The sequence below is a fragment of the Streptomyces sp. ICC4 genome (assembly GCF_003287915.1).
Lineage (GTDB): Bacteria > Actinomycetota > Actinomycetes > Streptomycetales > Streptomycetaceae > Streptomyces > Streptomyces tritrimontium.
Genome location: NZ_CP030286.1, coordinates 5,054,542 through 5,112,212, shown reverse-complemented (window position 1 = coordinate 5,112,212; position 57,671 = coordinate 5,054,542). Strand labels below are relative to the sequence as shown.

General features: G+C 69.8%; 48 protein-coding genes, 2 tRNA genes and 2 pseudogenes (1 of these 52 running past the window's edge). 26 read left to right on the top strand and 26 right to left on the bottom strand.

What is annotated here, in order from left to right; translation table 11 throughout:
* Window positions 1-537, top strand: the 3' portion of a protein-coding gene (locus DRB89_RS23810) for a PadR family transcriptional regulator (protein WP_112449450.1). The gene continues 12 nt to the left of window position 1, outside the view; the window shows 537 of its 549 coding nt (coding positions 13-549); its start codon lies beyond the left edge, outside the window; it ends in the stop codon at window positions 535-537.
* A gap of 45 nt (window positions 538-582) precedes the next feature.
* Here the strand turns inward: DRB89_RS23810 and DRB89_RS23805 are convergent, their stop codons facing one another.
* A complete protein-coding gene (locus tag DRB89_RS23805) occupies window positions 583-795 on the bottom strand; it encodes an EF-hand domain-containing protein (RefSeq protein ID WP_112449451.1) in 213 nt (70 codons plus the stop codon).
* A 254-nt stretch (window positions 796-1,049) separates the two neighbouring features.
* Here DRB89_RS23805 and DRB89_RS23800 point away from each other — a divergent pair, with 254 nt between their 5' ends.
* Window positions 1,050-1,805 carry a tRNA-dependent cyclodipeptide synthase gene (locus DRB89_RS23800; RefSeq protein WP_112449452.1) on the top strand — a complete coding sequence of 252 codons (756 nt, stop codon included), beginning with the start codon at window positions 1,050-1,052 and terminating at the stop codon, window positions 1,803-1,805.
* The gene (locus DRB89_RS23795) at window positions 1,786-3,024 is read left to right on the top strand and encodes a cytochrome P450 (RefSeq protein ID WP_112449453.1); all 1,239 of its coding nucleotides are present in this window, start codon (window positions 1,786-1,788) and stop codon (window positions 3,022-3,024) included. Before DRB89_RS23800 ends, DRB89_RS23795 begins: the two co-directional genes overlap by 20 nt.
* A 73-nt stretch (window positions 3,025-3,097) precedes the next feature.
* Here DRB89_RS23795 and DRB89_RS23790 read toward each other — a convergent pair whose 3' ends face one another.
* The 8 genes from DRB89_RS23790 to DRB89_RS23755 all read right to left on the bottom strand — a co-directional run bounded on the left by DRB89_RS23790 (window position 3,098) and on the right by DRB89_RS23755 (window position 13,038).
* Window positions 3,098-4,285 carry a YncE family protein gene (locus DRB89_RS23790; RefSeq protein ID WP_112449454.1) on the bottom strand — a complete coding sequence of 396 codons (1,188 nt, stop codon included), beginning with the start codon at window positions 4,283-4,285 and terminating at the stop codon, window positions 3,098-3,100.
* Complete coding sequence (locus DRB89_RS23785; RefSeq protein WP_112449455.1) at window positions 4,282-5,082, bottom strand: polysaccharide deacetylase family protein; 801 nt, start codon at window positions 5,080-5,082, stop codon at window positions 4,282-4,284. The genes DRB89_RS23790 and DRB89_RS23785 overlap by 4 nt, the downstream gene beginning before the upstream one ends.
* A gap of 391 nt (window positions 5,083-5,473) precedes the next feature.
* Complete coding sequence (locus tag DRB89_RS23780; RefSeq protein ID WP_112449456.1) at window positions 5,474-5,977, bottom strand: ATP-binding protein; 504 nt, start codon at window positions 5,975-5,977, stop codon at window positions 5,474-5,476.
* Window positions 5,978-6,378: 401 nt separating this feature from the next.
* The gene (locus tag DRB89_RS23775) at window positions 6,379-7,146 is read right to left on the bottom strand and encodes an enoyl-CoA hydratase-related protein (RefSeq protein WP_112449457.1); all 768 of its coding nucleotides are present in this window, start codon (window positions 7,144-7,146) and stop codon (window positions 6,379-6,381) included.
* Between the two features lie 86 nt (window positions 7,147-7,232).
* Entirely contained in the window at window positions 7,233-8,453 is a 1,221-nt protein-coding gene (locus DRB89_RS23770; protein ID WP_239516844.1) for an Ig-like domain-containing protein, read from the bottom strand.
* Between the two features lie 133 nt (window positions 8,454-8,586).
* Window positions 8,587-9,315 (bottom strand): L,D-transpeptidase family protein, encoded by a 729-nt coding sequence (locus DRB89_RS23765; RefSeq protein ID WP_112449459.1) that lies wholly within the window; start codon window positions 9,313-9,315, stop codon window positions 8,587-8,589.
* Window positions 9,316-9,508: 193 nt separating this feature from the next.
* On the bottom strand, window positions 9,509-11,686 hold the full coding sequence (locus DRB89_RS23760; protein WP_112449460.1) for a choice-of-anchor A family protein: 2,178 nt from the start codon (window positions 11,684-11,686) through the stop codon (window positions 9,509-9,511).
* 155 nt (window positions 11,687-11,841) lie between these two features.
* On the bottom strand, window positions 11,842-13,038 hold the full coding sequence (locus DRB89_RS23755; protein WP_239516302.1) for an Ig-like domain-containing protein: 1,197 nt from the start codon (window positions 13,036-13,038) through the stop codon (window positions 11,842-11,844).
* A gap of 386 nt (window positions 13,039-13,424) precedes the next feature.
* On the opposite strand from DRB89_RS23755, the gene glgX reads away from it, so the two are divergent.
* From glgX to DRB89_RS23740, 3 genes and pseudogenes are all read left to right on the top strand, one after another.
* A complete protein-coding gene (gene glgX, locus DRB89_RS23750; RefSeq protein ID WP_239516843.1) occupies window positions 13,425-15,620 on the top strand; it encodes a glycogen debranching protein GlgX in 2,196 nt (731 codons plus the stop codon).
* An 88-nt stretch (window positions 15,621-15,708) separates the two neighbouring features.
* Window positions 15,709-16,431, top strand: coding sequence for a CDP-alcohol phosphatidyltransferase family protein (locus tag DRB89_RS23745; protein ID WP_112453531.1), 723 nt, complete (start codon window positions 15,709-15,711; stop codon window positions 16,429-16,431).
* Window positions 16,432-16,497: 66 nt separating this feature from the next.
* Window positions 16,498-16,668, top strand: a pseudogene (locus tag DRB89_RS23740) (transcription termination/antitermination protein NusA); the annotation flags it as partial.
* A 252-nt stretch (window positions 16,669-16,920) separates the two neighbouring features.
* Here DRB89_RS23740 and pyrF read toward each other — a convergent pair.
* The 5 genes from pyrF to DRB89_RS23715 all read right to left on the bottom strand — a co-directional run bounded on the left by pyrF (window position 16,921) and on the right by DRB89_RS23715 (window position 22,439).
* Window positions 16,921-17,709 (bottom strand): orotidine-5'-phosphate decarboxylase, encoded by a 789-nt coding sequence (pyrF, locus tag DRB89_RS23735; protein WP_112463883.1) that lies wholly within the window; start codon window positions 17,707-17,709, stop codon window positions 16,921-16,923.
* 177 nt (window positions 17,710-17,886) lie between these two features.
* Complete coding sequence (locus DRB89_RS23730) at window positions 17,887-18,720, bottom strand: S-methyl-5'-thioadenosine phosphorylase (protein ID WP_112450347.1); 834 nt, start codon at window positions 18,718-18,720, stop codon at window positions 17,887-17,889.
* An 80-nt stretch (window positions 18,721-18,800) separates the two neighbouring features.
* Window positions 18,801-19,130: an FmdB family zinc ribbon protein gene (locus DRB89_RS23725; protein ID WP_112450348.1), complete on the bottom strand. Its 330-nt coding sequence runs from the start codon at window positions 19,128-19,130 to the stop codon at window positions 18,801-18,803.
* Between the two features lie 67 nt (window positions 19,131-19,197).
* On the bottom strand, window positions 19,198-20,529 hold the full coding sequence (locus tag DRB89_RS23720; protein ID WP_112450349.1) for an MFS transporter: 1,332 nt from the start codon (window positions 20,527-20,529) through the stop codon (window positions 19,198-19,200).
* Between the two features lie 401 nt (window positions 20,530-20,930).
* The gene (locus DRB89_RS23715) at window positions 20,931-22,439 is read right to left on the bottom strand and encodes a potassium/proton antiporter (RefSeq protein ID WP_112450350.1); all 1,509 of its coding nucleotides are present in this window, start codon (window positions 22,437-22,439) and stop codon (window positions 20,931-20,933) included.
* 263 nt (window positions 22,440-22,702) lie between these two features.
* Here DRB89_RS23715 and DRB89_RS23710 point away from each other — a divergent pair, with 263 nt between their 5' ends.
* Window positions 22,703-25,564 carry a penicillin acylase family protein gene (locus DRB89_RS23710; protein ID WP_112450351.1) on the top strand — a complete coding sequence of 954 codons (2,862 nt, stop codon included), beginning with the start codon at window positions 22,703-22,705 and terminating at the stop codon, window positions 25,562-25,564.
* Window positions 25,565-25,582: 18 nt separating this feature from the next.
* Here the strand turns inward: DRB89_RS23710 and DRB89_RS23705 are convergent, their stop codons facing one another.
* Window positions 25,583-26,188 (bottom strand): 5-formyltetrahydrofolate cyclo-ligase, encoded by a 606-nt coding sequence (locus DRB89_RS23705; protein WP_112450352.1) that lies wholly within the window; start codon window positions 26,186-26,188, stop codon window positions 25,583-25,585.
* A gap of 93 nt (window positions 26,189-26,281) precedes the next feature.
* Between DRB89_RS23705 and galU the strand changes: the two genes are divergently transcribed.
* The 7 genes from galU (at window position 26,282) to DRB89_RS23670 (ending at window position 31,705) form a co-directional block, all read left to right on the top strand.
* On the top strand, window positions 26,282-27,184 hold the full coding sequence (gene galU, locus DRB89_RS23700; protein ID WP_112450353.1) for a UTP--glucose-1-phosphate uridylyltransferase GalU: 903 nt from the start codon (window positions 26,282-26,284) through the stop codon (window positions 27,182-27,184).
* A 4-nt stretch (window positions 27,185-27,188) separates the two neighbouring features.
* Window positions 27,189-28,544, top strand: coding sequence for a gephyrin-like molybdotransferase Glp (glp, locus tag DRB89_RS23695; RefSeq protein WP_112450354.1), 1,356 nt, complete (start codon window positions 27,189-27,191; stop codon window positions 28,542-28,544).
* 73 nt (window positions 28,545-28,617) lie between these two features.
* On the top strand, window positions 28,618-29,121 hold the full coding sequence (gene moaC, locus DRB89_RS23690) for a cyclic pyranopterin monophosphate synthase MoaC (protein ID WP_112450355.1): 504 nt from the start codon (window positions 28,618-28,620) through the stop codon (window positions 29,119-29,121).
* Window positions 29,122-29,189: 68 nt separating this feature from the next.
* On the top strand, window positions 29,190-29,717 hold the full coding sequence (locus DRB89_RS23685) for a MogA/MoaB family molybdenum cofactor biosynthesis protein (RefSeq protein WP_239516301.1): 528 nt from the start codon (window positions 29,190-29,192) through the stop codon (window positions 29,715-29,717).
* A 17-nt stretch (window positions 29,718-29,734) separates the two neighbouring features.
* On the top strand, window positions 29,735-30,376 hold the full coding sequence (locus tag DRB89_RS23680) for a GNAT family protein (protein WP_239516300.1): 642 nt from the start codon (window positions 29,735-29,737) through the stop codon (window positions 30,374-30,376).
* Window positions 30,377-30,533: 157 nt separating this feature from the next.
* On the top strand, window positions 30,534-31,544 hold the full coding sequence (locus DRB89_RS23675; protein WP_112450357.1) for a hypothetical protein: 1,011 nt from the start codon (window positions 30,534-30,536) through the stop codon (window positions 31,542-31,544).
* Between the two features lie 87 nt (window positions 31,545-31,631).
* Window positions 31,632-31,705, top strand: a tRNA-Ala gene (locus tag DRB89_RS23670).
* 256 nt (window positions 31,706-31,961) lie between these two features.
* On the opposite strand, the gene DRB89_RS23665 is transcribed toward DRB89_RS23670, so the two are convergent.
* Together DRB89_RS23665 and DRB89_RS23660 are read right to left on the bottom strand one after the other, a co-directional pair.
* Window positions 31,962-33,722, bottom strand: a complete 1,761-nt coding sequence (locus tag DRB89_RS23665) for a hypothetical protein (RefSeq protein ID WP_112450358.1) — start codon at window positions 33,720-33,722, stop codon at window positions 31,962-31,964.
* Window positions 33,719-34,630, bottom strand: coding sequence for a hypothetical protein (locus tag DRB89_RS23660; protein ID WP_112450359.1), 912 nt, complete (start codon window positions 34,628-34,630; stop codon window positions 33,719-33,721). Before DRB89_RS23660 ends, DRB89_RS23665 begins: the two co-directional genes overlap by 4 nt.
* Before the next feature lie 93 nt (window positions 34,631-34,723).
* On the opposite strand from DRB89_RS23660, the gene DRB89_RS23655 reads away from it, so the two are divergent.
* Window positions 34,724-35,041, top strand: coding sequence for a helix-turn-helix transcriptional regulator (locus tag DRB89_RS23655; RefSeq protein WP_112453674.1), 318 nt, complete (start codon window positions 34,724-34,726; stop codon window positions 35,039-35,041).
* Window positions 35,042-35,267: 226 nt separating this feature from the next.
* Here the strand turns inward: DRB89_RS23655 and DRB89_RS23650 are convergent, their stop codons facing one another.
* A complete protein-coding gene (locus DRB89_RS23650; RefSeq protein ID WP_112450360.1) occupies window positions 35,268-35,744 on the bottom strand; it encodes a hypothetical protein in 477 nt (158 codons plus the stop codon).
* Window positions 35,745-36,268: 524 nt separating this feature from the next.
* Here DRB89_RS23650 and DRB89_RS23645 point away from each other — a divergent pair.
* From DRB89_RS23645 to DRB89_RS23635, 3 genes are all read left to right on the top strand, one after another.
* Window positions 36,269-36,802, top strand: a complete 534-nt coding sequence (locus tag DRB89_RS23645) for a hypothetical protein (protein ID WP_162688699.1) — start codon at window positions 36,269-36,271, stop codon at window positions 36,800-36,802.
* A gap of 310 nt (window positions 36,803-37,112) precedes the next feature.
* The gene (locus DRB89_RS23640; protein WP_162688698.1) at window positions 37,113-37,664 is read left to right on the top strand and encodes a DnaB-like helicase N-terminal domain-containing protein; all 552 of its coding nucleotides are present in this window, start codon (window positions 37,113-37,115) and stop codon (window positions 37,662-37,664) included.
* A 58-nt stretch (window positions 37,665-37,722) separates the two neighbouring features.
* Window positions 37,723-39,105: a DUF317 domain-containing protein gene (locus DRB89_RS23635; RefSeq protein WP_112452691.1), complete on the top strand. Its 1,383-nt coding sequence runs from the start codon at window positions 37,723-37,725 to the stop codon at window positions 39,103-39,105.
* A gap of 755 nt (window positions 39,106-39,860) precedes the next feature.
* On the opposite strand, the gene DRB89_RS23630 is transcribed toward DRB89_RS23635, so the two are convergent.
* Window positions 39,861-40,754 carry a DUF5655 domain-containing protein gene (locus tag DRB89_RS23630; RefSeq protein WP_112454324.1) on the bottom strand — a complete coding sequence of 298 codons (894 nt, stop codon included), beginning with the start codon at window positions 40,752-40,754 and terminating at the stop codon, window positions 39,861-39,863.
* 176 nt (window positions 40,755-40,930) lie between these two features.
* Between DRB89_RS23630 and DRB89_RS43115 the strand changes: the two genes are divergently transcribed.
* A tRNA-OTHER gene (locus DRB89_RS43115) sits at window positions 40,931-41,008 on the top strand.
* 264 nt (window positions 41,009-41,272) lie between these two features.
* Here DRB89_RS43115 and DRB89_RS44815 read toward each other — a convergent pair.
* Both DRB89_RS44815 and DRB89_RS23620 read right to left on the bottom strand, forming a co-directional pair.
* Window positions 41,273-41,957: pseudogene (locus DRB89_RS44815) on the bottom strand (site-specific integrase); the annotation flags it as partial.
* 306 nt (window positions 41,958-42,263) lie between these two features.
* On the bottom strand, window positions 42,264-43,931 hold the full coding sequence (locus DRB89_RS23620; protein ID WP_112463406.1) for an SWIM zinc finger family protein: 1,668 nt from the start codon (window positions 43,929-43,931) through the stop codon (window positions 42,264-42,266).
* A 282-nt stretch (window positions 43,932-44,213) separates the two neighbouring features.
* Between DRB89_RS23620 and DRB89_RS23615 the strand changes: the two genes are divergently transcribed.
* Entirely contained in the window at window positions 44,214-44,885 is a 672-nt protein-coding gene (locus DRB89_RS23615) for a hypothetical protein (protein ID WP_112450384.1), read from the top strand.
* 355 nt (window positions 44,886-45,240) lie between these two features.
* On the opposite strand, the gene DRB89_RS46375 is transcribed toward DRB89_RS23615, so the two are convergent.
* From DRB89_RS46375 to DRB89_RS23595, 5 genes are all read right to left on the bottom strand, one after another.
* Window positions 45,241-45,504 carry a protein kinase gene (locus tag DRB89_RS46375; protein ID WP_343234576.1) on the bottom strand — a complete coding sequence of 88 codons (264 nt, stop codon included), beginning with the start codon at window positions 45,502-45,504 and terminating at the stop codon, window positions 45,241-45,243.
* On the bottom strand, window positions 45,471-45,752 hold the full coding sequence (locus DRB89_RS46370) for a hypothetical protein (protein WP_343234575.1): 282 nt from the start codon (window positions 45,750-45,752) through the stop codon (window positions 45,471-45,473). Before DRB89_RS46370 ends, DRB89_RS46375 begins: the two co-directional genes overlap by 34 nt.
* Window positions 45,753-45,937: 185 nt before the next feature.
* Window positions 45,938-46,393 carry a hypothetical protein gene (locus DRB89_RS23605; protein WP_112450383.1) on the bottom strand — a complete coding sequence of 152 codons (456 nt, stop codon included), beginning with the start codon at window positions 46,391-46,393 and terminating at the stop codon, window positions 45,938-45,940.
* A 93-nt stretch (window positions 46,394-46,486) separates the two neighbouring features.
* Window positions 46,487-47,650 (bottom strand): hypothetical protein, encoded by a 1,164-nt coding sequence (locus DRB89_RS23600; protein WP_162688697.1) that lies wholly within the window; start codon window positions 47,648-47,650, stop codon window positions 46,487-46,489.
* A 50-nt stretch (window positions 47,651-47,700) separates the two neighbouring features.
* Window positions 47,701-47,892: a hypothetical protein gene (locus DRB89_RS23595; protein ID WP_112450381.1), complete on the bottom strand. Its 192-nt coding sequence runs from the start codon at window positions 47,890-47,892 to the stop codon at window positions 47,701-47,703.
* A gap of 314 nt (window positions 47,893-48,206) precedes the next feature.
* Here DRB89_RS23595 and DRB89_RS23590 point away from each other — a divergent pair, with 314 nt between their 5' ends.
* From DRB89_RS23590 to DRB89_RS23565, 6 genes are all read left to right on the top strand, one after another.
* A complete protein-coding gene (locus DRB89_RS23590; RefSeq protein WP_112450380.1) occupies window positions 48,207-48,884 on the top strand; it encodes a hypothetical protein in 678 nt (225 codons plus the stop codon).
* Window positions 48,881-49,561: a restriction endonuclease subunit S gene (locus DRB89_RS23585; RefSeq protein ID WP_112450379.1), complete on the top strand. Its 681-nt coding sequence runs from the start codon at window positions 48,881-48,883 to the stop codon at window positions 49,559-49,561. Before DRB89_RS23590 ends, DRB89_RS23585 begins: the two co-directional genes overlap by 4 nt.
* Before the next feature lie 72 nt (window positions 49,562-49,633).
* A complete protein-coding gene (locus DRB89_RS23580; RefSeq protein ID WP_112450378.1) occupies window positions 49,634-52,117 on the top strand; it encodes a class I SAM-dependent DNA methyltransferase in 2,484 nt (827 codons plus the stop codon).
* Entirely contained in the window at window positions 52,110-53,360 is a 1,251-nt protein-coding gene (locus DRB89_RS23575) for a restriction endonuclease subunit S (RefSeq protein ID WP_112450377.1), read from the top strand. The genes DRB89_RS23580 and DRB89_RS23575 overlap by 8 nt, the downstream gene beginning before the upstream one ends.
* Window positions 53,361-53,428: 68 nt before the next feature.
* Window positions 53,429-56,782: an HsdR family type I site-specific deoxyribonuclease gene (locus tag DRB89_RS23570; RefSeq protein ID WP_112450376.1), complete on the top strand. Its 3,354-nt coding sequence runs from the start codon at window positions 53,429-53,431 to the stop codon at window positions 56,780-56,782.
* Between the two features lie 6 nt (window positions 56,783-56,788).
* A complete protein-coding gene (locus DRB89_RS23565; RefSeq protein WP_112450375.1) occupies window positions 56,789-57,508 on the top strand; it encodes a SprT family zinc-dependent metalloprotease in 720 nt (239 codons plus the stop codon).
* Window positions 57,509-57,671 lie beyond the last annotated feature (163 nt).

Sequence of the window (57,671 nt, the reverse complement as noted above, 5' to 3'; positions counted from 1 at the left end):
CACGCCATCCTCACCGCCCTGCTCGAGAAGCCCTCGTCGGGGCTGGAGCTGACCCGGCGGTTCGACAAGTCGATCGGGTACTTCTGGTCCGCGACGCACCAGCAGATCTACCGGGAGCTCGGCCGGCTGGAGGACGCCGGGCTGATCCGGGCGCTGCCCAGCGAGGTGCCCGTGCGGGGGCAGAAGAAGCAGTACGAGGTGCTGCCCGCCGGGAGCGGGGAGCTGGCCCGGTGGGTCGCGCAGAGCCAGGACCCGAAGCCGGTGCGCGATCCCCTGCTGCTGCGGATCCGGGCGGCCGCGGTGGTCGGGCCGCAGGGCCTGGCCGCGGAGCTGCGGCGCCATCTGGAGCTGCACCGGGCCCAGTTGGCCGTGTACGAGTCCATCGAGGAGAAGGACTTCCCGGCCGGCCGGGACGCCGAGGAGGACCGGTTGCGGCGGGTCGTGCTCCACGCGGGAACCGGTCTGGAGACCTTCTGGCTGCGCTGGCTGGAGGAGGCCCTCGCCGAGGTGGAGGGCACGGCCGGGCCGCAGGCCTGACGTGCTCCCCCGGCCCGGCGCGCCGACCCGGGGGCTGTGCGGGGCTTACTTGTTCAGCGAGGCCCAGAACTCGTCGAAGCTCAGCAGGCCGTCGGAGTTCGCGTCCTTGGAGGCGATCACGGCCTCCGCGACCGGTCCGGTGACGAACGGGTCGCCCATCGCCGCCATCGCCGAACGGAACTCGTCGGCCGTCACGAAGCCGTCACCGTTCACGTCGAACTTGCCGAACGTCGTCCGTGCGCTCTCGATGTCCGCCACTGGGTCCACCCCTTCTTGGTGCTTGTTGACCGGCTCAGGGTAGCGGCATGCCGACGCCCCCCACGCCCCGGGTCCCGTTCGAGCGGCAGATAGAAATTCAATTACCCTTCCGTAGCGCGGAAGCGATAATTCCAGCCACCAATTCAGGCCTCCACTTGTCACGCTTCGGGACCACGGCATAACGTAGCGACATTGCCGCCACACCGGGAGCGCAGGGCCCCCAGGGACAAGCGGCAACAAGGGCGATCACACAGGTGACGATCACAGCTGACGCATCATTCGAAGTTCTGCCCTTCACTCGTACCTGCCGCCATATCTGGGAAGACGGCGACCATGTGCTCATCGGAGTGAGCCCCGGGAACAGCTACTTCAGCTCCGAGCGCATCACGAGCCTCGCCCGATGGGCGACGACCCGCTTCGCGCAGGTCGACTTCGTCTACGCGGACCTCCACGTCGACCGGATGTTCGCCGCGTTCGGCTACACGCGGGAACACGCGGAGAAGCGTGCGACGAAGGAAATAAAGGCCGTCCGGCGACGGATCCTCAAGGGCGTGGAGGAATCAGGCCGTCCCCATGCCGAGATCCGTGTGAGGGCACTTTCCGAGTTCCAGTCGAACCCCGTCTACCAACTTCTGCACAGGCGCGTGCTCCATTTCCTGGCGACCGACGACGAATTCCGCAAGGGCTGCGAGGAAATGGCCCTGCATTTTGTCGGCTCCAAGTTGCCGGAAGGTGAATCCATCACCGACGCGCAGTTGCAGGCATGTTTCGATTACATCGCGGCCGAGCTGCCGTTCTTCGTGGACACCCCGAGCATTCTCGACGTGCCGTCCTCGGTGGCGGCCTACCACGTCAAGATGCCGATGACCGATGTCCTCTTCGCGCGCGGTGGGGGACTGCGCGCGACCAGGAACCAGGCGTATGCCGTCGTAAGGCCCGAGTCGGCCGACCTCGCGCGGAGCGACCCGAACCACACCGAAGGGACCGTCGATGGGCGTCGAGCAGCTTGAGGGCACCGGGCGGACCGGTGGCGCCCTCCTCGACTTCCCGCTCTCGCGGCGCGGTGACGTGCTCCCCGAGGAGTGCACCTGGCTGCGCGAGAAGGCGCCGGTCGCCCGGGTCCGGACCCTCACCGGGGACCCGGCCTGGCTGGTGAGCAGTTACGCGCTGGCCACGCAGGTGCTGGAGGACGAGCGCTTCAGCCTCAAGGACACGGCGAACGCCGGCGTCCCCCGCCAGTACGCCCTGACGATCCCGCCCGAGGTCGTCAACAACATGGGCAACATCAACAGCGCCGGACTGCGCGACGCGGTCATGAAGGCGCTCAACCCGCGCCAGAAGGGCCTGCGGGACCGGCTGCGCGCGATGGCCGGCGAGCTCGTCGACGGGCTCGTGGCCGAGGGCGGGCCGGCGGACCTGCGGGCGGGGTTCTCCGACCCCTTCTCGGCGGCCGTGCACTGCCAGGTGCTGGGGGTGCCGTTCGAGGACCGGCGGCGGCTGATGTCGGGGCTGGACGTCGCGTTCATGACCGCGCGCGAACCGTTCGCCGACTCGGCGCTCAACTGGTACAAGGACGTCGGCTACTTCGAGGAGCAGCTGAAGGCGCAGCTGGCGCTGCCGGCCGAGGAGCGTACGGGGCTCCTCGGCCGGTTCGCCGAGCTGAAGGAGGCGGACCCGGAGTCGGCGCACCTGACCGACGACATGTTCGCCACCGTCGCCGTCTCCCTCTTCGGGGCCGGCGCGGTGTCCACCTCCGCCTTCCTGACCCTCGCGGTCCTGGCGCTGCTGCAGAAGCCCGAGCTCATCGGGTACCTGCGCGAGCACCCGGAGCGCATGGGCAAGGCCGTGGACGAACTGCTGCGCTGGAACCTGTCCGTCGGCGACGGCCTGCCGCGCATCGCGATGGCGGACGTCCAGGTCGGCGACGTGCTGGTCAAGGAGGGCGAACTCGTCCTGGTCCTGCTGGAGGGCGCCAACTTCGACCCGGCGGCCTTCGAGCGCCCGGACGAGCTGGACCTGGAGCGCGAGAGCCCCCGACCCCATCTGGCGTTCGGCGCCGGCCGGCACTTCTGCCCGGCTTCCGCGCTGGGCCGGGCCCACGCCGAGATCGCGCTGGAGGTGCTGGTCGAGCGGCTGCCCGGACTGCGCCTCGCGGTGCCGGCGGAGAACCTGGTCTGGCGGACCGGCTTCATCAAGCGCCTCCCCGAACGGCTCCCCGTCGCCTGGTGACGGCGAGCGCACGAGCGTGCCCCGGGAGCTGTGCGAGTTCCCGGGGCACTTTCGCGCCTTCGCGCCTTCGCGCCTACCGGAAGATGCCGGTGTGGCCGAGCGAGTAGCGGCCGGGCTGCGGGTACACGGCGAGGCCGTGCGGGCCGCCGCCCACCGGGATCCGGGCGAGCTGCTTGCCGCTGGTGGTGTCGATCGCGTAGACCTCGGAGTTGTAGCGTCCCGACAGCCACAGCACCTTGCCGTCGGCGGACACGCCGCCCATGTCGGGGCTGCCGCCGTCGGGCAGCTCCCACTTCTTGGTCAGCTTGTTCTGGGTGAAGTCGAAGACGGACACGGACCCTTCGCCCCGGTTGGAGACGTACATCTCCTTGGAGTCGCGGCTGACGTACAGGCCGTGGCAGCCCTTTCCGGTGGGCAGCAGCTTGGGGGTCTCGAACTTGTCGCCGCCGAGCACCCACATGCCGTGCGCCATCATGTCCGCGACGTAGAAGGTCTTCCCGTCCGGCGAAACCTTGACGTCCTGCGGCATCGCGCCCTCGAACGGCAGTTTCTGCTGGCCGACGACCTCCATCTTCTCGGTGTCGACCTTGAGCAGTTCACCGGAGAACTCGCAGCTCACGATGAAGTAGCGGCCGTCGGCGGAGAAGTCCGCGTGATTGACGCCGAAACAGGTCACCGGGACGGTTTTCACGCGGTCCATCGTGTGCGGGTCGCGGAAGACCAGTTCCTTGTCCATCGAGGCCATGACGATCGCGTACTTGCCGTTGGGCGTGAAGTACAGGTTGTACGGGTCGTGCACCTCGACGGGCTTGCCCGCCTCGCCGGTGGCCGGGTTGATCGGGGTGAGCGTGTGGCCGCGGTTGTTGTTGACCCAGAGGGTCTTCATGTCCCAGGAGGGGACCACGTGCTGGGGCTGGACGCCGACCGGGATGGTGTCGATGACCTTGTACGTGACCGGGTCGATGACGGACACCGTGTTGGAGTTGGTGTTCGGCACGTAGACGCGGGACGGGAAGTCCTTGACCACCGGGGAGAGCTTGTTCGGCCGGTCGGCCGCGTACACGTCGTGGGGATCGAGGAGCGGCGGCATGCCGGCCAGGCCCGGCGGCGCGGCCGGTACGACCTTGGCGGGCAGGGCGGGCCCCTTCGAGCCGAGCGCCTCGGCGGGTCCCTTGTCGGCGTTCCCGCAGCCGGTCAGGGCGGCGAGGACCAGACCGGCCAGCAGCACGGTGGCCTTCCGGGGAAGGCGGGTGGTCGTCATGGGGTCAGCAGCTCCGTGGTGGTCACCGCGCGCAGTTCGCGGCGCGCGAGTTCTTCGAGGAGGGGCGGCATCGCGTCGACCGTGTCCGCGTAGCCGAAGTGCAGGCTCACCACCGATCCGCCTTGGATCGTCCCGGTGACGGTGCGGATGACGGCCGCGGCACCGGGCGAGGTGAAGTCGAGGGAGTCCACGTCGTAGGACAGGACGTGGGGATATCCGGCCCGCTGGGCCAGCTTTCGGACGAGCGGGGTGGCGTACTGGGTCTGGGACGGCCGGAACCAGGTGCCGATCGACCCGGTCAGCCGCTTGAGCCGGTCGGCGCAGCCGGTGATCTCGGCGTACGCCTGCGCTTCGGGCATGGTGTTGATCGCGAGGTGGCGCTGGGTGTGGTTGCCGAGCTCGTGGCCGCCGTCCAGGATCCGGCGGGCCATGTCCGGGTGGGCGTCGAGCCAGGCGCCGATGGCCAGTACGGTGACCCGCGCGCCCGCGCGCTCCGCCTCCGCGAGGACCGCCTTGGCGACGGCGGGGTCGCCGTTGCCGTGGAAGGTGAGCGCGACCTGCGGCCGGCCGCGCGGACCGTGCCCGATCTCGACGGGCTGCCCGGCGAACCGGCGCGGGGCGGGGGCCGCCTTGGCCGCGGCAGCCGCCCGGTCCGGCGCGGCCTTCGCGGGGGGCGCGGACGCGGCGGCGGACGCGGGGGCGGTACGGGCGTCCTTGCCGCAGGCGGCGGTGAGGGCGCCGACGGCGACCGCCGCGCCGGCGCGGAGGGCGGATCGGCGGTCCGGGTAGCAGAGCACCTGCCCATTTAAGGGGTGGATGCCCCTGTAGGTAATGATTGACCCAATTCAGGACCTTCGACGGGACCTGCCCGACAGGGGCCCTGTCCGCTATGTGATCAACGATTCACTCAGAGCGGTGGATACTTATTCAATGATTACGAGGCCAGTGGGCCAACTCACCTAGGATTTAGGTGGAAACTCTTAGGATATGCACACTTATGTCCAACTTGGGACTTTTGGCATTTGGTCCCTCGTCTGCCATAGTCGGAATCACGGCTTCCCGTTGACCCGAGCGAAGTCCCACTGCCGAGGATCACACCCCCTTCGATCCTCGGCACACCCATGAAACCCCCGCAGCGCCCCACCAACGGCGACAGGGGGTTTCTGCGTTTCGGCGGTCGGCCACGCCTCAGCGGTCGGCCACGCGCATCTCGAACCAGGTGATCTTGCCGCGCGGCAGCAGGTCCGCCCCCCAGCGGTCCGAGAGCTTGTCGACGAGGAACAGCCCCCGGCCCGTGGTGTCCAGCTCGTGCACCGGCATCAGACAGGGCAGCCCGCGCGAGGGGTCGCGCACCTCGATGCGGATCCAGCCCCGGCGCCGGAGCATCCGTAACCCGAAGGACCGGGCCCCGGTGTGCCGGACGGCGTTGCCCACGAGCTCCGAGACCAGCAGTACGGCGTGCTCGGCGATCTGCGGGGAGAGGCCCCACAGGCGCACCACCACGCACTGGGTGAGCCGGCGGGCGGTGCTCGCCGACTCGGGCATGGACGGCAGTGTCACTTCCGCCTCGGCCGGGTTCCCGTACAACTCCAGCGCCTTGAGGCCCTGTTCGTCCTCCAGGGCCGCCGTGAGCCGTACGGCGGAAGCGCTGCTGCGCTGCCGCGGCTGTTCCACACCCTCCAGACCCGCCATGCACCCATCATGGACGGCCGGTGCGGCCGTCCGGGCCGTTCCGCAGGAAAACACCCCCCGGAATCATGGATTCCAGGGAGGCGTTCCGGCATATGCGCATGGCAACCGGAAGCCCGCTACGCCCCCTTGACCTGCGGTGACGTACCGCAAGGCAGTGATCACCCTGAGTGGATCAGCTTTTCACCTTAAGGCTCCCTTAAGGCCTGGCTAATCCACCCGCAAGAAGGACGGGCCCCCGCGCTAGTGCTGTGGCCGGGAAGGTTTGCCGGGTCGCGGTGTCCGGTGCGGTGCCTCGCAAGGCGGAGGGCCACGGCTCGTACTGGACGTACCGCCGTGGTCCGACAACGCGGCGAGGTGCCGTGCCGGGCGCCGCGACCCGGTGAGCCTTTCCGGTCACAGCACTAGAGGAACTTGGCCTTGCCGGGCCCCTCTTCGACGAAGCTGCGCATCCCGCGCTCACGGTCCTCGGTGGCGAACAGGCCCGCGAACCAGCCCCGTTCGATGGTCAGTCCCGTGTCGATGTCGGCCTCCAGGCCCGCGTCCACGCACTCCTTCGCGGCGCGCAGCGCGAGGGCCGGACCCTGCGCGAGCTTGGCGGCCCAGGCGTGCGCCTGCTCGTACACCTCGGCGGCCGGCACGACGCGGTCCACGAGGCCCAGGGCGAGCGCCTCGTCGGCCTTGACCATGCGGCCGGTGAAGATGAGGTCCTTGGCCTTCGAGGGGCCGATCAGCCGGGAGAGCCGCTGGGTGCCGCCCGCGCCCGGGATCAGGCCGAGCAGGATCTCGGGCTGGCCGAGCTTCGCGTTGTCGCCGGCGATCCGGTAGTCCGCGCACAGCGCCAGCTCGCAGCCGCCGCCCAGGGCGTAGCCGGTGACGGCCGCGACCACGGGCTTGGGGATCCGGGCCACGGCGGTGAAGGCGTCCTGCAGTCCGCGGGACCGGGCGACCATGGCCGCGTGGTCCATCGTCTGCATCTCCTTGATGTCCGCGCCCGCCGCGAACACCTTCTCGCCGCCGTAGATGACGACCGCGCGGACGTCGGCCCGGTCGGTCGCCTCCACGGCGAGCTCGCGCAGCCGGTCCTGGGTGGCGATGTCCAGGGCGTTCATGGGCGGCCGGTCCAGCCGGATGACGCCGACGCCTTCGGAGACTTCGAGAGAGATGGTCATACGGGGAAGGTTAGCCCCCGTTAACCGTGAGTGGCCCGGTGCTGTGGGTCACAGCACCGGGCCACTCGACCGCGTACGGGACGGGGCTACTTGATCCAGTCCGCCCAGTCCATGTTCCAGCCGTTGAGGCCGTTGTCGGGGGCCACCGTCTTGTCCTTGGAGTTCTTCACGATGACCACGTCGCCGATGATCGACTCGTCGAAGAACCAGGCGGCGGGCTGACTGCCGTCACCGGCGCCGCGGACGTCCTTCAGGCCCACGCAGCCGTGGCTGACGTTCTCCGAGCCGAAAGTGCCGGACGAGGCCCAGTAGTTGCCGTGGACGAAGGTGCCCGAGGTCGTCAGTCGCATCGCGTGCGGGACGTCGGAGATGTCGTACTCGCCGCCGAAGCCGACGGTGGCGCCGTTCATCCGGGTCACCTTGTACTTCTCGCTGATGACCATCTGGCCGTTGTACGTGGTGTTCGCGGGGGCGCCCGCGGTGATCGGGATGTTCTTGACCACCGCGCCGTCGCGGACGACCTGCATCTCGTGCTCGGCCGCGTCGACCGTGGTGACCTGGGAGCGTCCGACCTTGAAGGTGACCGTACGGGTCTGCTTGCCGTAGACCCCCGGGCGGCCCTCGACCCCGTCGAGCGCGAGCTTCAGGGTGACCGTGGTGCCCGCGGCCCAGTACTTCTCGGGGCGGAAGTCGAGGCGGTCGTTGCCGAACCAGTGGCCCTCGATCGGCACGGCCGGCTCGGCCGTGACCGTGATGGCCTTCTCGACGGCCTCGGGGTTGGTGATGCCGCGGGTGAAGTTGATCGACACCGGCATGCCCACGCCGACGGTCGAGCCGTCCTCGGGCGTGTAGTGGCCGATGAAGGTGTTCACCGGGGTGAGGGTGGTGAAGGTGGTGTCCTTGGCGGACTCGCGGCCGGCCTCGTCCTTGGCCACCGCGTGCACCTTGTACTCGGTCGCGGAGGCGAGGTTGCGGGCGGGCTCCCAGCTCGCGCCGTCCTCGGCCATCTTGCCCTCGACCGCGTTGCCCTTGGTGTCGGCGACGGTCACGGTGCTGAGCTTGCCGCCGGTGCTCGATATCTTCAGGACGCCGCTGGTGGCGACCTCCTTGGCACCGTCGTCCGGCTTGACGCTCACGACGGCCTTGGACGCCTCGGTACCGGTCGTACCGCCACCACCGTCCGCGCCGCCGCTCCCGCCGGCGCCGCCGCCGCTGCCTCCGCCGCTGCACGCGCTCGTCAGCAGCAGGGCCGCGCCCAGCAGGAGGGCCGGCAGGCCGGTGCGGACGCGGCCGCGTATCGGCTGCAGGTTCACTCTTGTTCTCCCCATGTCCCCCGCGCGCGGGCAGTCGCGCGCTTACTGCCAGGAAATCACACGGGGGGATCACGGAAAGGTACGGGCGTGTCACCGTTCCGTCCCAAGAGCCGGGACACGCCGGGCATCAGTCCTCGGTGCCGGGCTTGGTGCCCCAGACGTAGACCGCGTCCCCCTCGGTGAGCAGGTTCCAGAGGCGTTCGGCGTCGGGGACGGAAAGGTTGACGCAGCCGGCGGAGCCGCCGTGGGCGTACAGGTCGCCGGGGCGGCCGTGCAGGGCTTGGCCCTCGTCGAAGAACTGGGCGTAGGGCATGGGGGCGTCGTCGTAGAGCGTGGACTTGTGGTCCTTGCTGCGCCAGTAGACCTCGTGCCAGCCGGGGCGGGTCTCCTCGTCGTCGCGGCCGGTGCGGACGGGCACCGGCGGGAAGACGATCCGCTCGTCGCGCTGCACCCAGAGCAGTTGCCGCTCCATGTCCACGCAGGTCACCCGGTGCGGGCGGACGGGGCAGGCGCCGGCCGCGTTGGGGTCGGTGCGGGCGGCGACGGCGACCATCGTCCGGTAGGTGACCAGTCCGGCGTACCCGTCGGCCGGCCGGATCCCGTTCGCCCGCTGGAACCCCCGGACCGCCTCGCAGTCCGCGGCGTCCTGGACGCCGTCGGCCGGGCGCCGCAGGTGGCCCTCCAACTCCCGCTGGTAGGGGCCGGTCCCGGCGGTGCACGCCGCCGCCGCGCCGCCGCCGTTGTCGTCGGCTGCGGCGGCGGCGGCGGGTGGGGTCAGGGCCAGGGCCGACGCCGCGAGGATCGCGGCCGTGGCGGCCGCCCTGCCTATCGCGCCTGCCGCGTCGCCTGTGGTCATGCGGGCCTCCTCGCGCCCGCCGAGCGGGCCGTCGGAGCCGAGCCAACCGGACCGGGCCGCACCCGGCGCGCCGGGTGCGCCGGCCGGGTCGCACGCCCACCCGGCCGGCCTACGGAAACGGCCGGCCCGCCCGCCCCGGGAGGGGGCGGGCGGGCCGGCCGCGGTGACCGGTCGGGCGGTGGTCAGCCGGTCGTCAGCCGGCGGTCGGACGCGGCTTCGGGCCCTTGCCCTTGCCCTTGCCGTGGTCGTCGCGCTTGTTCTGCAGGGTGACCACCAGGCGGTGGTCCGGGGTCGTCGCGTCCAGGTGGAGCGGACCGGTGACCCGGTTCGGCGGGAGGACGTAGCCCTCGGGGACGGCCGTCTCGACCACGTAGTACCAGCCCTCCGGCAGCCTCGGGAACTCGCAGACCCCGGTCCGGTCGGTCGCGCAGCCCGCCGACACCTTGCGGTCGGGGTTGATGCCGCGCGTCTGGAGGCCCCTGGTGTCGTTGGTCTCCCGCCACACCTCGAAGACGGCTCCGCGCAGCGGGCGCTTGGTCTTCGCGTCCTTCTTCAGGACCTTGATCGTCCCGGAGTGGTCGGGCTCCACGCGCTTGGCGTTGGTGACGTCGACGACGACGCCCGTCTGCACGTCACCGGCCCCGAGGTCGAACGGGGTGACCGGGTTCGCGGGCAGGTCGTAGCCGGCCGGCGCCTGCGTCTCCCGCCAGTAGTACCGCTCCCCCGCCGGGAGCCCGACCGTGCAGCTGCCCTGCGCGTTCGTCGTGCAGGTCTCGGGGCGCCTCTCGTCGGGCCGCTCTCCGCCGGGCTGCAGGCCCGTGGTGCCGTTGGCCTCGCGCCACAGCTCGAAGACCGCGCCGGGCAGCGGCGCCCCGCCGTCCTCGTCGGACTTGCGCAGCAGCACCCGGGCGATCTCGGGGATCCTCTCGTTGCTCATGCGGACGCGTACGCCGGCGGTGGCGTTCTGCGCGGTCAGCGTCAGCTCGGCGACGGGGCTGGGGGCGAGCTCGTATCCGTCCGGCGCCTTCGTCTCGCGCCAGTAGTACGTGCCGAACGGGACGGTGCGGGTGCAGATGCCGCTCGCCGGGGTCACGCAGTCGGCGATCTTGGTGTCGCCGTCGGTGTCGGTGACCTGGGCTCCGTCGGTGCCGTTCGTCTCCTGCCACAGCTCGTACGTGGCTCCGGCCAGCGGCGCGTCCGCGCCGTCCTGCTTGAGGACGGAGACCGCACCCGTGGCCGGGACGTCGCCACCGCAGTCCGGCAGGCTGCCGTTGAAGGGGTAGGCGTGCAGTTCCTGGCCGCCGCCCGTGCCGCTGGTGTGGACGAGCTCGCCGGTGGTGAAGAAGCGGCCGTTGGTGCCGGGCAGGGTGAGGACGGTGCGCGAGGTCTGCTCGCCGACGAGCACACTGCCCTGGAACTGGCCGCTGCCCGTCAGGTTGACCGCCGTGGCGTCCGGGAAGTTCCACAGGAGCCGGGTGCGGTAGCCGTTCCACGGGTCGGCGGAGGGCCCGATGTCGTTGATGGTGCCGCTGTAGGTGTTGAGCGTACGGCTGGCGCCCAGGACGTTGACCAGGACGGTGGCCTCGGCGGGGATCCGGTCGAAGCGGATGCCGATGGCGCCGCGGGTCGGGCCGACCATGTCGAATTCCACGTTGAAGACCTGGAGCTCGGACGTGCCGTCCCCGGTGAAGACGGTGGTGCCGTCCCGGTTGACGACGGTGCCCGTCGCCGTGCGCGGCGCCCCGTCGACCCGGGCGTAGCAGCGGCTGGCGGAGGTGAGCTCGTCGCGCAGGGCGGCGTACGGGGCGGCCGCGTTCAGGTCGGCCACCAGGGGGCCGGTGACGGTGCCGGGACCGGGGGCGGAGCCCGCGTGGCGGACCACGCCGCCGTCGGAGATCAGCCGCTGGCCGACCGCGATGTTCACGTCGCGGCCCGTGGTGAGGAAGTCCGAGCCGGCCGGGGGCCGCACGAGGGAGCCCGCGCCGACGATGCCGATGTTGTACCCGGCCCCGACCCCCGTCGCCAGGTTCTTGTTCTGGTCGAAGCTGCCGAGGACGACGACCTTGCCCTCGGCCTCGGCGGCGCGCTCGCGGACCAGGAAGTCGGCGCCGACGAAGATGTTGACGGCCTCGTCGTAGCCGTTGGCCTCGGTGTCGACCTCGATCGCCGGGAACGGGTCGGGGCACAGGGACCCGATGCAGGGGCCGAGTCCGCCCGGCAGCGGGGCCCGCAGGGCCGCGGCCTGCCGGGCCTGCGGCTGCCCGCCGCCGCCCGGGGCGGGCGGCGCCGCCAGGGCCGCGGGGGCACCTGCGGCCAGTACGGCCCCCAGGGCGAGACCCAAGGGCCCGAGGGTCCACTTCCTTGCTGACATGCCGCTCCGTCCGTTGCCTTCCGACCTGCCCGCACTGCTGCCCGTACAGGCTGGGGCCGGGTTTCGGCGCGGCGGACGAAGCGACACTCCCGCACTACGTCAAACCGGTATGACAATCACTCGACTGCTCGACCGGCCGACCGGCCGACGGCTCGTCAGCCGACGGCGGAGCCGGCGACCCACGCGGGCCAGGACATGTTCCAGCCGCCCAGCCCGTTGTCCGGAGCCACCGTCTTGTCCTGCGAGTTCACGACCTCGACCACGTCCCCGACCAGGGTCCGGTCGAAGAACCAGCCGGCCGGGGTGTCCGAGCCGCCGCCCTTGTTGTCGCGCAGCCCGATGCAGCCGTGGCTGGCGTTGGTGGAGCCGAAGGTGTCGGGGCTGGCCCAGTAGTTGCCGTGCAGGAAGGTCCCGGAGCGGGTCAGGCGCATGGCGTGCGGGACGTCGGGGATGTCGTACTCGCCGCCGAACCCGACGGTCTGCCCGTTCATCCGGGTGACGTCGAAGAGCTCCATCACCACCATCTTGCCGTTGTACGTGGTGTTCTTCGGTGCCCCGGCGGTGATCGGGACGGTGGACAGCAGCTCGCCGTCGCGCCGGACCTCCATGGTGTGCGCGGCCGCGTCGACGGTGGAGATCTGGGAGCGGCCGACGGTGAAGCGAAGGGTCTTGTCCTGGATGCCGTACGAGCCGGGCGCGCCCTCCACGTCCCGCAGGCTCATCTTGACGGTGACCTCGGTGCCGGGCTTCCAGTACGCCTTGGGCCGGAAATCGAGGCGCTCGTCGCCGAACCAGTGGCCCGCCACCTCCACGGCCGGGTCGGAGGTGATGGTGATGGCCCGCTCCACATCGGCGCGGCGTTCGATCGACCGGTTGAAGCCGAAGGAGATGATCATTCCGGTGCCGACGGTGGAGCGGTTCTCCGGCTTGAAGTAGCCGATGAAGCGCTCCTCGGGAACATAGGTGGTGAAGGTGGTGTGCCGGGCCTGGCGGCGGTTGTGCCCGTCGAGCGCGACCGCGTCGACGGTGTACTTGGCCGCGAGCGCGAGCCGCCCGGCGGCCGGGTCGGGGCTCCAGCTGAGCCCGTCGACGGCGATGGCCCCGGGGACCTCCGCCTCCTGGGCGTCCTCCACCTTGGTGACCACGACGCGTTCGAGGCGGCCCTCGGGCACGGTGATCGTCAAAGGACCCTCGGCCGGCACGCCCTTGGCGTTGTCGTCCGGGGTGATCCGGATCGCCTCGTCCGGTGACCGGGGCTTGCCGGGCAGCTGGATCTCGATCGGGGAGCCGCCGTCACCGGTGCATCCGGACAGGCCTCCGAGGAGGCCCGCCCATGCCGCCACGGCCGCCAAGCCCGCCCCTGCCCGCCTCGTCAGAAGAGTCACGTTCCACCAACGACCGGGCCCCTCCGGGGGAAACGTGGGCGCGGCTCGAGTTCCAGGCAGAACAGTCCGGGCAGAACAGTGGGAAGGACCAGACGGGGGCGGGCCCGGGCCGGGACGCCGGGGCCGCACTTTCCCACCCCTGCCGGTACCGAGAGCCGTGGAGGCGGGCAGTGTCGAGCGCAGCCGAGCAAGAGACGGTGGAAGCCCTGGCGGGCGAGGTGCGGAGCGGCCGGCCGGCCGCCCCGCTGCCGCCCGCCGACGGGTGCCCGGTCGGGCACCCGGACGGGAACGGACGACCGGGCGCGCCGGGGGACGCGCAGCTGGACGCACAGCTCGGCGGCCAGGTCGCCGGGCTGCTCAGAAGCCATGCCGTACGGGCGCGGACCCGTCCGGGACCACCGGTGTGGCCCGGGTCCTCGCATCCCCTGGGCGCCCGGTTCCACCAGGGTCCGGACGGCACGTTCGGGACCAACTTCGCGCTGTGGGCACAGGGCGCGGAGGGGGTGGAGGTGTGCCTCTTCGCCGCGGACGGGACCGAGACCCGGTGCACCCTGACGGAGCTGACCCACGAGATCTGGCACGGGTTCCTGCCGGGCGTGCGCCCCGGCCAGCGGTACGGATTTCGGGTGCACGGGCGCTGGGACCCCTGGACGGGGGCCCGCTACAACCCGGCGAAGCTGCTCCTGGACCCGTACGCGCGGGCCGTGGACGGGGAGTTCACCCTGCCGCCGGAGGTGTACGGGCACGTCCGCGACTGGCCGCAGCAGTACATCGCGGACACCGTGCGCGACGACCGCGACTCGGCGCCGCACGTCCCCAAGGGGGTGGTGGTCCACGATGACGACGACTGGGCGGACGACGTCCGGCCGAAGACCCCGTGGGCCGACTCGGTCATCTACGAACTGCACGTGCGCGGCTTCACGATGCGCCATCCGGGCATCCCCGAGCACCTGCGCGGCACGTACGCGGGCCTCGCGCACCCGGCGGCGATCGAGCACCTGACCGGGCTGGGGGTGACGGCGGTGGAACTGCTGCCGGTCCATCAGTTCGCCCACGAGGACCACCTGCTGCGCCGGGGCCTGCGCAACTACTGGGGCTACAACTCGATCGGCTACTTCGCCCCGCACGCGGCCTACTCGTCGAGCGGTACGGCCGGCCAGCAGGTCGGCGAGTTCAAGCGGATGGTCAAGGCGCTGCACGCGGCCGGGATCGAGGTCATCCTCGACGTGGTCTACAACCACACGGCGGAGGCCGGCGAGCTGGGCCCGACGCTGTCGCTGCGCGGGATCGACAACCGCGCGTACTACCGGCTCCAGTCGGACCAGCGCCGGTACGCGGACTACACGGGCTGCGGGAACACCCTGCACGCCGGGCGCCCGCACGTGCTGCGCCTGATCACCGACTCGCTGCGGTACTGGGTGACGGAGATGGGGGTGGACGGTTTCCGCTTCGACCTGGCGGCGGCGCTGGCCCGCTCGATGCACGACGTGGACATGCTGTCGCCGTTCCTCGCGGTGATCGCCCAGGACCCGGTGCTGCGGCGGGTGAAGCTGATCGCCGAGCCCTGGGACGTGGGCTCGGGCGGCTACCAGGTCGGGGCCTTCCCGCCGCTGTGGACCGAGTGGAACGACCGCTACCGGGACTCCGTGCGGGACTTCTGGCGGGGCGCGCTGCCCGACGTACGGGACCTCGGGTACCGGCTGTCGGGCTCCAGCGACCTGTACGCGTGGGGCGGGCGGCGGCCGTACGCCTCGGTCAACTTCATCACCGCGCACGACGGGTTCACCCTGCGCGACCTGGTCTCCTACGAGTCCAAGCACAACGAGGAGAACGGCGAGGCCGGCCGGGACGGGACCAACGACAACCGGTCGTGGAACTGCGGGGTCGAGGGCGAGCCGCCCGAGGGCGCGGACCCGCGGATCGCGGCGCTGCGCCGGCGCCAGCTGCGCAACATGCTGACCACGCTGCTGCTGTCGACCGGCGTGCCGATGCTGGTGGCGGGCGACGAGTTCGGCCGGACGCAGGGCGGCAACAACAACGCGTACTGCCAGGACAACGAGACGAGCTGGGTGGACTGGTCGCTGCTGGAGGATCCGTCCTGGCAGGAGCTGCTGGCGCTGGCCCGGCGGCTGCTGACGCTGCGCCGGAGCCATCCGGTGCTGCGGCGGCGGGCCTTCTTCTCGGGGAGCTCGCAGGCGGCGGACGGGCTGCGGGACCTGGCCTGGTTCACCCCGGCGGGGGCGGAGATGACCGAGCGGGACTGGTACGCCCCGGCAGCCGCGGTGGGGCTGTACCTGTCGGGGCGGGACATCCCGGGCCGGGACGAGCGGGGGCGGCAGGTGACGGACGACAGCTTCCTGGCGCTGCTGCACTCCGGGGACGGGCCGGTGGAGTGGTCGCTTCCGGGGGCGCCGTGGGCGGCCTCCTACGAGCTGGTCCTGGACACCTCCCGGGAGGACCAGGCGCGGGCCCCGGCCACCCGTCACCGCGGGGGCGAGGCCCTGACGGTCCCGGCCCGCGCGGTGCTGCTGCTGAAGGTCGTGGGCTGAGGGGCCCGGGCCGGAGGTCTCGGACGTCCTGCGATGATGTGCCCTTCGTACGCACAAGCGCATGACGGATGTTCGAGGGGTTGTGTCGATGGCGAGTGTGGGAACCGCTCTGCGGGAGCTGCGCGGGGCGCAGAAGCCGGCGAAGGGGGTGTCCCTCTATTCGCGGTACGTCAACCGGCCCGTGGGGCGGCTGCTGGCCGCCGGGTCGTACGCGCTCGGGCTCACCCCGAACCAGGTGACCCTGATCAGCGCCGCCCTGAGCTTCGCCGGCGCGGCCGCCGTCGCGCTGGCCGCTCCCTCGTGGGGGCTGGGGGCCGCGGTGTGGGCGGCGCTCGCCGTCGGCTTCGCGTTCGACTCCGCCGACGGGCAGCTTGCCCGGCTGCGCGGCGGCGGCAGCGCGGCGGGCGAGTGGCTGGACCACGTCGTGGACGCCGCCAAGCTCACCTCGCTGCACTCCTGCGTGCTGATCGCCTTCTACCGCTTCCCCGAGGAGTACGGGACGGGCCGGGACGGCTGGCTGCTGGTGCCGCTGGCCTTCCAGTTCGCCTCCGTCGTGACCTTCTTCGGAGGCCTGCTGACCGAGAAGCTCAAGCCGAAGGCCGCCCCGGGCGGCCCCGCCGCCGAGCCGTCGGCGCTGCGGGCGGTGGCGCTGCTCCCCGTGGACTACGGGGTCTTCTGCATGGTGTTCCTGGTGCTCGGCGGCGCGGGGCTGTTCCGCTGGGCGTACGCCGGGATGGGCGTCATCGCCGCGCTGTTCCTGCTGGCGTTCCTCGCGAAGTGGTACCGGGAGCTCAGCGCGGCAGCACGCTGAGCGGCGCGGCAGCACGCTGACCGGCGGTGCGCCGCACCGACCGGTGGTGCGGGGGGACGTCCGGCGCCGCACGGGGGGCGCCTCAAGGCGTACGTCGTGCGGGTGGCGAAGGGCGTCCGCGGTCCGTCCGTGACCCTGTCGCGCACCCACCCGAACCTGGTGAAGAAGCTGTTCGCCCTGGAGGTCCCGGAGATCGCCGACGGCCGCGTCGAGATCTGCGCGAGCGCCCGTGAGGCCCGACGCGGAGGTGAGCGGAGAACTGGCGGCGGGGGAGGGGCGGGCCGGGACGGGGGTGTGGATGTGGTTGTGGGGTGAAGGGAGGGAAGGGAGGGAAGGGATACGGGACTTCGCGGTCATGACGGCCACCACCGGACGCAGAGGGATCGGATGCCCGGACCCAGCGCCCGGACACCCCTCACGATCCACCGCCCCGCCGACTCCCGCTCAGCCCTGTGGACGATCCCCAGCCTGTGGATATCGCCGTCACCCTCAGGGGGTGTGCCGCCGGTCGAGATCCGCGGAGATCCGCCGCAGCGCGTCCAGCGGATCCAGGGCCCGCGTCACCGAGCGGCCCACGACGATGTGCGAGGCCCCGGCCCCGAAGGCCGCCCGCGCACTCCCGACGCGGGCGTGCCCGCCCGCCTCCCCGCCCGCGAGCCCACCGCCGGGCGGCCCACCGCCCGCCGGCACACCATCCGGCGGGGTCCCACCCGGCAGCGTCACATCCGGCAGCGTCACACCCGGCGTGACGATCAGCGGACCGTGCCCCAACAGGGCCCGCAGCGGCCCTGCTTCCCGGGGTGACGCGATCACCCCGTCGCACCCGGCCTCCGCCGCCAGCCGGGCCAGCCGCAGCACCTGCTCGTCGGGGTCCGCGCCGATGCCGATGTCGGCGAGGTCGCTCCCGGTCATGCTCGTGACCACCGTCAGCGCGAGCACCCGCAGCCCCGGGAAGTCCCGCGCCGCCTCCACCGCCGCCGCCATGATCCCCGTACCGCCCATGGAGTGCACGGTCACCATGGAGGCGCCCAGCGCTCCGGCGGCGCGGACGGCGCCCGCGACGGAGTTCGGGATCTCGAAGAGCTTCAGGTCGAGGAACACCTCGTGACCCCGCCCGACCAGCTCGCGCACGAGCTCCGGTCCGGCGGCGGTCAGGAGCTCCAGGCCGACCTTGTAGGAGCCGCAGGCGTCCCCGAGGCGTCCCACGAGGGCCTCGGCGCCGGCGCGGCCGTCGAAGTCGAGGGCGACGATGATCCGGTGGTCCGCGGTGGTGTCCATCCCGCCAGTTTCCGGGGCGGTGCGGTCCCGGGATCCCACCGGGGTCCGCGGCCGGCGCGCGTCAGTCCACCAGACACCCCCTAAGCCCCGGAAGACGCCCTGCGGATCGGCCCCGGCCGCGTCCGCGAGATCGCCGAAGTCCAGGTGGGCGATCATCGGGTCAGCCGGGCCCCGCACCTAAGGCAGCTCGATGCCCAGGTCCCAGCCGTCGTGCGCGTGCGTGCACAGGCAGGCGCGCGACGCGGTCGGCGGCAGGGCGGCCACCGCGTCGAAGAGGACCTCGCGGAGCCGGCCGACGTTCTCGCCGAAGACCTTCAGGACCTCCGTGTGGGAGACCCCCTCGCCCGTCTCGGCGCCCGCGTCGAGGTCCGTGACCAGCGCCATCGAGGTGTAGCAGAGCCCCAGCTCGCGCGCGAGGACCGCTTCCGGGTGCCCGGTCATGCCGACGACCGACCAGCCGGCCGCCGCGTGCCACCGGGACTCCGCCCGGGTCGAGAAGCGCGGCCCCTCGATGACGACCATCGTGCCGCCGTCCACCGGCTCCCACTCCCGCCCGCGCGCCGCCGCCAGCGCCACCGAGCGGCCCACCGGGCAGTACGGGTCGGCAAAGGTGGTGTGCACGACGTTCGGCACCGATCCGTCGGGCAGGGCCTCGCCGTCGAAGAAGGTCTGCGCGCGGGACTTCGTACGGTCGACCAGCTGGTCGGGGACGAGCAGCGTGCCCGGGCCGTATTCGGGGCGCAGGCCGCCGACGGCGCACGGGCCCAGCACCTGGCGGACGCCGACGGAGCGCAGGGCCCACAGGTTGGCCCGGTAGTTGATCTTGTGCGGGGGAACCGTGTGGCTCCGGCCGTGCCGCGGCAGGAACGCCACGGTCCGGCCCGCGAGCTCGCCCAGGTACAGGGAGTCGCTGGGGGGTCCGTAGGGCGTCTGGACCTGGACCTCGGTCACGTCCTCCAGGAAGGAGTAGAAACCCGATCCGCCGATGACACCGATCTCTGCGTTCGCCATGCGGCCCACCCTAACCGGGCATGCCGAAGGCCCCGCCGTCGGCAAGGACGGCAGGGCCTTCGGTGGAGCTGTCGGTCGGGTCAGGCGGCCGAGCTGCTCGACGACGACGACGACGAAGATGAAGATGAAGACGACGACGAGGACGTCGAAGAAGAGGACGACGACGTCGACGCGGCCGGGGCGGCGGCGGGCGCCGACGCGGGCTTCGAGGCAGGCGTGCTGCTCGACGAGGCGCCACGGCTGTCGTTCCGGTAGAAACCGGATCCCTTGAAGACGATGCCGACCGCGGAGAACACCTTCTTCAGGCGTCCGTCACAGCTCGGGCACACGGTCAGCGCGTCATCGGTGAACTTCTGCACGGCCTCAAGGCCCTCACCGCACTCGGTGCACTGGTACTGGTAGGTCGGCACGAATTTCCTCCTGGCACTCTCACTCAATGAGTGCTAACGACGCTCCATGGTGACGTATTCCGGCGGATCAGTCCACCGTCACAGGCACGCGGTGACCCAGACCACGCTCGTTCACACCCGCGGCGGGTGCCGCGGAGGTGGCCGAGGAGGCCGGCTTGGACGAGCTGACGATCCGGCTCGGGGCCTTCGGGGCCAGCTTCGCACGCAGCGCCAGCAGGATGGCCAGCGCGAGCACGGTGGCCACCAGCGGCACGAGGAAGCCGTACGAGGACCCGTGCGCGTCCGTCAGACGGCCGGCCAGGGTCACGGCGCCGGCCTGCCCGAAGGCGACCGCTCCGGTGAGCCAGGTGAAGGCCTCGGTCCGCGAGGTGGCCGGGATCAGCTGCTCGATCATGGTGTAGCCGGTGATCAGGGCGGGGGCGATGCACAGGCCGACGACCAGGCCGAGCGCGCCGAGCAGGATCATCGAGTCGGCGGCCCACAGGACCGAGGCGGCCGCGGTGAGGCCGATGTAGCCGAGGAGCAGGCGGCGGCGGGGGCCGATCTTCCAGGCGATCGCACCGCAGGCGACACCGGCGATCATGTTGCCCGCGGCGAAGACGCCGTAGAGCAGGCCGTTGGCGCCGGGGTTGCCGATCTCCTCGGAGAAGGCGGCGAGCGAGACCTGCATGCCGCCGAAGACGGCGCCGATGCCGATGAACGCGACGATCAGGACGCGCAGGCCGTGGAACGACAGGGCCGAGGCGCGCTTCTCGCCGTGCGCCGGACGGGCGACGGGCTTCGGCTGCGTGGCGCGCTGGGCGGCGAAGAGCAGGCCGCCGATCAGGGTCAGCGCGGCCTCGGTGACCAGACCGGCCGCCGGGTTGATGCCGGTGCACAGCGCGGTGGCGAGCACCGGGCCGACGACGAAGGTGAACTCGTCGGTGACGGACTCGAACGCCGCGGCCGTCGGCAGCAGCGGGGAGCCTTCAAGCTTGGCCGCCCAGCGGGACCGGACCATGGGCCCGACCTGCGGGACGGATGCACCGGCGGGGACGGCCGCCAGTGCGAGCGCCCAGACGGGCGCGCCCAGCAGCGCGAACGCCACCAGGGAGCTGACGGCGGTGGCGTGCGTGAGGGCCGCCGGGACCAGCACGGCGCTCTGGCCGTGGCGGTCGATGAGCTTGCCCATGACGGGAGCGAACACGGCCATGGAGATACCGGTGACGGCGGCGACGATGCCGGCGCTGCCGTAGGAGCCGGTGGTGTGCTGGACGAGCAGCAGGATGCTGATCGTCAGCATGCCGAAGGGGAGCCGTGCGGCGAATCCCGGGAGAACGAAGCCGAGGGCGCCGGGCGTGCGCAGGAGCTGCCCGTAGCCGGGGCGGGCGGAGTTGTCGGTCGTGACCGCGGATGTCACGGCCTGGCCTTTCCGCTGCCTGGTAGAACTCCCCGTCTGCGGACGATGCACCGCCTTGTGAGCGGTCGCACCCGTACATGTGGGAGCCCCGAGAGCTGTCCTCTTGCGCAGAACCGAGTGATACCTGGGCGCCCACTGCGGGAGGGTGCCACGGCCGCTTTGCGGTCGCGCCAGCTCTGCGTCAGGCAGAGTTGGTTCGATGTGGTGTCCCTTAATCATACAGGCGGAGTGCCTATTGCGCCCTGTGATTAGGGCTACAGGGCGTGTCTTCACCTGCGATTAACTGGAACTTCGCATTCAGGTCCCACTCAAACTCGGGTGAATGCGGGCATACGGCATCGAAAATGGGCTAATTAGAGCGCCGCTCTAACTCGCGGTACCGGTGGAAACCCTCCGCCCGGCTACCGGGCCGGCGGCTCTCCGCCGGTCCCCAGCCACCCCGCCAGCTTTCCGCCCCGGGCCACCGCCCGCAGCCGCGCCTCCGCCGCGTCCCGCACCGGATCCGTGGCCACCACCAGCAGCTCGTCCCCGCGCCGCAGCACGGTCGACGGCGCCGGTACGAAGCTCTTCGCGTCCCGGACGACCAGCGTGACGGAGGCCCCCGGCGGCAGCCGGAGCTCGCTCACCTCGACGCCGTGCATCCGCGAGGCGGGCGGGATCGCGAAGGACAGCAGGTGTCCGCGCAGCTTCTCCAGCGGCGCCGACTCGATCCCCAGGTCGGAGGCGGTCTCGTCGCTGTCGCCCAGCTTCAGCTTGCGCGCGAGCCACGGCAGGGTCGGGCCCTGCACCAGGGTGTAGACGACGACCAGTACGAAGACGATGTTGAAGACGCGCTCGCTGCCCTCGATCCCGGACACCATCGGGATGGTCGCCAGGATGATGGGCACCGCGCCGCGCAGGCCGGCCCACGACATCAGGGCCTGCTCCTGCCAGGGAAGCCGGAAGGGCAGCAGCGAGACGAAGACCTCCAGGGGTCGCGCCACCATGGTCAGCACCAGCCCGATGATGACGGCCGGCCAGAAGTCGTGGACCAGTTCGTGCGGGGTCACCAGCAGGCCGAGCAGGACGAACATGCCGATCTGGGCGATCCAGCCGAGCCCGTCCGCGAACCCGCGGGTGGCCGGCCAGTGCGGCAGCTTCGCGTTGCCGAGGACCATCGCCGCCAGGTACACCGCGAGGAAGCCGGAGCCGTGCGCCATCGCGCCGGCCGCGTACGCCGTGATGGCGATCGCCATGACCGCGATCGGGTAGAGGCCGGAGGCGGGCAGGGCCACGTGCCGCAGCCCGTAGGAGCCGAGGAAGCCCACGGTCAGGCCGATCGCGACGCCGATCGCCAGCTCGAGGGCGATCTTGCCTATGAGGACGTACCAGTCGTCGACCGGTCCGACGGTCGCGAAGGCCACGACCAGGATGACGACGGGTGCGTCGTTGAAGCCGGACTCGGCCTCCAGGACACCCGTGATCCGGGAGGGCAGCGGGACCTTGCGCAGCACCGAGAAGACGGCCGCCGCGTCGGTCGAGGAGACGACCGCGCCGATCAGCAGGGCCTGGCGCCATTCGAGGCCGACCAGGTAGTGCGCGCCGGCGGCGGTCACGCCCACGCTGACGGCGACGCCGACCAGCGAGAGCACGATCGCGGCCGGCAGGGCCGGCTTGACCTCTTTCCACTTCGTGCCCAGACCACCCTCGGCGAGGATCACCACGAGCGCGGCATAGCCGATCACCTGGGTCAGCTCGGCGTTGTCGAATACGACGTTGCCGATGCCGTCCTGGCCTATCGCGATGCCTATGCCGAGGTAAATGAGCAGGCTGGGGAGTCCGCTGCGCGAAGAGACGCGTACCGCCGCCACGGCGACGAGCAGAACGAGCGAGCAGACCAGCAGGAGCTCATTGAGCGTGTGGACGGTCAGCGGGCGGCCCTTTCCTCGACGTGCCTGGCGATGACGGAACGACGGGCGTCGGACGGTCGGATCGTTCCGGCTCGGGCACGGACGGCAAGTACTTCGTTACCTTACCTAATCTTTGACGCGCCCTTTACTCGGTAGCCACATTGTGAAACGCCTGCGGGGCTCTGTCCTCATGACCTCGACCCCTGGCGGATCAACGAACCCGGTCCTGCGCCTATGGTTGCTCCCAGTACTCCCAGGACCACCCTGCCCCTCTAAGGACAGCGATGCCCGCCAACGAAACCGCTCCTTCCGTCAAGAAGAAGGGACGACGCGCCCGTCTGATCGTGCTCGTCCTGGTCCTGGCGCTCGTCGCGGGCCTCGGGTACGGGGCGTACTGGAGCGTGGACAGCGTGCGCGCCTCCTTCCCCCAGACCACCGGCTCCCTCAAGGTGCCCGGCCTGACCGGGACCGTGGACGTCAAGCGCGACGCCAGCGGAATCCCCCAGCTGTACGCCGACTCCGACGACGACCTCTTCCGCGCGCAGGGCTTCGTGCACGCGCAGGACCGGTTCTGGGAGATGGACGTACGCCGCCACATGACCTCCGGGCGGCTCTCGGAGATGTTCGGCGCCGGCCAGGTCGAGACCGACGCCTTCCTGCGCACGCTGGGCTGGCGCCAGGTCGCGCAGCAGGAGTACGACACCAAGCTCTCCCCGGAGACGAAGAAGTACCTGCAGGCCTACGCCGACGGGGTCAACGCGTACCTGAAGGGGAAGTCCGGCAAGGACCTCTCCGTCGAACACGCCGCCCTCAAGCTCAACGACGACTACCAGCCCGAGCAGTGGACCCCGGTCGACTCGGTGGCCTGGCTCAAGGCGATGGCGTGGGACCTGCGCGGCAACATGCAGGACGAGATCGACCGCGCGCTGATGACGGGCAAGCTCTCGCAGGCGCAGATCGACGACCTCTACCCGCCGTACCCCTTCGACCGGAACAGGCCGATCGTCGAGGGCGGCTCGGTCAAGGGCGGGAAGTACACCCCCCAGGCCGCGGGCTCCGGCAGCCCCGTGGGCTCCCCGGGCTCCGGCGGCCCGAGCGCGGCCAACGGCTCGCAGGCCTCCGCCAACGGCTCCCAGGCCTCCGCGCGGACCGGCGCCGCCGACTCGCCGACCGGGCTGGCCGGCAACGCCACCGCCCAGGGCGCGACCGTGGGCCTGCGCACCTCGCTCACCGCGCTGGCCGACACCCTCGACCAGATCCCCGCGATCCTCGGCCCCGCCGGCAGCGGCATCGGCTCGAACTCCTGGGTCGTCTCGGGCCAGTACACGACGACCGGCAAGCCGCTGCTCGCGAACGACCCGCACCTGTCCCCGCAGCTGCCCTCGGTCTGGTACCAGATGGGCCTGCACTGCCGGACGGTCTCGGCCTCGTGCCAGTTCGACGTGGCCGGCTTCACCTTCTCCGGCATGCCGGGCGTGGTCATCGGGCACAACGCCGACATCGCCTGGGGCATGACCAACCTCGGCGCCGACGTCACCGACCTCTACCTGGAGCAGGTCAAGCCCGAGGGCTACGTCTACGACAACAAGGTGCTCCCCTTCGCCACCCGCGAGGAGGTCATCAAGATCGCCGGCGGCGGCGAGAAGAAGATCACGGTCCGGAGCACCAACAACGGTCCGCTGATCTCCGACCGCAGCGACGAGATCACCTCCGTCGGCGCGCGCGCCCCCGTCGCCAGCTCCGCCCCCGACCGCGGCAACGGCTACGGCGTCGCGCTGCGCTGGACCGCGCTGGACCCGGGCAAGTCGATGGACGCCGTCTTCAAGCTCGACCGCGCCAAGACCTTCGCCGACTTCCGCAACGCGGCCCGCGACTTCGAGGTCCCGTCGCAGAACCTGATCTACGCCGACAGCAAGGGCGCCAACGGCAACATCGGCTACCAGGCCCCGGGCCGCATCCCGGTCCGCACCACCGGTGACGGCCGCATGCCGGCCCCGGGCTGGGACTCGAAGTACGCCTGGAAGGGCTCCAAGGACTCGGCCGCGGGCTGGGTCCCGCAGGACGAGATGCCCTACGACTACAACCCGGCGCGCGGTTTCATCGTGACCGCGAACCAGGCGGTCGTGGAGAACAGCCCCGGCAAGTACCCGACCCTGCTGACCACCGACTGGGGCTACGGAGCCCGCAGCCAGCGGATCAACGACCTCATCGAGGCGAAGACCAAGGACGGCGGGAAGATCTCCACCGATGACATGCGCACCATGCAGATGGACAACAGCAGCGAGATCGCCGCGCTGCTGACCCCGCTGCTCGCCAAGATCGACGTCTCGGACCCGGACGTCCGCTCCGCGCAGAAGCTGCTCGAGGGCTGGAACTACACCCAGGAGCCGGACTCGGCGGCGGCCGCGTACTTCAACGCGGTCTGGCGCAACATCCTCAAGCTGGCCTTCGGCGACAAGATGCCCAAGGAGCTGCGCGTCGAGGGCAGCTGCATGAACGTCCCCGAGCAGACGACGGGACCGGCCGACGACCTCGCCAAGATGGTCCGCGAGTGCGGTACGCGCGACGCGGACTCGGCGCAGCCCGACGGCGGCGACCGCTGGTTCGAGGTGGTCCGCCGCCTGGTCAAGGACGAGAAGTCCGACTGGTGGAAGGCGCCGTCCACCAGCCGCACCGTCGCGGCCACCACCAGCCGCGACGAGCTCTTCGCCCGGGCCATGAAGGACGCCCGCTGGGAGCTGACCGCCAAGCTCGGCAAGGACCAGTCGACCTGGAGCTGGGGCCGGCTGCACCAGCTGATGCTGAAGAACCAGACGATCGGCACCGAGGGCCCGGGCTACCTGCAGTGGCTCCTCAACCGCGGCCCCTGGAACCTGGGCGGCGGCGAGGCCACCGTCAACGCGACCGGCTGGAACGCCTCCAGCGGGTACGGGGTCACCTGGGTGCCGTCGATGCGGATGGTCGTGAACCTCGGCGACCTCGACAAGTCCCGCTGGATCAACCTCACGGGCGCCTCGGGGCACGCGTACCACGACCACTACACCGACCAGACGACGATGTGGGCCAAGGGCGAGCTGCTGGACTGGCCCTTCGGCAAGGACGCCGTGGACCGGGCCACGGTCGACACCCTGAAGCTGACGCCTTAGGGCAGGGCCCCGGCCGGCTCAGAAGCGCACCACCCCCGACGGGGTGGCCACCGCCCGCACGGGGTGGTCGTGCGGCTCCTCCGGGACCCGCGCGACCACCTCGTGGTCGTAGAGGAGCACCACGAGCGCGGGATGCGCCCCGGCGCGCTCCAGCCGCTCCAGCACCCGGTCGTACGAGCCTCCGCCCCGGCCCAGCCGCATCCCGCGCCGGTCCACGGCGAGCCCGGGCAGCAGCACGGCGTCCGCCTCGGACACCGCGTCCGGGCCCAGGCGCGGGCCGGCGGGCTCCAGGAGCTTCATCTTCCCCGGGTGCGCGGCCTCGGCCAGGCTCCCGGGGCCCTCGTACGCCGCCCAGTCGAGGTCGTTGTCGGGCAGCAGGACGGGCAGCAGCACCCGCTTCCCGGACGCCCGCAGCGCGTCGAGCAGTTCACGCGTGCCGGGTTCGGAGCCGATCGAGACGTACGCGGCCACCGTGCGGGAACCGGACAGTTCGGGCAGTTCCAGGGCGGACCGGGAGAGCGCGCGGGCGCGCTCGCGCAGGACGTCCGGGGACAAGGCGCGGCGGGCGGCGAGGAGTTCGCGGCGCAGTGCCGTCTTGGCCTGCGGAGGCCGGTTCGCTACCACGGGTGGCTGGACTCCCTCTCTGATAGTGCAAATTTGAACATATTCACCTGAACCTCGCGTGGAGGCCATCTGAGACCGACTATTGTTCGGCTCATGACTCAGTTGCACCCCGTGATCAAGAAGGCCGTCATTCCGGCCGCGGGCCTTGGTACTCGCTTCCTTCCTGCAACCAAGGCGACACCCAAGGAAATGCTCCCGGTTGTGGACAAGCCGGCCATCCAATACGTGGTCGAAGAGGCCGTGTCGGCCGGACTCGACGACGTTCTCATGATCACGGGTCGTAACAAGCGTGCGCTCGAAGACCACTTCGACCGCAACTACGAGCTGGAGTCGGCGCTCATCGCCAAGGGCGACGACGACCGGCTGAAGAAGGTCCAGGAATCCAGCGACCTGGCCACCATGCACTACGTCCGCCAGGGCGACCCGCGAGGCCTCGGCCACGCCGTGCTCTGCGCCGAGCCGCACGTCGGCAACGAGCCCTTCGCCGTCCTCCTCGGCGACGACCTCATCGACCCGCGCGACCCGCTCCTGCGCCAGATGTGCGAGATCCAGCAGCGCACCGGCGGCAGCGTCGTCGCGCTCATGGAGGTCGACCCCTCCCAGGTGCACCTGTACGGCTGCGCCGCCATCGAGGCCACCGACGACGCGAACGTGGTCCGCATCACCGGTCTCGTCGAGAAGCCGGACGCGGCGGACGCGCCCAGCAACTTCGCGGTGATCGGCCGCTATGTCCTGAACCCCGCCGTCTTCGGCATACTGCGGGAGACCGAGCCGGGCCGCGGCGGGGAGATCCAGCTCACCGACGCCCTGCAGAAGCTCGCCGCCGACGAGACCGTGGGCGGCCCGGTGCACGGCGTGGTCTTCCGGGGCCGCCGCTATGACACCGGAGACCGCGGGGACTACCTGCGGGCCATCGTCCGGCTCGCGTGCGAGCGTGAGGACCTGGGCCCGGAGTTCCGCACCTGGCTTCACCGTTACGTCACGGAGGAGATGTAGCACCTTGAGCAAGCCCGACGCACCGCAGGATCCTCGACCGGCCGGCGACCCCCAGCGTCTCTGGTCGGTGGACGAGCACCTCGCGGACGTCCTCGCCACCGTCAGGCCGCTGGAGCCCATCGAGCTCCAGCTGCTGGACGCCCAGGGCTGTGTCCTGGTCGAGGACGTCACCGTGCCCGTCGCCCTGCCGCCCTTCGACAACAGCTCGATGGACGGCTACGCCGTCCGGACCGCCGACGTGCAGGGCGCGAGCGAGGAGTTCCCCGCGGTGCTGACGGTCATCGGGGACGTGGCGGCCGGCAGCGGTGAGCTGCCGACCGTCGGCCCCGGCCAGGCCGCCCGCATCATGACCGGCGCCCCGCTGCCGCCCGGCGCCGAAGCCGTGGTACCGGTCGAGTGGACCGACGGCGGCACCGGCGGCGGCGCGGCCTCGGGGATGACCCCGGCCAGCGAGTCGCCCGAGGGCGCCGAGGGCGAGGTGCGCGTCCACCGCGCCGCCGAGGCCCGCGCGCACGTCCGCTCGCGCGGAAGCGACGTACAGGCCGGGGACCTCGCGCTCGCCGCGGGCACCGTCCTGGGCCCGCCGCAGATCGCACTGCTCGCGGCCATCGGCCGGGGCACCGTGCGGGTGCGCCCGCGCCCCCGCGTCGTCGTCATGTCCACCGGCAGCGAACTGGTCCAGCCCGGCGAGGCGCTGACGGCCGGCACGATCTACGACTCCAACAGCTTCGCGCTGGCGGCCGCCGCGCGGGACGCCGGAGCCATCGCCTACCGGGTCGGCGCCGTCGCCGACGACGCCGACACCCTGCGCTCCACCATCGAGGACCAGCTCATCCGGGCCGACCTCCTGGTGACCACGGGCGGGGTCAGCGTCGGCGCGTACGACGTGGTCAAGGAAGCCCTCACGGACCTGTCCACCGGGGACGAGGGCGTGGACGGCGCGGGCATCGACTTCCGCAAGCTCGCCATGCAGCCCGGCAAGCCCCAGGGCTTCGGCACCATCGGCCCCGACCACACCCCGCTGCTGGCCCTGCCCGGCAACCCGGTGTCCTCCTACGTCTCCTTCGAGCTGTTCGTGCGCCCCGCCATCCGCGCCCTGATGGGCCTGCCCGCCTCCGAGGTCAGCCGGCCGAGCGTGCGCGCGGTGTTCGAGGCAGACAAGGCGATCGGCTCGCCGGCGGGCCGCCGCCAGTTCCTGCGCGGCAAGTACGACGCCCAGAGCGGCACGGTCAGCCCGGTCGGCGGATCGGGCTCCCACCTGATCGCCGCGCTGGCGCACGCCGACTCGCTGATGGTCGTACCGGAGGACGTCACCTCGGTGGAGCCCGGGTCCGAGCTGGAAGTGGTCCTGCTCGGCTGAGGTCCCGCGGATGCGGGTAGCGTGTTGCACCACACAGGCCCTTGCGGGGCCCGGACGGGAGCGGCACGCAGATATGAGTACGCAGAGCAGCGCCGGCGGCGCCGCAGGCACCAGGCTGACGCACATCGACGAGGCCGGCGCGGCCCGGATGGTCGACGTCTCCGAGAAGGACGTCACCACCCGGACGGCGCGGGCCAGTGGGCGCGTGCTCGTCTCCCCCCGGGTGATCGAGCTGCTGCGCGGCGAGGGCGTCCCCAAGGGGGACGCGCTCGCCACCGCGCGGATCGCCGGGATCATGGGCGCGAAGAAGACCCCCGACCTGATCCCGCTGTGCCACCCGCTGGCCGTCTCCGGCGTGAAGGTCGACCTGAAGGTCACCGACGACGCCGTCGAGATCCTCGCCACCGTCAAGACCGCCGACCGCACGGGCGTCGAGATGGAGGCGCTGACCGCCGTCGCGGTCGCCGGGCTCACCGTCATCGACATGGTGAAGGCCGTAGACAAGGGCGCGGTCATCACGGACGTGCGGGTCGAGCAGAAGACGGGCGGCAAGTCCGGCGACTGGGCGCGTTCGTGAACGCCCCGCGCGGCGGCGAGGTCCACAGCCACGCCCACGCCCCTGCCCCTTCCCAGGAGGCCGGCCCCGTGACGCCGGAGTCGGCTCCCGCGCCGCGCGCGCTGGTGGTCACGGCCTCGAACCGGGCCTCGAAGGGCGTCTACGCGGACAGGGGCGGCCCGGTGCTCGCCGACGGTCTGCGCGCCCTCGGCTTCGCCGTGGACGGCCCGCGGGTGGTGCCCGACGGGGACCCCGTCGAGGCGGCCCTGCGCGAGGGCGTGGCCGCCGGCTACGACGTCATCCTCACCACCGGCGGCACCGGCATCTCACCGACCGACCGGACCCCGGACGTCACCGCGCGGGTGCTGGACTACGAGATCCCGGGCATCCCGCAGGCCATCCGCGCCGAGTCCCTGGCGAAGGTGCCGACCGCGGCGCTGTCGCGGGGGCTGGCCGGAGTGGCCGGCCGCACCCTGATCGTGAACCTGCCCGGTTCGACGGGCGGGGTGCGCGACGGGATCGCGGTCCTGTCCCGCGTCCTGCTCCACGCCGTCGACCAGATCCGGGGCGGCGACCACCCCGCGCCCCCCGGCAGAAGCACAGGGAGCGAGAGCTGAACGGCCCCTCCTGGCCGGTGGTGCTCGCGGACGGCGATGTCACGCTCCGGCCGATAAAGCTGCGGGACCAGGCCGCCTGGCGCGAGGTCAACCGGCGCAACCGGGACTGGCTGCGGCCGTGGGAGGCCACGATCCCGCCGCCCGCGCCCTGGGGGCCGGTGATCCAGCGGCCGACGTACCGCCAGATGGTCCGCCACCTGCGGGCCGAGGCGAACGGGGGGCGCATGCTGCCCTTCGTCATCGAGTACGAGGGGCGCCTGGTGGGCCAGTTGACGGTCGCCGGGATCACCTGGGGCTCGATGTGCGCGGGCCACGTCGGCTACTGGGTGGACCGCGAGGTGGCGGGCCGCGGGGTGATGCCGACCGCGGTGGCCCTGGCGGTGGACCACTGCTTCACGAAGGTCGGCCTGCACCGGATCGAGGTGTGCATTCGCCCGGAGAACGGCCCGAGCCGCCGGGTGGCGGAAAAGCTCGGATTCCGAGAGGAAGGGCTGCGGCCGCGATATCTGCACATCGACGGCGCGTGGCGCGATCACCTCGTTTACGCGCTGACGGTGGAGGAGGTGCGGGAGGGGCTGCTGCACCGCTGGCACCGGGAGCGCCACCCGCACGGGCCCGCGTCGCCGGGGCCCGCGTCGCCCGCGTCGCCCGGACAATAGGAATCCGATATCTGTTCGAATTCTTTCGTCCGGTGACCGATTCGCCCATAACCTGATCCGAAGAATCACAAAAAAAGTCCGTGATATCAGCGAGATCATGCGACACGCCGTCCCAATTGGCGGATCCGCCTGCCCGCGCACCTCTACGGTGTGGGGTGTGAGCAGCAGCGGCCTCATCTACGCAGTCATTGTCGGGGCCTGGGCCGCCTACTTGGTGCCCATGTGGCTCCGGAGGCAGGACGAGCTGAACGAAGCCCGTCCGACGGAACGCTTCTCCACCGCCATCCGGCTGCTTTCCGGCCGGGCGGGAATGGAGCGCCGTTACGCCAAGGGACTGCGTGAGCGCGGTGACGAGGAGGCGGGACACCAGCCCCCCGCGGACCCGGACGCAGCGACGGAAACGGTGAACTCCGCGGACGTCGACGACGTCCGGGCCGTCGTCGTGCCCCCGCCCACCCGCGCGGAGCCGAGATCGGCCGCCTCGGAGCGGGCGGACCGCGCCGAGCGGGCCCGCCGCGAGCAGCGCCTGGTCGTCCTGGCCCGCCGCCGGCGCACCACCGCGCTGCTCTTCCTGATCTTCACCCTCGGCGCGGTCGTCGCCGCCGTCGGCGGACTGCGGTACCTGTGGGCCCCGGCCGTCCCCGCCCTGCTGCTGAGCACCTACATCGTGCACCTGCGCGTCCAGGAGCGGCGGCGCTACGAGTTCACCATGGACCGGCGGCGCGCCGAAGCGGCCGCCCGCCGGCTCCGCGAGAACCGCCCCCGCCGCCGTGCCTCCGAAGACGCCGCCGCGGCCGGCTCCGACCCGGACCCCGCGCCACCCGTCTCCCCGCAGGAGGCCGGCCGGCGCGCCCTGGTCGAGCAGACCGACCACGCGGAGTGGGTGGACCAGCAGCGCGAACGCGAGCGCGGCCCCGCCCGCGGTGACAGCTGGGAGCCCGTCCCGGTCCCGCTGCCCACGTACGTGACGGCCCCGGTCGCCCCGCGCGCCACCGGCCCGGCCACCCCGGACCCGTGGAGCGCCGCCCGCTCCAGCACGGCCGAGCCGACGGAGCCGCGCCTACGCGCGCAGCCCGCCGCGCGCCCGCCGCGCGCCCGCGACGCGTCCCGCACGCCGCTGTTCGACCAGTACGAGGGCGACGAGCGGCCGCGCGCCGCGAACGAGTGATCGATGACCTGCGCGGACTGCGCGGACGCTCCCCGAAACCGGTTTTGGAGCACCCGCGAGGGGATGCTAATGTTTCACACGTCGCAAGGGCCTGTGGCGCAGTCTGGTAGCGCACCTCGTTCGCATCGAGGGGGTCTGGGGTTCAAATCCCCACAGGTCCACAAAGGGGCCGTTCGCGGGTTAGCCCACGAACTGTTCGCGAGATCCCGGTTAGACGGTCACCGTCTGACCGGGATCTCGTCGTTTCAGCCTTGATTAGTACGGAGTTCAGTCCATCGGGCTGCTGGGAAGCGCGGTTTCCCCGGTCGGAGTGGATCGGGGGTGGACATGCGGGCATGCCGCGGAGACCGCAGGCGTGGAGGCAGGCTCCTGCGATCTCGCGACATGTCGATCTTCAATTTCGGGGCGCGCACCGCGTCAGGGGCTGCGGCTCACGCCGTGCGGGGCGGGCGTGGATGTCTCACCGGCCGGGGGGTAGGGGATGAGGTCCTCGCCGGCCTCGAGGTCGAGGCCGGTTCGGGCGCTCTTCTTGCTGGCGATGAGGAAGCGTTCCAGCTCGGTGATGTTCTCGACCATGACCGTGATGGCGGCCAGGAGCGATTGGGCGACTCGTCCTCGGGGCTGGCGCTTCTCGCGTGCGTGCAGGGCGGTGTCGACGGACTTCAGGCGGCCGTTGCCGCCCTCGATGTGGGCCCGCAGGCTCTGGTAGGCCAGGGCCCAGGACGGTGTCTGCCAGGGGAGCTCCTGGCGCATGCGGGGCATGACGTGCGCCTGCACGGTGACAGAGGACTGACGGCAGCACTTGGGGCGGTCGTCGAGAGGAATGTCGGGGACGTCGATGCTGGGCCTGGCGGCGGGGTGCGCGCTGCGTGCGCGTGGGGCGTCCAGGTGGATGGTGACTGGTACGGGGCCTTGTCTCTTCGGCGTGCCGAGGCGCTCGCGCTCCTGCGCCCAGGGGCAGTTGAGCTTGGTCGCGGGGCAGGCGAAGCGTTCTGTGCCGCGCTCGTCGAGGGTGTCCTTGCGGGTGAGGGCGTACGGCTCGATCTCCTGGAGTTGCTCTCGCAAGGGGATGCGTTCGCGTTCGTTCTTTGCGCTGCGGATCTGCTGGTAGAGGTCGAGCAGCCGACGCGGGGTGCGGGGGCAGAACAAGCGCCCCACCTTCGCGATGGCGCCCTGGTGGTAACCCTCTGCCCGGGGAGTGACCTGAGTCTTGGCGAAGTCGAGGACCGGCATGTAGCCCAGTGCCCGCATCGGCTGGTGGAAGTCCTTGGGGAAGAGTTTGGTGTAGGCGCGGTCGGCGGCCGTGAAGCCGCGCAGCTCGGTGAGCTGGGCCAGGACTGCGCTCACGTACTGGGCGTGGCGGCCCATGTCCTTCTCAGGGGTGTGCAGGACCATGCCGAGGATCAGCTGTGGGTAGCGGCCGGCCCGGTCGGGGTCCGCGTGCGCGGCGATGGCCAGGGTGGCGCTGTAGCCGAACTCCCGGTCGCCACCGCCCTTGTAGTGCCAGTTCGCGCTTGCCTCAAGGGCGGAGCGCTTGCGGGTGTGGGGGCGCGCCCAGGTGGGCACGCAGGTCGTGTCGATGGCGGTGTCCCCGCGCCAGTGACGCATCAGTCCTTTGGTGAAGGCGGTGCGGACCGGAGAGGTGACGAGGCGGTTGGCGAGTTCCTCCAGGCGCCGCAGCGCCGGCTCGCCCGTCGCACCGTTCCAGAGCGCGGCGACCTTGCGGCCATCGGCCCGGGGAAGCCGGCTGCGGCGCTGGTGCGGCGCTGGGTCCAGCAGCCGGACCATGCGGCTCCAGGCCCGGTGGAAGCGGTTGTACAGGGCGTTGACCGCGTCCTGGTCCTCGATGTCGCAGGTGGGGATGGACAGCTCGGCCCGCAGTCGCTTGCTGGTGCCGAAGCTGATGATCTCGAAGGCGTCGTCCAGGTTGGTGCTGGCCTTCTCGTAGCTGGCGCAGACGAGCCCGAGCAGGACAAGGCGGATGGGGTACCCGGGTGGGCCGGGCAGCGGGGCGAACAGCTCCTCGACGGCGTCCGGTACGCCGCTGAGGTGCAACATTCGGTGCAGCTTCTTGACCTTGCTGTCGGGCAGCTCGGACGGTTCCTGTGAACGCGGGTAGGGCCGCCGGGGGCGGCCGTTGCCGGGCTGGTAGCGAGGGTCGTCGGCGGGGGTCCTCACGCCCAGCCCCGCAGCATGCGTGCGGTGGACTCGGTGGTCAGCGGCGGGACCCACGCCCGGTAGGGGGCCAGCGCCGCCGTCGAGGCCATGCCCGCCGCATCGGCGATCACATCCTCAGGGACGCGCTGGCGCAGCAGCTCCACGATCCAGGTGCTGCGCAGCCGGGCGAGTCTCAGTTCCGGGAGCCCGGAGCTGTTCTTCAGAGTGCGCTTCGTCCAGTTGGAGATGCCGTTCTTCGGCTCGGCGACCTGGCGCTGCGGCAGGAACAAGTAGCCGTCCCCGGCGACGCGCGCCCGCGCGGCGAGGTCCTCCTCCCACATCGCCCGGCAGACGACGAGCCGGTCGCTGCCCGGCACCGCCACGACCACCGCCTCGGACGGCAGCACCGTGATGTCGCTGCCGCGGACAGCCAGTACCTCGCGGCGCGTCAGCCCGCAGCCGGCCCCGAGCGCCAGCAGCGCGAGAGCACTGCCCCCGTGGGCGGCCGCAGGGGAAAGCGTGCGTGCCCACATCAGGAAGCGGGCCAGTTCCGGCGGCGTGTACGGGGCGGCGCGCTCCCGGCTGGCGCTCATTCGAGGCGTGGGCTGCTGCCCGTACTCCAGCCACAGCAAGGCCTCGCGGACACGCAGCAGGATGGACCGGTAGGTCTGCACCGAGCTGCCCTTGAGCCCCTTGCGGGCGAGCAGGAACCGCGTCATCACCTCGGGCGCCAGCCAGGCCAGCGGGTCACGCGCGACCCCGGCACGCTCCGCGTACACGGCCAGTCCGGACAGCACCAGCATGAGCTTCGGCGCCGGATAGGGCACCGAATCGCAGGTGGCGGCGGCCACCATACGCACGCCGTCGGCGACCAGGGGCCATTCCGACGGCTCCTCCGAAGGCCCGTAGCCGAGGATCGCGCCGCTCACATCCGTCTCCAAAGGGACACACCACGAGAAATGGCTACACAAGCAGCCATCTGTTTCGTGACTGTGCACCTCGACCGTCAGGAGCGCATCCGCATGACCGGAGGACGAGGCCGCAGCGTGCCGCCGCGGGAACTGGCCGACGACCCGGAGGGCTGGCCCGAGGCGACGATCCCCGACCACCCCCAGGCTCGGGTGGTGCAAGCTATCGCCGCCGCCCTGACCAGGCATATGGCTCGGGAAGGGCTCGGTCTGCGACGCCTCGCGGCGCTCAGCGGAGTCAACCGACAGGCCATCGCCAACCTCCTCGCCGGCGACAGCTGGCCGGACGTTGCGACGCTGAGCCGACTGGAGGACGCCCTCGGTGTCGGGTTGTACCCGGGAACCCCCGGGCCGGGATCGGGCCACTGCTGAACCTCCGATGGCCCGCGCAATAGGCGCGGGCAGGACGAATTCGGCTCAGCACGCCACGGGCAGCCCACGCCTGGGCTACCCTCGTCAACGCATGCTGAAGCCGTTACTGGGTCGGACGTGTGCAGGTGCCGCCGGGACTGATCCCTCGGCGGCACCACCTCTACCTCGCCCGGGCCGGCTGATCCTCCGACGTCGAGCGGTGTTCACCGCGAAATCCGCCGCCCCGTTAGGCCGCCCCCTCAGGGCCCGTGAACTCGCCGGACGCGAGCGCCTTCAGGAAGCCGGATCCCGCGAGTTTGCGGCATGCCCGGCGGGTGGCCTCCACCTGCGAACGGGTCGGGTCCTTACGGCCCAGGGCGATGGTCACCTCGCGCGCTCGCATGGGGCGGTCCGCGCTGGCCACCAAAGTCACGATCCTCCGGCTGACGGGCCCCTTGGGCTTCCCCGGCGGCATGGGTGGCGCGACTCTCTCCTCGCGCTGAGGGCCTGTGGACGGCTCCTGAGCACCCTCGGAGGTGAACTCGGTCGGAGGCTCCCCGGCGCCCGACTCGGCCCCGAGGAGATCCGTGAGCATGCGGCGCGTGATGGCCAGAGCGGCCGCACGTTCCTCCAGGGCGACGAGTCGCTCCCGGATTGCGTCCAGCTTCTCCCGCGCGACGCGCTGCTCCCACTCCAACCGCTGGAGGAGCTTGTCGGGCGCCACTGAACCTCCATCAAGTCAACGATTGTCAGGGGTAATTGGCCGCGCCAGAGCTGCGTTTCAGTGATGCGGTGCACGCTGCGCCCTCACTGTAGAGGGATCCCGGGAAGGCTGGGGGTGAATCCCGAACATCATCGGGCAGAGAGTGGGTCCCGCATGGCGGGCCGGAGACGCGACAGTCGCAGGGTCGTCAGGAGTCCGGAGGTGGGGCCATCAATGACTGTCGGCGACTTGAAGGCGGGGAGGCGGTGGTCGCCGTGGTTGCGCACGGCTTTCCTGGAGTTCTGTGCATGCCGATCCTGCGTGACCACGGGTGCATCACCTTCGTGCGCGGATCCATCGCGCTGCGGTGGAACTCGACCCCGTCTCGTGATGAAGCCAGACTCGACGCAGCCGCATACGTGAACGCGTCGTAGCTGGGCAGGAGTTACCCATCTCCGGCGTTGCCGAAAGCTCCTGCGATCTTCCCGTACATCTCTTACGGTGGCTCAAGGGGCTTCGGTGTCGCGAACCAGAGCCCGAAGGGCATGGATGAGCGTCAAGGGCGGGCGATGACGACACTGTTTGAACGGCTGGATGAGGAAGAACTCAACGTTCGAAAGGAGTTGGGTGAACTCCGCACCGAGATCGCCGCTGCCGAGGAGCACCTCATCCGCTTGACGATCACCAGGGACACTCTGTTGTCCCTGGTGAATGACACCTCCCAGAGCGGGGATCCGGCTGTGCCGGATGAATCGGGCCGTCCGGATACGGAGGGGGACCAGTCTGACCCAGCCGCCTCGACTGCAACTGCGGAGCCGGCACCTCCATCTGGACCGCTCGGCCTGGAAGAGGCAAGGGAACGGATACTGACGCTCCTCGCGGGTTCCGGGCGGGCACTGAAGGTGAACGACATCACTGCGGCGATTGGTGAGGATCCAACTCGGGTGGAGACGACCCGTTCGCGACTCAAGCGGCTGGTGAAGGAGGTCCGGGTGGCCGAGGGCCCGACGGCCTGGTTCACCATCGCACTCCCTGCCGAGGCCGCCGAAGGCGGGACTCCCTCCCCAGGGGTTGCCTAGTTCTCGCCTTTGTACGGGTGCGAGCGACCATCACGGCTCACGGATCTGCACCCTCCACCGCTGCCCCCTTGGGCCGCTCGTACTTCGGCGGCTGGTCCGTCGCAGCGTCAGAGGGTCAGCTTTCGGCCGTCGCGGAGATCGGCCGTGACCTCCCGTAGAGATCACCGAGACCTACATTCCCCGACGCGGATAGGCCGACGATCCGGTCCCGCCGGCCGACGGGCGAGGCCCCGACGTCGACGGGCGTAGATCCGTGAAGAGACACCCACCCACGCCGCGCACCCCTCCCCCAGCACTACCTAGCCTCCAGGTGGGGCCCGAGGTCGCCAGCGAGGAGCAGCTGCTGCTGTCGACAGCCACCGCGTACCCGGAGGCCCTGGCGTCGATGCGGTGGCTGCGCCCGGAGGACTTCACCACCCAGCTGTACGGCGGCCTGTACCGGTGCTTGACCTCGCTGGCCAGCCGGGGCGAGCCGGTCGACAAGGTGACCGTGCTCTGGGAGGCGCAGCAAAGCGGTCTACTCACGCCCGCGTTCGGCCCGCAAGAGGCCCTGGAGCTGCTGGACAGCCCGGCGGGACCGCCGGAGCACTGGGGCGAGCAGATCCTGCGGCGTGCCCTCTTGCACCACGCGCACCTCGCAGGCCTGCACGTCCAGGCCTTCGCTCAGGACCTGACGAACTCGCCACACCAGGTGATCACCGGCAGCCGCCGGACGCTCGCCCACCTCGCCGGGGTCCGGGCCCGCTGGCAACACGCCACCCGCCAGCCGACCGCCCCACGCCCACCTGTCCCGGCTTCCCGGGCCGGTCCCGCCCAGCAGAGGACCCGCGCCCCAGCCGCCTCCCCGCGGCCTTCCCGATAAGCCCACCCCACCCGGGTCCGGCCAGCCACCCGCCGGCCGGACCCGAGAATCGAGCCGCATGCCCCGCCGCACAGACGACGTCGATCTCCGCCTGGCCCTCCACCCCGACCACAGCAGCGCCGTAGTCGCCACCATCACCGCCCCCGAGCGCTACCTCGCCCGCGCCGTGCTCGCCGAGTACGGCTTCCGGCCGACCGGCGACACGACGATGGCGCTGGCCCGAATCGACCACGATGAACCCCACCATGCCGACAAGGCCGCCTCAGCCCTCCGGGAGGGCGGTGCGATCGTGGAGGTCAGCGCCGCGCTCCAAGAGGAGATCGAAACCGAATGGACCTACGGCAACGCCCCGACGCACTGGCAGTGGCTCAGCCCCGAGGAGATCCGCGAGCACACCGGGGAGGCCCAGCGGATTCACGACGACATACTCGCCGGCCGCCTCATCATCCATCTTCATGCTCATGACGGCTGGACCACCGTCGCGGTCGGCACCTACGTCGGGGGCAAGAGCGTGCACCTCCACGGTGAGGACCATCTCCGCACAGAGGAGACGGACTACTCCTCCGAAGCCGAGGCCGTAGCCGACTTCCACCGCCGCCACACCGTCGCGGTCCGCCCCGGACCGGCCCCACTCACCGACATCGAGCGTGACACCTTGGCCGTCCTGGGCGCGGCTCCGTCCTCCCCCACCCCGCCGGCTGCGCCATCGAGCCCCGCGGCCGAGGAGACGTCCCAACTGGTGCCCGTGTACGCCAACGGTCCCGGCGACCACGAAGCCCTCCTGACGGACTTCTTCGCCACCAACGGAGAATGGGAGAAATGGCGGCCACACGACGAGACCACCATCGCCAGCCACGAGTCCCTCACCCTGCGCGTCGAGTTCCTCCACGAGGCCACGCACGGCGACAGCGCCTGGACGATCGCCGCCTACGAGTCACCCGTCGGCGAACGCCTCTGGCACGCCACCGCCACCCCGGCCACCCCCGTCGAGATCATGCGCGCCCTCCTCAACAGCCTCAGCACCGAAGACTCCTGGGGTCAGGGACCCGGCGCCCCGGTAAAGGAGGAAGACCTCGCCCATGCCTCCCGCCCCCTGGAAGACACGGGCTGGCCCTTGAAGGTCGGATCCCGGCTAATCGAGTGGACGGCACCCACGGCCGAACGGGCAGGCCTGCGCTTCGACACCCTCGTCAAGCAAGGAGACGTCCTGCCGGCCTGGACGATCTGGGGCGGCAACACGGCCGACAACCCCTCATGGGCCATCCACCTCTCCACGCACGCCCCTGCGGCCCTCATCCAGGACGTCGCCTTCGAACTGGCTCACGGCTACAGCCACCAGCCAGCCCCACTCCACGCCGCCAGCCCCACCGGCCATCTCGCCCAGAAGCCGGTTGCAGCCTCACCCCCGGCCGCCACGCATCGGCGTGCGCCCAGACGCTGAACCGGCGAACACCCCGCGGAGAGTGCGGTCTGGATGGCCAACACGCAGAGGCGCGCCTTCACACCCGATGCGGCGGGTCATAGAGCTACTGTCTGAGTGAGACCCCGTCGAATCCCCCCCTCGACGGGGTCTCACCGCATACCCGGGACAACTGCAGTAGGGCGCCGCCTCTTGGACTCGCCCGAGGAACCGGCTCGCAAACAGCACTGCATCGGCAGCGGCGTGGCGCGGCACAAGCCGTGCCAGTACGACGCCCCCACGCGTGCTGCGCTTTACAGCCCCACCGTCGAGTTCAGCGAGCCGACGGTTCACTCCACGGGATCCGCAAGACGACACTCTGGTAGGACGCCTCCACCGTGAGGAACAACGACGGCTCGGCGAGCAACGGACTGTTCTCAGGGGCCGTCCACCATGAGCGCCGCCTGGATGCGGCATCTGGCTCCGGTGTCGTCTCAGGCTCGGTCACAACTCCAGTGTGGCAAAAACCCGTCCACGGCAGGATACGAACAGTAGCTCCCGGGCAAAGCCCGCCTTGGGACCTGACCCACCAGGTGACGGGCGCACCGGCCCTCGCTGTCCAGGCGCGGCGGAACATAGCAGCAGATCCCCGGTCAGCCAAACCGGGGAATCGCCGGATCATTGAAAATCCACCGCCACCCACACCTGATCCGTCGAGAGGCAACGTCACGAACCCAGTCGCTCAGCCCCAACCGGAGCCGTCCGGCACCTGCAGTCCATCTCTGGGCACAGGCCCATCACGCCAGCGCGTAGCTCTGCCGGAAGTAGTCGGCCGCGCGCTCCAGGTCCCGCTCGGACTGGAGCGTCAGCTCCAGGTCACCAGTGCCGTGATGGCCAAGCCCCGTCACGTCACGCGCGAAGCCGGGCACGAGGTCGACCGTCGCCGGGTCGGCCTTCAGGTAGACCAGCAGCTTGGCCTTCTTCGGCGGGACCAGGCAGGCGTAGTTCTGCATTCGCCGGTAGGCCGTGTAGGTCTGGTTCGAGACCTTGGTGAGGTCCTCGCCGAGCCCGAGCAGTGCCTCGTCGACCGCTGCGGCCAGCTCCGCCATGGCCCCGGCCTCCGTCGCGGTCCGCTGCGCCTTCGCCGTGCCCCGGGTTCGGCTGCCAGCCTTCGGCGCCACGGCGCGGCCGGCGAAGGAGGCCACCGTCTCAAGGCCGACGTGCTCGCTGCCGAAGTACCGGTAGCGGACCAGGTCGATGGCGTGCCGGTGTTCGCGGACGGCGTGGATGTCGTAGCGGGTGAAGTCGCCGGCCACGCAGATCAGCCTCGGTGCGCTCCAGAGCACCTGGGCCGCGGCGTGGGCCCCGAGCCGGTCACGGACCAGGTGCCGGAACGTATCCCGGTGGTCAAGCAGCCAGGCCATGTAGAAGAGACCCTGGTTTATGACTCCTGCGTCGGTTCCGCGCTTGTACTCGACGATCACCGGTGCGCCGTTCTCGTCGATGCCGAGCGAGTCGATGCGGCCGGCGTGAACCGGTCCGGTTCTGTACTCGCTCGCCAGGAACCGGACGCCGAGCATCGTCTGCATGTGCGCCTCGACAAGGTCCTGCACATCGGCCTCGACCTCGGCCAGACGCGGCGTGACCTCAGTCACGCCGCTTTTCGTGTTGAACAGTTTCAGGCCCGACACCTCCCCCGTACCGATCTTGCTGTTGCCGGGGTGGAACGTCGGGACCAGGTGAGAATATTTCCAGAGTGCGGACACGGGCCACGCGGGACGGTACCATCGAAGCGAAACAGTCATTTGGGTCATTTCTGCTTCGTGGGACATGCATGGGACCGCAGGCTTGACGGATGGTCAGATAAGCCTCTGACCTGCGAAAACGTCTGGGCAGCCAACGGCCTCCGGAGCCGTGTGCGCAGGTTCGAATCCTGCCGGGGGCACTTCGCAAGAAGTGCTGAAGAAGCCTCTGACCTGCAGAAATGCAAGTCAGAGGCTTTCTTGTTCATGCCAAAAGACACACGGCCTGTGTGACCGTTGCACTTTCTATCACCTTGACCCTCACACGTCTCTGACCTGCACTTTTGCCTCGACACGTGTACGAGATCGGGCGTGCCCGACCGCGTGAAACCGGCTCGCACGGGATATGCGTGGGACGCAAGGTCTACGCGGACCGCTTGATTCTCCATGAGAATCATGACGGCCCCTCAGTTGTACTCGTCCAGAAGCGCGTCGATGCGTTTGTTCGCGAGGGCCTGGTGCCCATAAAGGCACTTCGCATACCGGGTCATGAGGACCTCCACGCTGTTCCCAGCCCGTTCGGCGACTTCGGTGGAATCGACGCCGGCGTTCAGCCAGGTGGACAGGGCCGAGTGCCACAGGTCGTAGGGGCGGGCGAGGGGGATGCCACCAGGCCCGGCGAAAGCACGAGTTCGCGGGCCTCGTACCAAGCACGGTCGTAGGTGGTGGATCCCACGATGCCGCCCTTCTCGTTGAAGAACAGCCGACCGTGGTCCGCGGTGCCGAAGGTATCGACGCTCTCCCGCCACAGGCTGACGAGTTCGTGCGGGAGTGGCACCGTGCGCGTGCCACCTGGCGGGCGACTCTTCAGACCGCGCAGGTCGTGATTCCGTCCGCTGTCGGTCCACTTCTTGCCGACGGAGGGGCGGGTGGCATGAAGGACCACGCTGCCCCACCCCTCCGTCGGCACTTCGCAGTCCGGCAACGTAACCGCCACGGCTTCGGCCGGCCGCAACCCCCGTAGTACATCCCGGCGAAGAGGCCGACCAGCCTCCGCCCCCGCGCCCGCCCGTAACCACCGACGTAGGAGACCGCACAGAGCAGGTTCCGGGCCTGCACGGGATTGACGACCACCCGGGGATCGACCTGCTGGACGGTCCCGGTGATGCGCCTGCGCCGCTGCGTCCCGGCAGTCGCGATCGATCAGCGGCGGCTTCCTTGGCGGCCTGGACCAACGAGGACCCAGTCTCGACAGCCAGCATCCTGACGTCCATCCCGTCCCCCGCCGCGCGTCCCCGGCGGGACTGCGCGGCAACCACCGCCCTCGGCCCGGCGCCCCTTCCTGGAGCACCTCGTACCCCGCCTGCCGACGGGCGACGGTCCTCCGTCGGGCTCGAGCGCAGCCTGATCTGTGAGGTGCACACCGGGCGCCCGGGTGTCCGGCCACGCCATCCTGGCTCACAAGCCATGCTCCTCCATCAGGCGCATCAGGTTCCGCTTCCGCTTCTGGGCGGCGCGCAGGTCGGTGACGTACGTGGTGAAGTCGTCCGGCGTACCGAGCCGGTGGTGACAGTCGCGGACGCTCAGGAGCAGGCTGACGAGCTGTTCGTAGGCATGGTTGCCAGTCTCGTGGGTGAGGCGGGCGGCCAGACGGAGGTAGACGGCGAGGGCGTCGGCCGGGCGGGTGGGGCGGGCGAGGTCGGTGAGGGTGAGCCACTGGCCGTCGTGGGCGCCGGACGACGTGGCCGCCTGCCAGGCGGCGTCGATGTCCTTGTCGTCGAGCAGGGCGTCGACGAGGACGGGGCCGCGTTGGGCGCCCTTCCCGCCCGCGTCTACGCGCAGGAGATCGAGGGCCTGCTCCCGCTCGGGCGGCCAGCATCCGGCGGCCCTGGCCGCGGCGCGCAGCTGCTGGTAGGTGAGCAGGCTGCGGCAGGCGACGAAGTGGTCGCGGCGCAGGGTGACGGCGTCGGCAAGCCGGCTGGCCTTCGTATAGCGGTCGGCGAGGTCGTCGACGAGGGTGGTGTCGACCGTGGCGAGGTCCTCGGTGCCTCGGATCCCGCGCTCGGCCCATTCCAAGGCTTCGGCGGGACGGCCGGCGGTGTCCAGTTCGCGGGCGATGAGAAAGTGGGTGTGGCCGTTGGGCGCGAGGTCGGCGACGTACACCGCGATCACCGTGTCGACGTCCCGGCCCGACCTCGCCAGCCGTTGCATCAGATGTTTCTCGGCCCAGCCGGTGCGGTTCGCCTTCCACGCCTCGACCGCAAACTGACGCAGGGTGATCATCCCCCTCTCTCCGAGAAGGTCCTCGTAATCCAGCGGGTCGATGTCCGTCAGGTCGGCCGCATCGTCGAGTGCGTGGGTCACCAGCCAGTGCGCGAGGTCCTCCGGGTCGGGGTGCGCCGCGCGGCAGGCATCGTGGTGGGTGTCGGCGAGGCTGGTGCCGATCTGCCCGAGCCATCCGTCGGAGTCGTCGACGTTCTCGACCACCCCGGCCAGCAGACCGATCGCCTCCCGGGCCAGGGTCATCGCGTCGACGGACCGGCCCGAGGCGGTCAGCGAGCGGACTGCTGAAGCCGCCTGCCGCGCCTGGTCGGCGTAGGCGCGGGCATCGCCGTACTCGACGTAGCCGTACTGGGCGAATGGACCGATGTCCAGCAGGTCACGGACCCGTGACCGGACCCCGGCCAGGTCGCCCCGCGCGCTCGCCGCCCGCAGCTCCAGGCGGCGCCGAAGCTGTCGGTCCTCGGCGATCTCCTCCCCTACGACGCTGAGCAGTTCGTCCCGCGACAGGCCGGACAGCCAGGTATCGAGGCTCCGCGACCGGGCGCGGGCCGACTCCCGCAGACGCGGGAGGTCCGCGTTCTGGGCGATCACGGTCAGTCCGAGGGCGACCAAGTGTTTGCAGAAGTTGCCTTCCTGGCCGTAGGGGCAGTCACACGTGCCCGTCGGTCTTCTGCGCCCACCCAGCGCGAGCTCCACCTCGTAACGCTGCGTACCCCGGACCGACGCCCTGATCCAGCCGTCACCGAACTCGATCCCGGACACCTCGTCGACGTAACCAAGTCCACGCTCGAACGAGCGCTCCCCGGCCAGCTCCCTCAACTTCGCTTCCGTAAGACCGCCCACGACTCTCCGCGCTCCGATCCGGCTCGGACTCCCCTCAATGGCCCTCACACTAAAGGCTGCCAGGTCGAACAACCCCGGGGACCGGCACGGTGCCACCTCCACGAGTCATTGGTGTCCTCAACACCTCAAGTGCCCTGCGAGTCCCGCCGCCTCCATCCCTTCCCAACGGTCGTACGCGGGTGGCAGAGGACCAAACGACCGATTCCATGCGGCGCCTCACCCCCCGCCTGTAAGGTCGTCGACCACCCCCCGCCCCCCCGGACCTTCCCCGAAAGGTGCCGCATGACCAAGCCCGCCACCGTGAACCTGACGAAGGCCGCGCCCACGGTCTCCTTGAGCAAGCACGGCGTGACGTCGGGGCTGATCAGAGTCAACCTCAACTGGACCTCACCGCAGGCCGCCGCGCAGCGGGAGGCCGGCGAGGCCCGCGGTCTGTTCAGCCGGATCCGGGCGTCGCTGCGGTCGGCCGCGGCCAAGACGGTGGATCTCGACCTCGGCTGCATGATCTGCTGCACCGACGGCTCCAAGACCGTGGTGCAGGCGTTGGGCAACGCGTTCGGCGCGGCGGACTGCTTCCCTTACGTCGCCCTTGACACGGACGACAGGACCGGCGCCCTGGAGGGGGGAGAGAACCTCGTCATCAACCTGGACCACCAGGACGAGTTCCAGAAGCTCCTGCTCTTCGTCTACATCCACGAAGGGGCCGGCGACTTCCGCGGCCTCGACGCGGTGGTGACCCTGACCTCCGACCGCGGCGACCGCTTCCGGGTGGTTCTGGACGAGTGCCCGCCACAGGCGCACGCCTGCGCCATCGCCCTCATCAAGCGGCAGAAGGGCGAACTCGTCATCGGACGCGAGGTGCGCTGGTTCACCCCGCAGGACGGCCCCGGCGTCCAGGACGTGATCTCCCGCGCGTACCGGCTTGGCATGAAGTGGACCCCCGGCCGAAAGTAACACCACGCGGCCATGGCACACCCTCGGACGCATTCGGCGCTCGACCGGCGTACGGTCCGACGGCCGGCCGGGGGCTGCCGTGTTCCCGGCGTTCGGACACACCCGGTTACCCCTACACATCCGATCCCACAGATCGCCTTGTGTGTGGGACATGCTGGCCAGCTGGCTCGGCGATCTCAAAGGCTGTGCGTCAGCCGACAAGATCGGCGAGCTGCTGGCGAGAAGGGGTACCCGGAGGAAGCCGTCGGTACGATCGACAACTGGAAGCGCCAGTTGTGGCGATTCATCACGATGGACATCGGCGACTACGTCGTCATGCCGCGAAAGCAATTGCCGGTCGTGGCCATTGGCAGCGTCACCGGGCCGTACGAGTATGCGCCCGAGTGAGCAGGACGGCACCGAGCGCATAGACGTCCGCAGCCCGGTCGAGCTGGTGTTCCCCACGCGCCTGCTCCGGCGGCATGCAGAGGATGGACCCCACCACATAGCCGGTCGCGGTCAGGAACGAGCGCCGCTCGGCAAGTACGGCCAGGCCGAAGTCGATGACCTTGGGACCGTAGGAAGCGAGCAGGATGTTCTGCGGCTTCAGGTCGCGGTGCAGCGGGCCCGCCTCGTGCACGTGGCCAGTCCTTCGGCGAGCAAAGCTCCGAGGCTGGCGGTCTCGGCCGCGGGTAGCGGGCCGTGCTCGGTGACGAAGGACCGCAGATCGGGCCCGGGTACGTACTCGACGGCGAGCCAGGGCGCATCGGCGTGTGCGTCCGCTGCCACGAAGGCGGCAACGAACGGCCCGTACACCGTCTTGAGGCTGTCCACTTCGAGGAGCAACCGGGTACGGGTGTCCTCGTCGAGGACCGAAGGCTTGATCACTTTCACTGCGATCTACTGCCCGGCCGCCGACTCTCCGAGGAACACCTGGCCCATGCCACCCGAACCGATCCTGCATACCAGGGTGTAACCGCCGAAGTATGCCGATGGCGCCACTGAGTCCGAAGAGAATCGGGGAAACGAACTCACCGGGTGCACCGGCCCAGGTGAACAGGCCGCGAGCACGATCAGACGGCCGCCGCCGCCTGCCAGACGGTCTGGCGCCGCGTCGCGCGGCTCGGCACGGTTCGCCGGTCCTCGGGCAGGTCTTCCCAGGCCAGCTCCGGAACGATCAACCGGTCGTGGCACACATCCGCCAGCACACCGGAGACCAGGGACAGCACCCGGCTGCGAGCCTCACGCGCCGCGGCACTCCCGTCGGCTCCGCGGTCCGGTGCGCCGGCTGAGGGATCGGCCGCGGCGGCGTGCGCCACCACCGCCAGCCGGTAATGCTCAAGGGACTCCAGCACATGCGCCGTGTACACGCGGACCTGGGCCTGCGGACTGATGAGCGCGACCGGGGTCTCGTCGGGGTCCGGCCAGTGGCTGAGTACTGCGGGGACCACGGCCCAGGCGGCCAGGAGCGACAGCAGTTTGCCCGCGGGCGGAGCGGCGGCCCAGGCGTCGTAGCGGTCGCTCGGCAACAGCCGGGCGGAGGGCTTGGGGGGCCTTGAGGTTCCGGCGGCCGCGGGAAGCGGGGGCCGGTTCGTCGTCCCGGGGCGCGGCCAGTCCGGCGGTCACCGCGAGGTCCAGCCACAGCCGGGTGCCTGCCTCATCGGCCCCGGCCGCCTTGGCCAGCCGCCGGGTGTCCCGTACGGCGATCCCGCCCGCCTTGCGGATCGCGACCGGCTGGCGGCCAGCGCCCGCAGTACCAGTTCGGCCCGCCAGGCGGCCGCCGCGGCGGCCGTGCCACCCTCGCCCTCCCAGCCGGACGGCAGCGGCGCGGTGGCGGTGAACGGCTCCGGTTCCAGCCGGGGGCTGGGCGCCGCGCCCTCATCGCGGAGCGCACGGGCGACCTCGTACGGAAGTTCCACCAGGTCGAGGCCGGAGGGGATCAGCAGTCCGCGCCCGGCCAGCCAGTCGGTGCCCTGGTCTCCGCTGCCGCCCTCCCGGAAGACGTACTTGGCGTCCGGGCTCGCGTACTGTGCCCCATACCGGCCGACGAAGCAGTGGGTTCGCAGCAGCGGCGGGCCGGGTACCAGGTGGTCCAGCAGCTCCAGCGCCCGGACCGGAGCGCCCGCCACCAGTGCCCGCACCCGGGCGGGATCGGCGAGCAGAGCGGTGATCAGCTCCTGGGCCTGGTCGCGGGTACGGGCCGCCCCCTCGCCGAAGAGGTTTGCGGCGATCCGCTTGACCTCGGGGGCGTTGTAGGCGTAGGTCAGCAGCCGGTTGGCGGTGCGCCCGTAACCGTCGAACCCAGTGGCCCGGACATGCAACAGCGGCGGCAGCGCCAGTTTCCCCTTGGGCGCGGGGAGCAACAGCGCGCGCTCCCGCAGTCGGGCGAGCGTGTGCTCCGCCCGCCGCCGCTTCTCCCCCGGCTCGAACCAGGCCAGTACGTCCCGCTCGGGCACCAGTCGGTCCGCGGGCTCCACCGCGGCAACGGGCTTCCGCTGTTGCCAGGGATACCGGGGCCCGTCCTCGGCCTCGCCACCGGCTACGGGGCCGTGCCGCTCCAGGGCGAGGGCGGCGATGGAAGCGAGCAATTCCAGTTCTCCGGCGGTGCCCGCCATCAGGCCCTGGCCCACCGACTCGTCGGTGAGCAGGTGTTCGGCGAGCTCGCGCAGGGTGGTGATCCGTCGGTACTCGGCGGCGAGCGGCAGATCCCGCTCCTCCAGCAACGCGGTCAGCCGCTGAGGAGCCAGGGTTCCCAGCCATTTCACAAGGGCGGTACGCGCATTCACCCGGCCAGGCTAGCGCCGTCCGGTCACCCCGTAGGGGTGAACCGGACCCGTCACCTCGCCGCCGCGCAGACGGGCTTCGACTGACCAGCAGCGTGTTCAGCAGCGGAGACAGCGTGCCTGAGGGCCAACTCCCCCAGCAGCGGCAGTTCGCCCGCCACCAGCAGCGGCAGCAGGGCAAGCGGGTTGGACACAGCCTCGCGCAGAAAGCAGCCGAGCTCGTCGAGGCTCAGACGCGCCGTCAAGCCCGCGGTCTTGTTCGACGTCGTCGGGTGGTTCGGGGTGAGTCGCTCCCGAGAGTCGCCTCCCCCTCTGGAGCGAAGCCCTGCGAGGTGTTGTGTATTCACATACGCCTGATGCAGGTCATGGCCAATGGTTGTGCTACCGTACTCATGCACGCAAACGTTCGAGCCGTGACGCAGGGTTTCCCATAGGCCGGGTGTTCCGGGCATGACTATGCCCCGGGGCGCTTGCGAGCAGAGGCACACACCGGGGCTTACGCAGTCCAACGTAATCCCCGGTCCTTGGATACGCAACACGGACCCTCGGGGGGACTTCCATGCAGTGCGCCACGACCGACGAGATGAACCTGATCCGCATGATCGACGCCACCAGGTACGCCGATCCCGACACCCTCTGCTCCGCTGCCTGCCGGCAGGCGCTGGCGTGGTCCGACTGGGAGACGAACATCTCCAAGGCCACGTACGAGGTACTCCGGAACGTGGAGAACGTCCTGCGGTGTGCCATCTCGGCCAGGCTCGTTCTGCACTACGGGCAGGAGGACTGGTGGGAAGCCCCGAACCTTCACCTCACTTACGAGACCAACAAGAAGATCAGGGAAGCCAAGGGCAAGCTGCACCGTGCGCGTGTCCCGCTGTCGCCCACCGCCATCCAGCGAGAGGTGCCGCTCGGCTTCTGGGTCTCGCTCATGGGTCGTGGCGCTGACTACGAGACCCAGCTGTGGCGCCCCATGCGCGCCGCCTTCCCGCACTTCAAAGGGCGTCGCGTGGAACTCCATGAGCGTGTGGATCACCTGCGCATCCTGCGGAACAAGATGGCGCATCAGGAGCGCATCGGCGGACGGGACCTCGTCGCCGACCGCAGCTCCGCGCTCACCGTCATCGGGTACGTGTCCGAGACGGTCGCACTGCGGGTTTCCGCTGCGGACATCGCGATCCCGTACCTGCTGGCCGCTCGTCCCGGCGTCTGCCCGCAGCGTCGAGGTGCGGGCGCATGAGGTGGGAATTCGCGCCGCTGGGTGAATGCTGCGATGTCACCGCGAGCCCCTCCAGCGACCTTTTCGTCGATCTCGCGACCGACGCTTCCGGCACTCCGGTGGTGACCCCGGCGGATGTCACACGCACCGGGCGGATCGAGGTGTCAACGCTTCGCCGGCTCCCGGATGCTCCAGCCAGCCTGAACCGCTACGGATTGCGTCCTGGGGACCTGATGCTGGTCCGCCTGGGGGCAGTCGGGCGGGTTGCCCTGATCGAAGAGTCCGCCCGTGATCAAGGCTGGGTCTACCACTCCTCGTGCATGCGGATCCGCCCAGATACCGAGCGCGTGGACCCGCTCTACCTTTCGTCCTATCTGGCCCACCCCCCCGTGGCGGATCAGCTCCTCTCCTATGCCCAGGTGGGCACGGTGTCCAGCCTCACGGCGTCCGCCGTGAAAGGGCTGGGGGTGGCTCTGCCCGACCTGCGCACCCAGCGTCTACTGGCTGGGGCGCTCGGCGAGATGGCCCAGCAGGCCGACATCCAGCACCGCATGCTCGCGCGCCTCGACGCGGTCCGGCAGGGGCTGTTCACACAACTCCTGGGCGAGGACTTCCCGGATACGGGAGCATCCCGACCCGAGGGGCACCTGCCCGAGCGGCGGGCGCCAAGGACACGCAGGACGAACCGAATGTCGTAGCCCGGTCCCAGTCTGGGCCGTTATGCCACAGGATGCGTTTCCTGTGGGACGCATGAACAAGGAGAGACCCGAGTGGCACAGCTCACGCTGCCCCAGCTGGAGCGGCATCTGTATGCGGCGGCGGACATCCTCCGCGGCAAGATGGATGCCGCGCAGTACCAGGACTACATCTTCGGAATGCTGTTCCTGAAGCGGGCTTCGGACCAGTTCGACGTGGCACGTGCCGCACTGGTCAAGAAGCTCGTCGCCGAGGGCAAGAGCCCTCAGCAAGCAGAGATGATCTCCGAGGCCCGGGGAGCCTACAAAGCTCACGAGTTCTACGTTCCGCAGGAATCCCGCTGGTCCAGCATCGTCCGGGAGTCCCGGACCGAGCCAGGCAAGGCGCTGGACATCGCACTTGCCGAACTGGAGAACCACAACCACCAGGCGCTCGACGGTGTGCTCTCCTACATCAGCTTCACCGAGAGCCGTGGTGGCAACACCAAGCTGACCAAGCCGGTCATCCAGCAGCTCATCGACCACTTCAGCGAGTACCGGCTCAGCAACGACGACTTCGAGTTCCCCGATCTTCTGGGCCACGCGTACGAGTACCTGATCGGCGAATTCGCCGACGAGGGCGGCAAGAAGGGTGGCCAGTTCTACACCCCGCGCTCGGTCATCCGCATGATGAACCAGCTGGTCAAACCGCAGCCGGGCATGTCCGTCTACGACCCGTGCTGCGGATCGGCCGGCATGCTGATCCTGTCCAAGGAATACGTGCAGGACCACGGGGGCGACGGGTCCCATCTGGCGGTGTACGGCCAAGAGGACAACGGCAGCGCCTGGGCCATGGCCCGCATGAACCTCCTCATGCACGGTGTCGCCGACGGCATCATCCACCACGGCGACACCCTCGCCGAACCCAAGCACATCCAGAACGGTCAGCTCCAGCGCTTCGACCGCATCCTCACCAATCCGCCGTTCGCACAGAACTACCGCCGCGAGGGCATGAAGTTCGCTGAGCGGATGGCGTACGGCTGGACACCGGAATCGGGCAAAAAGGCCGACCTCATGTTCATCCAGCACGTGCTGGCCGTGCTGGAGGCAGACGGCATCGCGGCGTCCGTCATGCCACACGGAGTGCTCTTCCGTGGCGGGGAAGAGCAGAAGATCCGCAAGCAGATGATCGAAGAGGGCCGCCTGGAAGCCGTCATCGGGATCGGCCCCAACGTCTTCTACGGCACGGGCATCCCAGCGTGCATCCTCGTCCTGCGCGGCCGCGACGGTGTCCCCGCAGACCGGCGCGACGGCGTCCTCTTCATCAACGCCGACAGAGAGATCACCACCGGCCGCACCCAGAACCTGCTGGAAGCCCAACACGCCGAGAAGATCGTCTCCGCATACGAGAACCGGGCCGAGATCCCCGGCTTCGCACGGGTCGTGAAGTTCGAAGAGCTCGCGAGGAACGACTACAACCTCAACATCCGCCGCTACGTGGACAACACCCCCGCCCCGGAGCCGCAGGACGTGCGGGCGCATCTGTACGGGGGCGTGCCCAGGACCGAGATCGCGGCACGCAAGGCGCAGTTCGAGGCCTTCGGCATCGACCCGGAAGGCGCGCTCTTCCGGGTGAGGGACGGCGACCCCGACTATGTGGACTTCCTGCAGGAGGGGTACGAGGCGACGGCCGCCCGCATCCCCGGGCTGGCAGAGGAGTTGGAGGTGCTCCTCGGGCGGGCCTTCCATACCTGGTGGGACGAGCACGCCGAGCGGTTGGCGAAGCTCCCCGTCCACCAGCAGATGGCGCAGGCCCGCAAAGAGCTGCTCACCACCTTCACCGAGGCGCTGGAGCCCGTGGGGGTACTGGACAAGCACCAGCTGGCCGGCACGGTCGCCGCATGGTGGTTCGACACGAAGAACGACCTCCTCGTGCTGATGGCCAAGGACTTCAACGGCCTCATCGACGGCTGGGTCCGCAGTATCGCCTCAGCCTTCGAAGAGCCATCGGCCAAGGCCGATGCCAAGACAAAGGCCCGCCACCGGGCCGCGATGCGCAAGGCCCGTGAACACCGCCTGGTCCCCGAACTGATCCCGGCTTACGTGGAGCAGCTGGAGACGGTGGAGGCGCTCGTCGCCAAACTGGACGCGGAGGTGAAGGCAGGATCGCCGCCGAAGAAGACCTCCAAGGCAAGCGACGCTGATGGCGAAGAAGACGGGGACGAAGAAGAACTCGACCTGTCTGAGGTCCTGCCGCCCAAGGAACTGGCCGCTCTAAAAAAGAAGCAGCGCGCGGCGAAGCTGGAACTGACCGCACTGAAGGCCTCGTTCGTAAACGAACTGAAATCCGCAGCGAATAAGCTGACCGGCACCCAGGCCCAGGAAGTCGTTCTCGGTTTCCTGAACGCCGACCTATACGCGCGCATGATCCGCTTCGTCACCTCTGACCGCCGCGCCCTGATCGACGCTTTCCGGAACTGGGGCGAGAAGTACGCAGTCACCCTTGCCCATCTGGAGCAGGAACGCGAAGCCTCAGCCAAGCGTCTGCGTGAGTACCTGAAGGAGTTGGGATATGCCTAGCCAAGCATTCACCAAATGGGAAGTGCATAGAGTTCGCGATCTCCTCCTGCATCACGCATCGGGCCCTAGCCCAATCTGCGAAGAACGCGAGATTCAAGAATCTACCGAATGGGGCCTGCTTAAGACAACCGCGATCACCTGGGCCGGCTGGAACGAAAGTGCACACAAGGCGCTCCCTGAGGAGTACTGGGGAATCCACTCAAAGGAAGTCCACCCGGGCGATATTTGCGTAACGAAAGCGGGCCCTCGACACCGCGTAGGCGTCGCCGCCTATGTCACACACACGCGGCCACGCCTCATCGTTTCAGGCAAAATGATCCTCCTGCGGCCGGACTCAAATAAAGTCGTACCCAAATATCTTTCACTAGCCCTGACATCCCGGCCGGTTCAAGAATATCTAGAAACCCGCAAAACAGGGATGGCGGAGTCGCAAGTAAACTTCTCAGACAGAGATCTACTCGACTATGAAATCACGCTGCCGCCCCTAGGGGAACAGCGGAAGATCTCCGAAATCCTTGACGAAATCAGCCACAGCAAGGGCCACCACAAGAGAGTATTGCGCAAGCTGTTTTCGATCCGAAAGGATCTCATTCGGCACGCCATGTCCAATAATGGGGAATATAGGCAATCAACCCTCGGCGAGCTCACCACCCTCATTGTCGATGGCGTACACCACACCCCAAACTACCGTGAATCTGGCGTCCCTTTTGTCACTGTAGAGAATTTGACGCGCGGCACCGGAATTTCCATGGATCCGGTTCGCTACATCTCCGAAGAAGATCATGCAATTTTCTCCCGACGGGCAGATCCTTCCGCCGGAGATATTCTCGTTTCCAAAGACGGCACACTGGGCGTGGCGCGCGTCGTCCCTGAGCAGGTGCCGAAATTTAGCATCTTCGTCTCAGTGGCACTGATCAGAACGGCCCCCCTCCTGCTGGATCCCCAATATGGTTGCATGTTCTTCGATTCGCCACAGTTCTTCACTCAGCTCCGAAAGCTCTCATCGGGAACTGGCCTTAATCATATCCACCTCCGAGACTTTCGAGAGTTTCAGCTAAGTGCACCAGATCTCCCCACTCAAAGAGCATGGTCAGTAAAGCTGGGTGCACTCAACGACGCAATCAGGAAAGAGCAAGAGGCACTGGACAAGATCGAAAAGATCGGCCGAAGTCTGGTACATGACCTCACCTCTGAAGGCGCATCACCCCAGTTGTCGACGGAAAGCACCTCCGGGGCGCGGTAACAGATAGCACAATAGTGTTCGCACCCAGCCCCCTGCGTGCCATTCACTCGAAGGAGATCGCACCGCTCATGTCCGGCCCCGAGTACAAGTACGTGGAAGCGCCGTTGATCGCGCAGCTGATTCATCGGAGTATGGGGTGGCGGCATGCGGTGGGAAAGCAAGGCGCGGAGCTGCAGGAGGCCGGAGCCGAGCGGTACATCCGGGAGGGTGCGGATGGTGCGCTGCTCACCGGGATTCTCCGCAGCCGGCTGGATCGGCTCAATCGAATGCCGGACGGGGCAACGTGGGTGGACGACGTGCGAGCGGCGGCAGCGATTGCGGCACTCGTCAGGGGCGGCGCTCGCGGCGGTGGTTTGGTGGCCGCGAATGAGGCGGCGACCGAAGCGCTGATCGAGGGGGTGGCCGTCCCCGGAGTGGATGGGTGGGACGGCGGGCGAGCCCAGAAGGTGCGGTTCGTGGACTGGGAGGTGCCGGAGAACAACGACTTCCTAGTCGTCTCCCAGTTTCCGATGACGATCCCCGGTGCGCGGGACGACCACGGCAAGCCCCGCAAGCTGATCGCCGACCTGGTGCTGTTCGTGAACGGCATCCCGCTGGTCGTCATCGAGTGCAAGAAGCTCAAGGCCGGGCACGGCGACGCCCACCGGGCCGTCCAGCAGCTGCGCCGGTACGCCAACCAAAAACAGGAGGCGGGTGTCCCTGAGGGCAGCGAGCAGCTCTTCCGTACCGTTCAGTTGACGGTCGCGACCACTGGCGACACGGCCTTGCTCGGCACGTTCACCGCCCGCCCCAAAGACTATGTGGTCTGGCGGGACGCATACCCGTTGGAGACGAGGCAGGTCGCCGAGACCATGTTCCACAAGGACGACGCCTTCGCCGGCGCCCAGAAGGTGCTCGTTGCCGGGGTGCTGCACCCGCACCGGCTGCTCGACATCGTGCGGAACTTCGTCGTCTTCAAGGACGTCGAGGTCGCCGAGGGCCGTACCGCCCGTGTGAAGATCGCCCCGCGGTATCAGCAGTACCGCGCCGTCTGCAAGGCGATCGAGCGGCTGCAGAAGGGCGAGACCAAGCAGGTCCACGGCAAGGAGGACAAGCGCGGGGGGATCATCTGGCACACACAGGGTTCCGGCAAGTCGCTGACGATGGTGTTCCTGGTGCGCAAACTGCGCTCGACCCCTGGTCTTGGGCACTTCAAGGTTGTCGTGGTCACCGACCGCAAGCAGCTCCAGGACCAGCTGTCCGAGACCGCCGCTCTCGCGGGTGAGAAGCCGGATGTCATCACCCGCGCCTCACAGGTGCCGAAGGTGCTCGGGCTGGAGAACGCCGGCCTCGTCTTCGTCATGATCCAGAAGCAGCAGGACGGCGAGAAGGCCCGGCAGAACGCCGCCGACTCCCTTGCCCACCAGGGCACCCCCGGCTGGGGCCCGGTCAATGACCGTGACGGCATCCTCATCATGATTGACGAGGCACACCGCTCTCACGGCTCCGCACTCCACCAGAACCTCATGGAGTCCCTGCCCAACGCGGCCCGGATCGGCTTCACCGGCACTCCGATCATCATGAACCGCCGCAAACTCACCACCACGACCTTCGGTGAGTTCATCGACACCTACCGGCTCAAGGATGCCGAGGACGACGGTGCGATCGTTCCCATCTACTACGAAGGCCACATCGCCAAGGGCGCGGTCACCGAGGGCGAGGCCCTGGACGAGGCGTTTCAGGAGGAGTTCGAGGAGCTCACCGACGAGCAGTACGACGAACTCCAAAAGCGCTACGCCAAGTCCTCCGCCGTCCTCGGTGCCGACGACATGATCCGGCGCAAGGCCCGGCACATGTTGCGGCACTACGTCGAAGGGGCCATGAAGGAGGGCTTCAAAGCCCAGGTCGTCGCCCACTCCCGAGGGATTGCCGTCCGGTACCGAGAGGCGCTCGTCGAGGCGCGAGACGAGCTGGTAGCCGAGGTGGAGAAGGCCGCCCGGCCACCGGCCCGCATCCTCACCAAGGCCCAGGAGACTCCTTCGCAGGACCGTACGCCCAAACAGCGTCTGCTCGTCTCCGCCCACCGGAACCTGGCCCTGCTCAAGGTCATCGACTTCGTTCCCGTGATCTCTCCTGACAGCGAGGACGACAAGGACTGGGCCCAGTGGTCGAACGGCAGCGCCCAGGAGAAGGCGATCGAGGCCTTCCGCAGCCCCTTCCCCGTTCCGGAAGCCCTCACCCCGGAGTCCCGGCCGACCGCAGTACTGATCGTCCGCACCATGCTGCTCACCGGTTTCGACGCCCCCATCGAGCAGGTCATGTATCTGGACCGACGGATGCGCGAGGCCGAACTCCTCCAAGCCGTCGCCCGCGTGAACCGTACCTACGGGGAGAAGAAGCAGGCCGGCTACGTCGTCGACTACGCGGGCGTCTCCAAGGCCCTCAACGAAGCGATGCAGGCCTACGCCACCGACGAGGCCGAGGGCAAGCCCATCGACTTCGAGCACGAAGAGAACAAGCTTGAGCACCAGTGCGACGCGCTGCGCCACCACCTCGGCCTCACTCGCGCCCTCGTCGACCCCGCCGACACCCTCGCCGTACACAAGCTCGTGGACACGCTGGAGGACGAGGAACGGCGCATCGAATATCGCAGGCTGTTGCGGGAGTTCCTGAGCACGCTAGACCTCCTCCTGCCCCGCGAGGCCACCCGCCCCTACCAGCTACCGGCCAAGCTCTTCGGGTTCATCGCCCAGGTGGCCAAGCAGCGTTTCAGTGAAGAAGAGGACGGCTTCGACCCCGCCGCGTACGGCGAGCGTGTCGCTGAGCTGATCGACGAGCACGTCAAGGCCCTCGGCGTGGAGCGCGCGATAGAGCCCACCCGGCTCACCTCCGATGATTTCCGGACCAAGGTCGAGCAGATGCCCAGCTCTCGGGCCAAGGCCTCGATGATGGCTCACGCCGTACGCAACCACATCGAACTCCACTTCAACGAGAACCCCGTCGCCTACGACAAACTCCGTGTACGCCTTGAGGAGGTCCTCAAGAAGTACGCGGAGGACTGGGCGCAGCAGCTCACCGCATTCGAATCGCTCTCTCAAGAGGCGCATGATGTAGCCGCGGGGCGTGATTCGGGACTACCGGCCGACGTACGCAGCCTCAGCAAATTGGAGCAGGCTGTCTACCAACAACTGACCACGGTGATCACAGACGGAGTCATCGCCGACAACGAACGCGTCGACCTGATCGGCCTGGCGCGCGAAGTGCGCGACATCGCCGTCCGGCACACCGCCCGCAAGGACCTCTTCTACAACACGGCCGCGCTGCACGACCTGCAAAGCGACATCTGGATGCTCCTCGCTCTCAACGACCGTACGCAGCCCTCCGTCGACAGCCTCGCGCCCGCGGTGCGAGAGATCATTCAGCACAACAAGAAGGATCTGTAAGCCTTCATGCCCGACACCCTGGCCGAACCGCTCCTCGTAGGAGGGTTGGTCATCGAGGTCCACGCCGTTCCCGGGCGCAAAAGCGTCCGGGTCACGGTGGAACGCGATGCACGGATCCTCGCCGCTGTGCCTCCCGGCTCGGACCGCGCTGCCCTCGAAGGGCTCATCCGCACCCGGCTGCCCTGGCTCTACGCCAAGGTGCGCGACCGCGAAGTAGACGCGCAGCGGCGCCCGCACCGGCGTTTCACCGACGGTGAAGGCTTCTACTACCTGGGACGCAGCTACCGGCTGAAGACCGTCGCCGAGGCGTCCAGCCCGGTTTCCCTGACCAACGGCCGGCTCAGGATCCGCCAGGAGCTCAAGGGCGCAGCCGGAGAAGCCCTGGTCGCCTGGTACGTGGACCGGGGAAGGCATTGGCTTCCCCGACGAATCGAGCCATGGGCAACGTGTCTAGAAGCCCCGTCGTCAGAGCTACTGGTACGCCCTCTCGGCTACCGCTGGGGGTCCTGTTCCGCCCGGGGCACCCTCAACATCCACTGGGCGGTCATGCAGCTTCCCACCCCTCTCGTGGACTACGTACTGGTCCACGAGTTGGCACACGTGCACGAACCGAACCACTCGCCGGACTTCTGGCGGATGGTCGACCGGGCCCTCCCCGACTACGAATCCCGCCGGGCGAGGCTGGAGGAGTGGGGAGCCGGGATCTGGCTCCCGGGGGGGAACTGACCACACCTCGTGACATTGACCAGCCCGACCGGTGGGGGCACCGCGATTCCCCGGACCCTTCGCCGGGCTGGCCGGGTGGATCGTCCAGGGTGCGCAGGAAGTTGCGCGCGCGTGTTCCGGTGGTCCGTACGAAGGGTGTGGGGGCTGTCTCCTATACACATAT

What these genes read in the sequence shown, in the direction of transcription:
- DRB89_RS23565 (WP_112450375.1), top strand. Translation starts at nt 56,789, where the DNA reads ATGCCCGACACCCTGGCCGAACCGCTCCTCGTAGGAGGGTTGGTCATC.
- DRB89_RS23655 (WP_112453674.1), top strand. Translation starts at nt 34,724, where the DNA reads ATGACCGGAGGACGAGGCCGCAGCGTGCCGCCGCGGGAACTGGCCGAC.
- moaC (WP_112450355.1), top strand. Translation starts at nt 28,618, where the DNA reads ATGAGTACGCAGAGCAGCGCCGGCGGCGCCGCAGGCACCAGGCTGACG.
- DRB89_RS23775 (WP_112449457.1), bottom strand. Translation starts at nt 7,146, where the DNA reads ATGACCATCTCTCTCGAAGTCTCCGAAGGCGTCGGCGTCATCCGGCTG.
- DRB89_RS23635 (WP_112452691.1), top strand. Translation starts at nt 37,723, where the DNA reads ATGCCCCGCCGCACAGACGACGTCGATCTCCGCCTGGCCCTCCACCCC.
- DRB89_RS23745 (WP_112453531.1), top strand. Translation starts at nt 15,709, where the DNA reads ATGGCGAGTGTGGGAACCGCTCTGCGGGAGCTGCGCGGGGCGCAGAAG.
- DRB89_RS23570 (WP_112450376.1), top strand. Translation starts at nt 53,429, where the DNA reads ATGTCCGGCCCCGAGTACAAGTACGTGGAAGCGCCGTTGATCGCGCAG.
- DRB89_RS23730 (WP_112450347.1), bottom strand. Translation starts at nt 18,720, where the DNA reads ATGGCGAACGCAGAGATCGGTGTCATCGGCGGATCGGGTTTCTACTCC.
- DRB89_RS23795 (WP_112449453.1), top strand. Translation starts at nt 1,786, where the DNA reads ATGGGCGTCGAGCAGCTTGAGGGCACCGGGCGGACCGGTGGCGCCCTC.
- DRB89_RS23615 (WP_112450384.1), top strand. Translation starts at nt 44,214, where the DNA reads ATGACCAAGCCCGCCACCGTGAACCTGACGAAGGCCGCGCCCACGGTC.
- DRB89_RS23765 (WP_112449459.1), bottom strand. Translation starts at nt 9,315, where the DNA reads ATGACCACAGGCGACGCGGCAGGCGCGATAGGCAGGGCGGCCGCCACG.
- DRB89_RS23780 (WP_112449456.1), bottom strand. Translation starts at nt 5,977, where the DNA reads ATGGCGGGTCTGGAGGGTGTGGAACAGCCGCGGCAGCGCAGCAGCGCT.
- DRB89_RS23790 (WP_112449454.1), bottom strand. Translation starts at nt 4,285, where the DNA reads ATGACGACCACCCGCCTTCCCCGGAAGGCCACCGTGCTGCTGGCCGGT.
- DRB89_RS23760 (WP_112449460.1), bottom strand. Translation starts at nt 11,686, where the DNA reads ATGTCAGCAAGGAAGTGGACCCTCGGGCCCTTGGGTCTCGCCCTGGGG.
- DRB89_RS23710 (WP_112450351.1), top strand. Translation starts at nt 22,703, where the DNA reads ATGCCCGCCAACGAAACCGCTCCTTCCGTCAAGAAGAAGGGACGACGC.
- pyrF (WP_112463883.1), bottom strand. Translation starts at nt 17,709, where the DNA reads ATGGACACCACCGCGGACCACCGGATCATCGTCGCCCTCGACTTCGAC.
- DRB89_RS23590 (WP_112450380.1), top strand. Translation starts at nt 48,207, where the DNA reads ATGCAGTGCGCCACGACCGACGAGATGAACCTGATCCGCATGATCGAC.
- galU (WP_112450353.1), top strand. Translation starts at nt 26,282, where the DNA reads ATGACTCAGTTGCACCCCGTGATCAAGAAGGCCGTCATTCCGGCCGCG.
- DRB89_RS23585 (WP_112450379.1), top strand. Translation starts at nt 48,881, where the DNA reads ATGAGGTGGGAATTCGCGCCGCTGGGTGAATGCTGCGATGTCACCGCG.
- DRB89_RS23645 (WP_162688699.1), top strand. Translation starts at nt 36,269, where the DNA reads ATGGATGAGCGTCAAGGGCGGGCGATGACGACACTGTTTGAACGGCTG.
- DRB89_RS23575 (WP_112450377.1), top strand. Translation starts at nt 52,110, where the DNA reads ATGCCTAGCCAAGCATTCACCAAATGGGAAGTGCATAGAGTTCGCGAT.